This window comes from Microbacterium neimengense, from assembly GCF_054782995.1.
In genome coordinates this window covers 1-57,671 of sequence record NZ_BAAGRK010000021.1, presented here as the reverse complement: position 1 = coordinate 57,671, position 57,671 = coordinate 1, and the positions used below count along the sequence as shown (strand labels likewise).

Annotated in this window: 48 protein-coding genes and 2 pseudogenes (1 of these 50 running past the window's edge); 31 read left to right on the top strand and 19 right to left on the bottom strand. The window is 69.9% G+C overall.

Annotation, left to right across the window (positions count from 1 at the left end; genetic code table 11):
• From ACYVJS_RS16245 to ACYVJS_RS16215, 7 genes are all read left to right on the top strand, one after another.
• Positions 1–962: the 3' portion of an ABC transporter substrate-binding protein gene (locus ACYVJS_RS16245; protein WP_460740894.1), read on the top strand. The gene continues 334 nt to the left of window position 1, outside the view; the window shows 962 of its 1,296 coding nt (coding positions 335–1,296); its start codon lies beyond the left edge, outside the window; its stop codon occupies positions 960–962.
• Between the two features lie 67 nt (positions 963–1,029).
• A complete protein-coding gene (locus ACYVJS_RS16240) occupies positions 1,030–1,959 on the top strand; it encodes a carbohydrate ABC transporter permease (protein ID WP_460740893.1) in 930 nt (309 codons plus the stop codon).
• Position 1,960: 1 nt separating this feature from the next.
• The gene (locus ACYVJS_RS16235) at positions 1,961–2,806 is read left to right on the top strand and encodes a carbohydrate ABC transporter permease (RefSeq protein WP_460740892.1); all 846 of its coding nucleotides are present in this window, start codon (positions 1,961–1,963) and stop codon (positions 2,804–2,806) included.
• A 60-nt stretch (positions 2,807–2,866) separates the two neighbouring features.
• Entirely contained in the window at positions 2,867–3,730 is an 864-nt protein-coding gene (locus ACYVJS_RS16230; protein WP_460740890.1) for a ketose-bisphosphate aldolase, read from the top strand.
• 29 nt (positions 3,731–3,759) lie between these two features.
• Complete coding sequence (locus tag ACYVJS_RS16225; RefSeq protein ID WP_460740889.1) at positions 3,760–4,926, top strand: ADP-dependent glucokinase/phosphofructokinase; 1,167 nt, start codon at positions 3,760–3,762, stop codon at positions 4,924–4,926.
• A 19-nt stretch (positions 4,927–4,945) separates the two neighbouring features.
• On the top strand, positions 4,946–5,935 hold the full coding sequence (locus ACYVJS_RS16220) for a class I mannose-6-phosphate isomerase (RefSeq protein ID WP_460740888.1): 990 nt from the start codon (positions 4,946–4,948) through the stop codon (positions 5,933–5,935).
• 234 nt (positions 5,936–6,169) lie between these two features.
• On the top strand, positions 6,170–6,580 hold the full coding sequence (locus ACYVJS_RS16215) for a DUF2255 family protein (protein ID WP_460740887.1): 411 nt from the start codon (positions 6,170–6,172) through the stop codon (positions 6,578–6,580).
• Between the two features lie 126 nt (positions 6,581–6,706).
• Here the strand turns inward: ACYVJS_RS16215 and ACYVJS_RS16210 are convergent, their stop codons facing one another.
• The 3 genes from ACYVJS_RS16210 to ACYVJS_RS16200 all read right to left on the bottom strand — a co-directional run bounded on the left by ACYVJS_RS16210 (position 6,707) and on the right by ACYVJS_RS16200 (position 9,757).
• On the bottom strand, positions 6,707–8,077 hold the full coding sequence (locus ACYVJS_RS16210; RefSeq protein WP_460740886.1) for an NtaA/DmoA family FMN-dependent monooxygenase: 1,371 nt from the start codon (positions 8,075–8,077) through the stop codon (positions 6,707–6,709).
• 72 nt (positions 8,078–8,149) lie between these two features.
• On the bottom strand, positions 8,150–8,794 hold the full coding sequence (locus ACYVJS_RS16205; protein ID WP_460740885.1) for a helix-turn-helix domain-containing protein: 645 nt from the start codon (positions 8,792–8,794) through the stop codon (positions 8,150–8,152).
• Between the two features lie 156 nt (positions 8,795–8,950).
• Positions 8,951–9,757: a DUF2690 domain-containing protein gene (locus ACYVJS_RS16200; protein WP_460740884.1), complete on the bottom strand. Its 807-nt coding sequence runs from the start codon at positions 9,755–9,757 to the stop codon at positions 8,951–8,953.
• Between the two features lie 310 nt (positions 9,758–10,067).
• On the opposite strand from ACYVJS_RS16200, the gene ACYVJS_RS16195 reads away from it, so the two are divergent.
• The 15 genes from ACYVJS_RS16195 to ACYVJS_RS16125 all read left to right on the top strand — a co-directional run bounded on the left by ACYVJS_RS16195 (position 10,068) and on the right by ACYVJS_RS16125 (position 34,730).
• A complete protein-coding gene (locus ACYVJS_RS16195; RefSeq protein WP_460740883.1) occupies positions 10,068–16,082 on the top strand; it encodes an Ig-like domain-containing protein in 6,015 nt (2,004 codons plus the stop codon).
• Between the two features lie 14 nt (positions 16,083–16,096).
• Complete coding sequence (locus ACYVJS_RS16190; RefSeq protein ID WP_460740882.1) at positions 16,097–17,071, top strand: AAA family ATPase; 975 nt, start codon at positions 16,097–16,099, stop codon at positions 17,069–17,071.
• Positions 17,072–17,109: 38 nt separating this feature from the next.
• Complete coding sequence (locus ACYVJS_RS16185; protein WP_460740881.1) at positions 17,110–18,279, top strand: DUF58 domain-containing protein; 1,170 nt, start codon at positions 17,110–17,112, stop codon at positions 18,277–18,279.
• Positions 18,276–20,531 carry a transglutaminase-like domain-containing protein gene (locus tag ACYVJS_RS16180; RefSeq protein WP_460740880.1) on the top strand — a complete coding sequence of 752 codons (2,256 nt, stop codon included), beginning with the start codon at positions 18,276–18,278 and terminating at the stop codon, positions 20,529–20,531. Before ACYVJS_RS16185 ends, ACYVJS_RS16180 begins: the two co-directional genes overlap by 4 nt.
• Complete coding sequence (locus ACYVJS_RS16175; protein ID WP_460740879.1) at positions 20,528–21,385, top strand: PP2C family protein-serine/threonine phosphatase; 858 nt, start codon at positions 20,528–20,530, stop codon at positions 21,383–21,385. The genes ACYVJS_RS16180 and ACYVJS_RS16175 overlap by 4 nt, the downstream gene beginning before the upstream one ends.
• Positions 21,363–22,691 (top strand): FHA domain-containing protein, encoded by a 1,329-nt coding sequence (locus tag ACYVJS_RS16170; protein WP_460740878.1) that lies wholly within the window; start codon positions 21,363–21,365, stop codon positions 22,689–22,691. Before ACYVJS_RS16175 ends, ACYVJS_RS16170 begins: the two co-directional genes overlap by 23 nt.
• Entirely contained in the window at positions 22,691–24,256 is a 1,566-nt protein-coding gene (locus ACYVJS_RS16165) for a serine/threonine-protein kinase (protein ID WP_460740877.1), read from the top strand. The genes ACYVJS_RS16170 and ACYVJS_RS16165 overlap by 1 nt, the downstream gene beginning before the upstream one ends.
• Positions 24,253–24,972, top strand: a complete 720-nt coding sequence (locus ACYVJS_RS16160) for a hypothetical protein (RefSeq protein WP_460740876.1) — start codon at positions 24,253–24,255, stop codon at positions 24,970–24,972. Before ACYVJS_RS16165 ends, ACYVJS_RS16160 begins: the two co-directional genes overlap by 4 nt.
• Positions 24,969–29,387, top strand: a complete 4,419-nt coding sequence (locus ACYVJS_RS16155) for an FtsK/SpoIIIE domain-containing protein (RefSeq protein ID WP_460740875.1) — start codon at positions 24,969–24,971, stop codon at positions 29,385–29,387. The genes ACYVJS_RS16160 and ACYVJS_RS16155 overlap by 4 nt, the downstream gene beginning before the upstream one ends.
• 140 nt (positions 29,388–29,527) lie before the next feature.
• On the top strand, positions 29,528–29,794 hold the full coding sequence (locus ACYVJS_RS16150; protein ID WP_460740874.1) for a WXG100 family type VII secretion target: 267 nt from the start codon (positions 29,528–29,530) through the stop codon (positions 29,792–29,794).
• Positions 29,795–29,867: 73 nt separating this feature from the next.
• A complete protein-coding gene (locus ACYVJS_RS16145) occupies positions 29,868–30,743 on the top strand; it encodes a WXG100 family type VII secretion target (RefSeq protein ID WP_460740873.1) in 876 nt (291 codons plus the stop codon).
• A gap of 11 nt (positions 30,744–30,754) precedes the next feature.
• Entirely contained in the window at positions 30,755–31,336 is a 582-nt protein-coding gene (locus ACYVJS_RS16140; protein ID WP_460740872.1) for a hypothetical protein, read from the top strand.
• Positions 31,337–31,390: 54 nt separating this feature from the next.
• The gene (locus tag ACYVJS_RS16135) at positions 31,391–32,503 is read left to right on the top strand and encodes a DUF805 domain-containing protein (protein ID WP_460740871.1); all 1,113 of its coding nucleotides are present in this window, start codon (positions 31,391–31,393) and stop codon (positions 32,501–32,503) included.
• On the top strand, positions 32,500–33,606 hold the full coding sequence (locus ACYVJS_RS16130) for a DUF4190 domain-containing protein (RefSeq protein ID WP_460740870.1): 1,107 nt from the start codon (positions 32,500–32,502) through the stop codon (positions 33,604–33,606). Before ACYVJS_RS16135 ends, ACYVJS_RS16130 begins: the two co-directional genes overlap by 4 nt.
• Positions 33,607–33,620: 14 nt before the next feature.
• On the top strand, positions 33,621–34,730 hold the full coding sequence (locus ACYVJS_RS16125; protein ID WP_460740869.1) for a variant leucine-rich repeat-containing protein: 1,110 nt from the start codon (positions 33,621–33,623) through the stop codon (positions 34,728–34,730).
• Here the strand turns inward: ACYVJS_RS16125 and ACYVJS_RS16120 are convergent, their stop codons facing one another.
• Entirely contained in the window at positions 34,731–36,374 is a 1,644-nt protein-coding gene (locus ACYVJS_RS16120; RefSeq protein ID WP_460740868.1) for a VWA domain-containing protein, read from the bottom strand. It lies immediately after the preceding gene.
• A gap of 236 nt (positions 36,375–36,610) precedes the next feature.
• Between ACYVJS_RS16120 and ACYVJS_RS16115 the strand changes: the two genes are divergently transcribed.
• The gene (locus ACYVJS_RS16115; protein WP_460740867.1) at positions 36,611–37,087 is read left to right on the top strand and encodes a hypothetical protein; all 477 of its coding nucleotides are present in this window, start codon (positions 36,611–36,613) and stop codon (positions 37,085–37,087) included.
• On the top strand, positions 37,084–38,040 hold the full coding sequence (locus ACYVJS_RS16110; RefSeq protein WP_460740866.1) for an alpha/beta fold hydrolase: 957 nt from the start codon (positions 37,084–37,086) through the stop codon (positions 38,038–38,040). The genes ACYVJS_RS16115 and ACYVJS_RS16110 overlap by 4 nt, the downstream gene beginning before the upstream one ends.
• 1 nt (position 38,041) lies before the next feature.
• Here ACYVJS_RS16110 and ACYVJS_RS16105 read toward each other — a convergent pair.
• Positions 38,042–38,473, bottom strand: a pseudogene (locus ACYVJS_RS16105) (VOC family protein); the annotation flags it as partial.
• Here ACYVJS_RS16105 and ACYVJS_RS16100 point away from each other — a divergent pair.
• The 5 genes from ACYVJS_RS16100 (at position 38,472) to ACYVJS_RS16080 (ending at position 40,481) form a co-directional block, all read left to right on the top strand.
• On the top strand, positions 38,472–38,744 hold the full coding sequence (locus ACYVJS_RS16100) for a hypothetical protein (RefSeq protein WP_460740865.1): 273 nt from the start codon (positions 38,472–38,474) through the stop codon (positions 38,742–38,744). The pseudogene ACYVJS_RS16105 and the gene ACYVJS_RS16100 sit on opposite strands and share 2 nt — an antisense overlap.
• Positions 38,693–38,944, top strand: coding sequence for an A1S_2505 family phage non-structural protein (locus tag ACYVJS_RS16095; protein ID WP_460740864.1), 252 nt, complete (start codon positions 38,693–38,695; stop codon positions 38,942–38,944). Before ACYVJS_RS16100 ends, ACYVJS_RS16095 begins: the two co-directional genes overlap by 52 nt.
• A gap of 52 nt (positions 38,945–38,996) precedes the next feature.
• Positions 38,997–39,263 carry a hypothetical protein gene (locus ACYVJS_RS16090; protein ID WP_460740863.1) on the top strand — a complete coding sequence of 89 codons (267 nt, stop codon included), beginning with the start codon at positions 38,997–38,999 and terminating at the stop codon, positions 39,261–39,263.
• A gap of 74 nt (positions 39,264–39,337) precedes the next feature.
• Positions 39,338–39,814 carry a hypothetical protein gene (locus ACYVJS_RS16085; RefSeq protein ID WP_460740862.1) on the top strand — a complete coding sequence of 159 codons (477 nt, stop codon included), beginning with the start codon at positions 39,338–39,340 and terminating at the stop codon, positions 39,812–39,814.
• Between the two features lie 289 nt (positions 39,815–40,103).
• The gene (locus tag ACYVJS_RS16080) at positions 40,104–40,481 is read left to right on the top strand and encodes a PLD nuclease N-terminal domain-containing protein (RefSeq protein WP_460740861.1); all 378 of its coding nucleotides are present in this window, start codon (positions 40,104–40,106) and stop codon (positions 40,479–40,481) included.
• Positions 40,482–40,709: 228 nt separating this feature from the next.
• Here the strand turns inward: ACYVJS_RS16080 and ACYVJS_RS16075 are convergent, their stop codons facing one another.
• The 7 genes from ACYVJS_RS16075 to ACYVJS_RS16045 form a co-directional block, all read right to left on the bottom strand.
• Positions 40,710–42,359, bottom strand: a complete 1,650-nt coding sequence (locus tag ACYVJS_RS16075) for a sensor histidine kinase (protein WP_460740860.1) — start codon at positions 42,357–42,359, stop codon at positions 40,710–40,712.
• Between the two features lie 87 nt (positions 42,360–42,446).
• Positions 42,447–42,923, bottom strand: a complete 477-nt coding sequence (locus tag ACYVJS_RS16070; protein WP_460740859.1) for a hypothetical protein — start codon at positions 42,921–42,923, stop codon at positions 42,447–42,449.
• Between the two features lie 228 nt (positions 42,924–43,151).
• Positions 43,152–44,588, bottom strand: a complete 1,437-nt coding sequence (locus tag ACYVJS_RS16065; RefSeq protein ID WP_460740857.1) for an HNH endonuclease signature motif containing protein — start codon at positions 44,586–44,588, stop codon at positions 43,152–43,154.
• Positions 44,589–44,653: 65 nt separating this feature from the next.
• A complete protein-coding gene (locus tag ACYVJS_RS16060; protein ID WP_460740856.1) occupies positions 44,654–45,109 on the bottom strand; it encodes a hypothetical protein in 456 nt (151 codons plus the stop codon).
• The gene (locus tag ACYVJS_RS16055; protein ID WP_460740855.1) at positions 45,064–45,693 is read right to left on the bottom strand and encodes a hypothetical protein; all 630 of its coding nucleotides are present in this window, start codon (positions 45,691–45,693) and stop codon (positions 45,064–45,066) included. Before ACYVJS_RS16055 ends, ACYVJS_RS16060 begins: the two co-directional genes overlap by 46 nt.
• A 57-nt stretch (positions 45,694–45,750) precedes the next feature.
• Entirely contained in the window at positions 45,751–46,020 is a 270-nt protein-coding gene (locus ACYVJS_RS16050) for a helix-turn-helix domain-containing protein (protein WP_307319948.1), read from the bottom strand.
• Positions 46,021–46,302: 282 nt separating this feature from the next.
• Positions 46,303–46,659, bottom strand: a complete 357-nt coding sequence (locus ACYVJS_RS16045; RefSeq protein WP_460740854.1) for a DUF6907 domain-containing protein — start codon at positions 46,657–46,659, stop codon at positions 46,303–46,305.
• Between the two features lie 222 nt (positions 46,660–46,881).
• Between ACYVJS_RS16045 and ACYVJS_RS16040 the strand changes: the two genes are divergently transcribed.
• Entirely contained in the window at positions 46,882–47,058 is a 177-nt protein-coding gene (locus tag ACYVJS_RS16040; RefSeq protein WP_460740853.1) for a hypothetical protein, read from the top strand.
• 56 nt (positions 47,059–47,114) lie between these two features.
• Here ACYVJS_RS16040 and ACYVJS_RS16035 read toward each other — a convergent pair whose 3' ends face one another.
• The 3 genes from ACYVJS_RS16035 to ACYVJS_RS16025 all read right to left on the bottom strand — a co-directional run bounded on the left by ACYVJS_RS16035 (position 47,115) and on the right by ACYVJS_RS16025 (position 53,647).
• Complete coding sequence (locus tag ACYVJS_RS16035; protein ID WP_460740852.1) at positions 47,115–49,925, bottom strand: LamG-like jellyroll fold domain-containing protein; 2,811 nt, start codon at positions 49,923–49,925, stop codon at positions 47,115–47,117.
• A complete protein-coding gene (locus tag ACYVJS_RS16030; RefSeq protein ID WP_460740851.1) occupies positions 49,922–52,018 on the bottom strand; it encodes an RICIN domain-containing protein in 2,097 nt (698 codons plus the stop codon). Before ACYVJS_RS16030 ends, ACYVJS_RS16035 begins: the two co-directional genes overlap by 4 nt.
• 177 nt (positions 52,019–52,195) lie before the next feature.
• Complete coding sequence (locus ACYVJS_RS16025; RefSeq protein ID WP_460740849.1) at positions 52,196–53,647, bottom strand: HNH endonuclease signature motif containing protein; 1,452 nt, start codon at positions 53,645–53,647, stop codon at positions 52,196–52,198.
• Positions 53,648–53,906: 259 nt separating this feature from the next.
• Here ACYVJS_RS16025 and ACYVJS_RS16020 point away from each other — a divergent pair, with 259 nt between their 5' ends.
• The gene (locus ACYVJS_RS16020; RefSeq protein WP_460740848.1) at positions 53,907–54,899 is read left to right on the top strand and encodes a hypothetical protein; all 993 of its coding nucleotides are present in this window, start codon (positions 53,907–53,909) and stop codon (positions 54,897–54,899) included.
• Positions 54,900–54,905: 6 nt separating this feature from the next.
• Here ACYVJS_RS16020 and ACYVJS_RS16015 read toward each other — a convergent pair whose 3' ends face one another.
• The 4 genes and pseudogenes from ACYVJS_RS16015 to ACYVJS_RS16000 form a co-directional block, all read right to left on the bottom strand.
• On the bottom strand, positions 54,906–55,427 hold the full coding sequence (locus ACYVJS_RS16015; protein WP_460740847.1) for a YdcF family protein: 522 nt from the start codon (positions 55,425–55,427) through the stop codon (positions 54,906–54,908).
• Between the two features lie 173 nt (positions 55,428–55,600).
• Positions 55,601–56,683: an acyltransferase family protein gene (locus ACYVJS_RS16010; RefSeq protein WP_460740846.1), complete on the bottom strand. Its 1,083-nt coding sequence runs from the start codon at positions 56,681–56,683 to the stop codon at positions 55,601–55,603.
• A gap of 95 nt (positions 56,684–56,778) precedes the next feature.
• On the bottom strand, positions 56,779–57,225 hold the full coding sequence (locus ACYVJS_RS16005) for an acyltransferase (RefSeq protein WP_460740845.1): 447 nt from the start codon (positions 57,223–57,225) through the stop codon (positions 56,779–56,781).
• A 224-nt stretch (positions 57,226–57,449) separates the two neighbouring features.
• Positions 57,450–57,671, bottom strand: a pseudogene (locus ACYVJS_RS16000) (dTDP-4-dehydrorhamnose reductase); the annotation flags it as partial.

The following is a 57,671-nucleotide window of genomic DNA, read 5'->3' as shown; positions in this document are numbered from 1 at the left end:
ACGACTTCGCGTCGAAGGGCGTCATCACCGACCTCGGTCCGCTGCTGAAGGACGCCGGCTTCGACGAGAGCGAGCTGGCCGCGCAGATCAAGGTCGACGACAAGACCTACATGATCCCGGTGGTCAACTTCGTCTACCCGATGTTCACGAACGACGCCCTGCTCTCGCAGGCGGGCGTCAGCGCCCCGCCCTCCACCCGCACGGAGTTCGAGGATGCGGCCAAGAAGATCACCGCGCTCGGCGGCGACGTGCACGGCTGGGTGCTGCCGCTCTCGCTCGAGGCGCCGAACGGCGTGCAGAACGACGTCATGTCGTGGGTCTGGGCCTCGGGCGGCACGATGCTCGACAACGGCAAGCCCGACCTCACCAACGACGACGTCACGAGCGCCGTCGAGTACATCGGCGACCTGTGGAACGAGGGCGTGATCGCCCCCGGCAGCTTCACCATGAAGGAGCAGGACAAGGTCGAGGAGTTCACCAACGGCCGGGTCGGCATGATGATCGACTCGCTCGCGCACATCAACCTGATCCGCGAGAACAACCCCGACCTGACCTTCTCGATCTCGGCGATCCCCGCTGAGGACTCCTTCACGGGTGAGCGCGGCATCCCCTACGCCTCGTGGGGCATCGGTGTGGCCGAGAACTCGCAGCACAAGGATGCGGCGGCGAAGCTCGTGGCGTTCCTGATGAGCAAGGACACCAACTCGAAGCTGTCGACGATGGCCAAGGCCTTCCCCGGTAACACCGGCTCGGAGCCCGACTTCGTGAACGACGACGAGCTGTTCAAGACCGCGTTCGAGATCTACAAGGCCGGCTACCCGGCGAACGAGTTCACCGGCCTTCCCGTGGCCGAGGACCTCATGCGTCAGCTCGGCGAGCAGCTGCAGTCCGCCCTCGACGGACAGCAGTCCATCCCGGACGCGCTCAAGAAGGCGCAGGAGAGCTGGACGGCGGAGTTCTGATCCCCTTCCGCCACCGGGTGCCGCACCGCGCGGTGCGGCACCCGGACACGTCAGGAGTTGACCGAGCATGACACTCAGAACGCTGACCGCGCCCGACACGGAGACACTCGTCACCGGCCGGCCGCCCGGCAAGAAGCGCCGCCAGTTGCGGCGCACGACGGAGTCGTACGGCTTCCTCGCCCCCACCCTCATCCTGCTGTTCATCCTGATGGTCGTCCCGATCGTGATGGTGGTCGGCTACTCGCTGCAGGACAGCGCGATCCTCGGACCCCCGCCGGAGTTCGTCGGCATCCAGAACTACCTGACGGTCCTCGGTGACCCGGGCTTCTGGAAGGCGACGGGCAACACGATCTTTTTCAGCGTCGTCAGCGTCGCCGCCCACCTCGTGCTGGGCCTGGGCTTCGCGATGATGCTCAACAGCCGCCTGCTCGGCGCCGTCACCCGCACGGTCTTCCGCGCCCTCTACGTGCTGCCGTGGCTGTTCACCGCTGCCGTCATCGCGGTGCTGTGGCGGATGCTGCTGGCCCCCAACGGCGTGATCAACTTCCTGCTCAACACGAACATCGAGTGGCTCGCATCGCCGCAGCTGGCGCTGGGCACCGTCACTTTCATCAACATCTGGGCGGGCTACCCGTTCTTCATGGTCAGCCTCCTGGCGGGGCTGCAGGGCATCCCCCAGGACCTCTACGAGGCGGCGACCGTCGACGGCGCGACCGCTCGTCAGCGCTTCTGGAACGTCACGGTCCCGCAGCTGCGTCCGATCATCGTCAGCCTCGTGCTGCTGGATCTCATCTGGACCTCGCAGCAGTTCGCGCTCATCTGGATGACCACCGGCGGCGGCCCGATCGATGTGACCGAGATGCTCAGCACGTTCACCTACAAGCTCGCCTTCGCCAAGTACGACTTCTCGCTGGCGGCCACATCCGCCGTCCTGGTGCTGCTCATGTCGATGGTGCTGGCCGTGTTCTACGTGCGCCACCAGAAGGCGAGGGACTGACATGTCGATGACCACCGCTTCGCGCACGCGTCTCGCACGCGCCCTGCTGCTCGTGGGCCTCGTCGCGGGCGCCGTCTTCGCCGCCGGTCCCGTGCTGTGGATGCTGTCGAGCTCGTTCAAGCCGAACACGCAGATCTTCGAGAGCCCGCCGCGGCTGGTGACGGACGCGTTCTCGTTCGACGCGTACGTCAAGATCTTCACGAACGCCGAGACGATGCGGTTCTTCCTGAACAGCTACATCGTCGCCGGCGCCGTGACGATCCTGACCCTGCTGGTCGCGATCCAGGCGGCGTACGCCTTCAGTCGCTTCGACTTCCGCGGCAAGCGGGTGCTGAACGTCGTCATCGTCAGCGTGCAGGCGGTTCCGCCGATCACGCTGCTGATCCCGTACTTCGGTCTGATGGTCGCACTCGGGCTCTACAACACCTACCCGGGCCTCATCTTCACGTACATGGTGTTCACGCTGCCCTACGCGATCATCATGATGACCGGGTACTTCAACACCCTGCCGCGAGAGCTCGACGAGGCCGTGCGCGTCGACGGAGCCGGCTCGTTCACCGCGCTCTGGCGTGTGCTGGTGCCGATCTCGGTGCCGGGCATCGTCTCGGTCGGCATCTACACGTTCATGATCGCGTGGAACGAGTACCTGTTCGCCCTGACCCTCACCCGCACCACCGACATGCGCACGGTGCCGATCGGCATCCAGCTGCTGATGGGCCAGCACTCGTACGAGTGGAACCAGATCATGGCGATGAGCATTCTCGGCTCGATCCCCGTGCTGATCCTGTTCCTCGTGCTGCAGCGCTTCTTCATCAGCGGCCTGACGGCCGGCTCGGTCAAGAGCTGACGCGCATCCCCCGTTTGTTCCCGACGTCCTGTCACCCATCCCACTCAAGGAGAATCCATCGTGCTGTACACCGGTAAGTCCATCCTCGACGTCGCCAACGAGCACAACTTCGCCATCCCCGCGTTCAACATCAGCGACTGGGCGATGTTCAACGGCGTCATGGACATCAGCGAGGAGAAGCAGGCCCCGGTGATCATCGCGATCCACCCGGATGAGGTCTCGCACATCACCACCGACCTGATCGCCGCCATGCACTCCCGCGCCCACCGCTCCTCGGTGCCCGTCGCGATCCACTGGGATCACGGCGGCAGCTACGAGCAGATGATCGTGGCCATCAACTCCGGCTTCACCTCGGTCATGATCGACGCCTCGCTCCTGCCGTTCGAGGAGAACGTGGCGCTGACGCGCAAGGTCGTCGAGGCCGCGCACGCCGTCGGCATCCAGGTGGAGGGCGAGCTCGGCACGATCGGCGCGAACGACAGCTACGGCGAGTCGGGGGCCGCGGAGATCATCTACACGAACGTCGCGGACGCGGTGCGCTTCGTCGAGGAGACCGGCGTCGACAGCCTCGCAATCGCGATCGGTACCTCGCACGGCCTGTACCCCGCCGATAAGAACCCTGAGCTGCGCCACGACCTGCTCGAGGAGATCAAGGCGGCCGTCGGCATCCCGCTCGTGCTGCACGGCGGATCGGCGAACCCGGACTCGGAGCTGCGTCGCGCGGTGGAGCTGGGCGTCAACAAGATCAACATCTCCAGCGACATCAAGGTCTCGTACCACAACAAGATGCGCGAGATCCTCGGTACGGACGAGCGTCTGCGCGAGCCGAACGCCATCCAGCCGGGTGCGATCGCGGCGCTGAAGGTCACGGCGGCCGAGAAGATCGATCTGTTCGGCGCGACCGGCAAGGCCGCGCTGTACTGAGACACGGGATTCGCGAGAGAGGCGCCGTGGTGGGAAAGCTCGTTCTGGGACTCGGTGGCACCGTCGACTACGAAGTGCGATGGGATGCGGCCGTGCTCGAGCAGCTGGCGCGCGCGTACGGCGTGCGCCGGGGCGAGCTGACCACTACGGCGCCGATCCATGACGAGCGTGCGCTCGTCGTCACGGTGCTCGGCTTCCTGGCCGCCGGCGGCGGCGGGGAGCGGTTCGTGGCTGCATCTGAGATCGTGACGCGCTTCGCCGCGCGGTTCGAGACGCGCGTGACCCTGGGCGGCACGGGCGTGCGCGCGGGGCTCGCGCTGGCGCGGCTCGGCATCCCGAGCGTGCAGCACCTCGTGAGCATCGACGACAACGTGCGGCGGCTGCTGCCGCCCGAGCTCGCCTACGTCTGCTCGGCGACCCGCGACACCCTCGACCCGCACCTCATCGTGCAGTACCCGGCGGGCGCGCGCGTCGTGCTCGTCGACGGCGAGGTGATCTCGCCCGCGCCGAACCGGATCATCTTCGCGAACGACGCCCCCAACCGCGAGATGGCGCTGGCGCCCGAGCTGGCCGATGCGCTCACCGACGCCGACGCCTTCCTCATCTCCGGCTTCAACACGATGCAGGACGAGGCGCTGCTGTCGTCGCGCCTCGACGATCTGCGGCGGGCGATGCAGCAGCTGCCGGATGATGCGCTCGTCTACTACGAGGATGCGGGCTTCTACCGCAGGGAGTTCTCCGACATCGTCCGCGCGCGCATCGGCGACGTCATCGACGTACACGGCATGAACGAGGACGAGCTGCAGGAGTACGTCGGGCGGCCCGTGTCGCTGACCGACGCCGCGGATGTGGCGGATGCGCTTGCCGCGGCCCAGCGGCTGATCGCCGCGCCGGCGCTGGTCGTGCACACGCGCTACTGGGCGATCGCGACGGGGCCCGAGGCCGGTCGCCATCGCCGGGCCCTCGAGAACGCCGTGCGGCTCGCCGCCACCCGCTACCGTCTCGGCGACGCGGCCACCGCCGAGGACATGGCGGCCACGGCCGGGTTCGACCGGCATCCGGACGGAGAACGGGTCGTGTCCGAGGTGGCGCGCCTCCTGCCCGGCGCGGTCGGCGTCGCCGCGTACCGCGCCGAGGTCGCCCACCCGACCACCATCGGCCTCGGTGACACGTTCGTCGGCGGGTTCCTGGTATGAATCTCCGCGGGTTCGTGGCATGAGCATGATCGTGCGGCTGCCGTCGAACCGGCCCGCCCGGCGCTTCTACCGCGGTGGGCGCGCGATCACCGATTTCCGCCGCGAGGCGCCCGCGGCGAGCCACGAGCCAGAGGACTGGATCGCCTCGTGCACGACCGTGTTCGGTGAACGCGAGGTCGGGCTGAGCCGATTGCCCGGCGGTGCCCTGCTGCGCGAGGAGATCGCAGCCGACCCCGTGCACTGGCTCGGCGACGCGCACGTCGCCCGGTGGGGCGCCGACCCCCGGCTCCTCGTGAAGCTGCTGGATGCGGGGCAGCGTCTGCCCGTGCACGCCCACCCCGACGATGCGTTCGCCGCCGAGCGGCTGGGGCACGCGCACGGCAAGGCGGAAGGCTGGTACATCCTCCGCGGCGGCTGGGTGCACGTGGGGCTGCGTCGTCCCGTGGCGGCCAGTGAGCTGCACGATCTCGTCGAGAACCAGGACACGGCGGCGCTGCTCGATCTGCTGCACACGGTGCCGGTGCGACCGGGCGATGTCGTGTGGATCCCGCCCGGGGAACTCCACGCGATCGGTGAGGGCGTGCTCCTGCTGGAGCTGCAGCAGCCCGAGGACCTCTCGATCCTGCTGGAGTGGCGCGGCTTCGAGCTCGACGGCGCCCGCGACGGGCATCTCGGCCTCGGCTTCGCCCGAGCGCTCGAAGCCGTCAACCTCGACCGTCGCGAGCCCACCGATCTCACGCGGCTCGTGCAGCACGCGCCCTTCGCGGCGCGCCCCGCATCCGTGTTCCCGTCCGAGGCCGACCCGTTCGTGCGGCTCGAGCGGCATCGAGTTCCGGATGCGGTGCGTCTCGCGACAGGCTTCGCTGTGCTCGTGGTGACCCGCGGCGTGCTCGAGATCGCCGGGGAGCCCGCACCGGAGGGGAGCGTGTTCCTCGTCCCGGCCGCCGAAGGTGAGGTGGCGGTGAGCGGGGAGGGTGAGCTGCTCGTCGCCCGCCCGCCCGCACCCTGACCCGGCCCGCTGCCCCCGGTCCGCGCCGCATCCGCCGCATCCGCCGCACCCGCCGCACCCGCATCCGCATCCGCATCCGCCGCGCGCCGCCGCACCCGCATCCGCCGGTCGGAGAATCGCGTGAATGTCGGAGGATCGGGGCTGAAACCTCCGACCTTGTGCGTCTTCTCCGACGTTCGTGAACGATCGGTGCCGCATCTGTCCCCGGATGCGGGCGCGCCCTAGGCTCGGGGCATGACGGATGCGCTGCTCTCCCACCTCGATGCCACCTCCACCGTGACCGTCGTCACGACCCGCCGCGACGGCACTGCGGTCGCCACTCCGATCTGGGCCGTCGTCGTCGGTGATGCCGCCTACGTGCGGGCAGCGTACGGCGATAAGACGGCGTGGTTCCGCCGTGCCGAGTCGGGGCGTCCGGCGGCGTTCACGCTCGCCGACGGTGCGCGCGCGGAGCAGGACCCGGTGGCAGCCCTCGACGACCCGCGGGTCGCGGTGACGTTCGAGCGTGTTGCCGCCAACCACCCGGTGCAGGATGCGATCTCCGCCGCCTACGAGGCGAAGTACGCTGCCGACTTCCCCGAGCACGTGCCGCCCGTGGTCAGCGCCGAGTCGCTTCAGCACACCCTCGTCGTCCGCCCCGCCTGACGCCCCGGCCCGGCGTCCGTCGCGTCGGAGATTCACGCGGATGGCGGAGGATGCGCGCAGAATCCTCCGCCATCCGGCGCCTTCTCCGACGAAGCGAGCGGATGCGGGGGCCCGCCGGCGCGCCAGTCAGCGCCGGTAGCGGGCGGCGGGGTGCCAGTCGGGAAGACGCGGACCGTCGGCGTCGGTCAGCATCTCGCGGAGCGTTCCGGTGCGGGGCGTCTCGGGCAGCAGGCCCCGGCGGCGCAGTTCCGGCATGAGCTGGTCGGTGAACTCCGTGTAGCCCTCGATGCCGCCGTACCAGTTCTCGACGAGGAAGCCGTCGACGTCGGTCTCGGCGACGAACGCCTCGACCTGGTCGGCGACGGAGGTGACGGTGCCGGTGAACTTCATGCCGCCGAAGGTCGACGGCAGCGAGTCGAGGATCTCGCCGATCGTCGGGCTCGTGCCGTCGGGGTTGCGCCACATCGCGAGCATCGTGTGGCCGACCTCCGTCGAGACGTCGTCGAGGGTCGCGTCGGGGTCGAGCTGAGCGAGGTCCACACCCGACCACCCCAGGAACAGCGCGGCCGTCGCCTCGCGGGTGGCCGTCGTGTTGAGCTCGGCGCGCAGGCGCTCGGCCTCCTCCTCGGTGTCGGCGATGATGAACGACGCGCCGTTGACGACCTTGATGGATGACGCGGGGCGCCCCGCATCCACTGCCTTCTGACGCAGGCGGGCGATGCCCGCCGCGAGGCGTGCGGCGTTGCGGTCCTGAGTGAACACGCACTCGGCGTACTGCGCGGCGAAGGTCGTACCCGCCTCGGAGGTGCCCGCCTGGAACAGGGTGGGCGTGCGCTGCGGCGACGGCGTCGCGGGGAAGTAGCCGTCGAAGGTGAAGTACGTGCCGTCGCGGCGGATGCGGTGCACCTTGCTCGGATCGGCGAAGACCTTGTTCTTCTTGTCGGCGCGGACGGCATCGTCCTCCCAGGCGCCCTCCCAGAGCTCCAGGTCGAGGTCGACGAATTCCGTCGCTGCGGCGTAGCGCTCGTCGTGCGGGGTGACCTGCGTGCGGCCGAGCAGACGTACGAGCGCCTGCTGGTTGTCGCTCGTGACGATGTTCCAGCCGATGCGACCTCCCGTCAGGTGGTCGAGCGTCGTGAAGGTGCGCGCATTCAGCAGAGGCTGCTGCGCGGTGGTGGATGCGGTGGCGACGAAGCCGATGCGAGGAGTCGCCGCCGCCAGCGCCGACATGATCGCGAGCGGGTCGTGCACGGGGAACTGCACGGCCTCGCGGATGACGGCCTCGGGCACCTCGCCGGCGTCGTTCATGGGATAGCCGATGGCCTCGGCCATGAAGAAGAAGTCGAAGCCCGCCGCATCCAGCTTGGTGACCATGTCGGTCCAGAACTCGAGCGTGGCGAAGGCGGCCGTGTCGCCGCGTTCGTGGTGCCAGCTGTTGCCGATGAAGTTGGGGGTGAACTCCTCGAACGCGCCGAGGACGAGCTGTTTGGTGGGCATGCGGCCACGCTAGGAACCGCGTGTTTCGCGGGTGTGACCGCCGTCTGCCGTCGATGTAACGATTCGTGTGAGTTATCGCCGCGTGCTTGTCGTGGAATCAATGCCGGTGCCGGTTTCCGAGCCGGTGCCGTGGCGATGCGTCGCGCCCGCGGCGGTGATGAGCAGAAGCTCGGTCGTGCCGGTCTGCGCGGCGGGCACCGTCCAGGAGTGCGCGCTGCGCGCGTCGACCCAGAGCGTGTCGCCGGGGTGCAGCTCGACGTCGTCGTGATCGGCGTAGCGGTAGAGGAGGGAGCCGGAGAGCACGTGCACGATGTCCTCGCCGTCGTGCGCGTAGGTCTCGTCTTCGTAACCCGCCGCGAGTTCGAAGCGGTATGCCCCGAGCTGGCGCCCGCGCGCGCCGGCGATCAACTGTGTGTACGTCTCGCCGTCCCCGTCGCTGTCGCGCATCGGGATGCGGGAGCCGCCGCCGGCGCGGACGACCTCGAGTCGGATGGGCTGCTCGGGCAGCAGCGCCGCGGCGGAGACGCCGAGTGCTCCGGCGAGGCTGTAGAGCGAGGCGATGCTGGGCATGACCCTGCCGTTCTCGACGTTCGTCAGGAACGGCTGCGAGACCCCGGCGGCCGCGGCCAGCGCACGCGTCGAGAGCTGACGGCGCGTGCGCTCCTCACGCACGGCGCGGCCGATCGCGGCGGCGGTGGGGGAGGGCTGCTCGCTCATGCGCCCCAGCCTAGGTGAGGCGGAGCATGCGATTCGTCGCCGCTATCGGATCTCCCCTCATCTCGACGGGGGCGCCGTGTTCGACGGCGCGCGCATCGACCGCCGCAGCGAGGCGTTCCTCGCAGCCCTCGGAACTCCGCGGGCGATGCCGAAGGATCAGGTGCAGACCGGGTCGCCGAGATCGATGCGCTTGCCGTCGATCGTGAAGCTCCCCTCGGCGCACAGCAGCGTGTCGGGGCTGGGGCGCACGACGAGCGTCGTGTACGCGCTCTGCACGTCGTGCTCCGTGGCCTCCTGGCGGTCGGGGCCGTCGGCGGCGGTCTGAGGATAGATCGCGATCGTGACGGTGTTGCCGTGGGCGAGCCCGTCGTAGCGAGTGATGCGCCCCCATCCCGCCTGGCATTTGTCCGACCACACGATCTCGAGCAGCGAGTTGTCGGCGCGGGTGTCGCCCGTGGCGACGCGCGCGTCGTCGACGCAGGCGGTCAGTGCCGGGTCCTCTCCGGTGGATACGGCGATCTGTGCGCCCTGGGCCTCAGCGCTCGGAACGGGAACCAGCACCGGGAGGAGCATCACCGTGATGGCGACGCTCGCCGCGACCCCCGCCACGAAGCCGGCGGCGCCGATGAGGGCGGCGCGGCGCCGTGAGATCCCCGTGCGCCCCGGCGGGATCGCCTCCGGGGCGGGGTCATCCGCTGCCGCCGGGCGCTGCAGCGCGACGAGTTCGTCACGCCGGTGCAGCCACACCGTCGGGTCGGCGCCGCAAGCGCGCACGAGCGAGGCCACCGTGCGAGAGGAGGCCAGCGTCTTGCCGGCGAAGGCGTCGGACAGCACGGTGCGAGAGATTCCGGTGTCGTGCTGCAGTTTGGCGAGCGTAGGACTGCCCGCGTCGAGGCGGAGGCGCCGAAGATCGGCGGCGAACTGGGCGATCGAATCGGTGGATGAGGCGGTCGGGTCGGTCATCGTCTTCCCCCAAGAGGACGTCGGATCGGGTGCGTCGTATTCGGGTGGATCTATTCGGGTGGCTCATTTATATAGCAACGCGCCCGCTCGATGTCGCGCGTCTGAGCGGTTCTGACGTGGGTCGCGCCGCCCGTCCGGAATTTCCGGATGCTCCGCTCCGGACGTTTCCGCCATCCGCGGCGGCGCGGCTGCTGCTTCACTGAGCCCTGCCCGTCGGCATGGGGAATTTTCCCCATACGCAGCCCGACGGCGACTGGGGTCTACTGAGACCCACGTTCGGCTGGGGATGCCGACTCTGGGGAGAGAAATCGTGCGTGCATTCGAGGTGCTTGCGCGGCACCGTGCCGCCGTCGCGTCCAGCGCGACGCTGACGGTGGCGGCGGTCGCGATCTCCACGCTCGCCGTGCTCTATCAGGGGGTGCCGACGGCGGATCTCGAGCTCGACGACGGCGGCGTGTGGGTCACGAAGAGCGACGACCTCCTGGTCGGCCACCTCAACCATCCCTCGCGGCTTCTGGACGGCGCCGTGCGCACGCGGGCGGGCGAGTTCGACGTGCTGCAGGACGGTGCGACGGTCCTCGTGGCCGACACCACCAACGCCACGCTGACGGCGATCGATCCCGCCACCGTCGCACTGGCGAGTCCGGTCACCGTGCCCTCGAACGCCTCCCTCGCGCTCGGCGGGACCACCGTCGCCGTCGGCTCCGGCTCCTCCCTGTTCGTCTCACCCGTCTCGTCGCTGGCTGGCACCGTCTTCTCCGAGGAGACGGCCGCCGCGGACATCGGCGACGGCGCCGTCGTCGCGGTGTCCTCCGACGGCGCGCACGTGTTCGCCGCATCCGCGACCTCCGCCGTCGCGTCGTCGGCCGAGGTCGCGGGAGGCGTCGTCGGCGCACTGAAGGCCGTCCGCCTGACGGGCGTGAGCGCTGGGGACGATCTCGAGATCGCCGCGGTCGGCGATCGCGGCGTGGTCCTGGACCGCACGTCGGGCACGCTCTTCCTGCCCGACGGGTCGGCGATCGCGATCCCCGACGGGGAACAGGCGCGGCTGCAGCAGTCCGGCACGCAGACGGATGCGGTCTTCGTCGCGACCGCGACCGCCCTCATCCGGCAGCCGCTGGGCGGCGGCGAACCCGAGATCGTGGCCACTGTCGACGAGGGTACTCCCGGCGCCCCCGTGTGGCTGAACGGCTGCGTCTACGGCATCTGGAGCGGGTCGGGCGCCTACGTACGCGCGTGCGTCGGCGACGACGAGGTCGATCAGCGTCGCATCGACGCCGCATCCAGTGCGCACCTGGTGCTGCGCACCAACCGCCGCGTGGTCGTGCTCAACGACACCACTGCGGGCACGGTCTGGGTCGTCGAGCAGCAGGTGGAGAAGGTCGAGAACTGGCAGGACGTGACCCCGCCCGCGGAGGACGACGCCGACGAACAGGAGAGCGAGCAGGAGCAGCCGCAGTACGAGCTGCCCGAGCGGTCCGCGCAGAACAACCCGCCGACCGCCGTCGACGACGAATACGGAGTGCGCGCAGGCCGCACCGTTCTGCTCCCGGTGACGGACAACGACACCGACCCCGACGGCGACCTGCTGTCGGCGACGCCGCTGGGAGGGTTGCCGAACGGCTACACCGCCGCCCCCGTGCTCGGAGGTTCCGCCATCCAGGTCGCCGTCCCGGCGAACGCGCAGGGGGCCACATCCTTCACCTACCGCGTCGACGACGGCCGTGACGGGACGGATGAGGCCACGGTCTCGCTCACCGTCCGTCCCCCCGACGTGAACGCGCCGCCCGAGCAGCGCCGCATCGCGACGGTGCAGGTCGAGGCCGGCGCATCCGTGTCGTACGGGGCGCTGGACGGCTGGATCGACCCCGACGGGGACGACGTGTACCTCAAGCGCGCGAGCGTGGACACCGGCGACAGCGTGACCTACCGCAGCAACGGCGTCGTGGAGTTCACCGCCGCGACCGGGACGCCGGGCCTCAAAGAGGTCCAGCTCGTCGTCTCGGACGGGCGCGAGGACACCGAAGGTGTGCTGCGGGTGAACGTCCGGCCCGCCGGGTCGTTGGATCCGGTCGCCAACTCCGATCGTGTCAGCACGGTCGTCGGCGTGCCGGTGACCGTGTCGCCGCTCGCCAACGACCTGAGCCCCAGCGGACAGCCCCTGCGTCTGGCGAAGCTGGACTCCCTGCCGGGTGTGACGATCGTCGCGAACTACGCCGACGGCACCTTCACCTTCACCTCCGACACCCCCGACACGTACTACGTGCAGTACCTGCTCTCGGACGGGCCCCGCTCGGCCGTGGGGCTGGTGCGCATCGACGTCCTCGCCGACGACGGCTTCGATCAGGACCCGATCGCGGTGCGGGACCTCGCACTGCTGCCGACCGGGCGGGATGTGCTCGTCGACGTCCTGGCCAACGACTCCGATCCCGGCGGGGGAGTTCTCGTCGTCCAGTCGGCGCGCGCCGCCTCTGGCACGGGCATCGGTGTGGAGGTGCTCACCCACAGCGTGCTGCGTGTGACCGACGTCGGCGGGCTGAGCACGCCGACCACCATCTCGTACACGATCTCGAACGGAACGCGGACGGCGACCGGCGAGGTGCTGGTGCTCCCCGTGGCTCTGCCCGAGGTGCTGCGGCCGCCGGTGGCGGTGGAGGACACGGCCGTGGTGCGTGCCGGCGACGTGGTGTCGGTTCCGGTGCTCGCCAACGACTACCACCCGGACGGCGACACCATCACGTTGCTGCCGGGGCTCGTGGAGACGGACGCCGCGGATCCCGCATCGATCTTCGTCGCCGGCGACGCGGTCCGCTTCCAGGCGCCGTCCGCCGCAGGCACCGTCCACGCCACCTACGAGATCGAGGACTCGCAGCGCAATCGGAGCGCCGGTTACCTCACGATCCAGATCGTGCCCGCCGACGCCGGTGCGAACTCGCCGCCCCGGCCCAAGAGCGTCTCGGCGCGCGCGATCGCCGGCACCGAGGAGCGCATCGCCATCCCGCTCGACGGCATCGACGCCGACGGCGACTCCGTGGAACTGCTGGGCGTCTCGTCCGCCCCCGCGAAGGGACGGGTGACGGCGGGTGCATCCTGGTTGACCTACCAGGCGTACCCCGATGCCTCAGGACGCGACACGTTCACCTACCTCGTGCGCGATCAGCTCGGTGCGATCGCGGAAGGCACCGTCACCGTGGGCATCGCGCCGCCCGCGACCGAGAACCAGGCCCCGTACGCCGCCAAGGACGTCGTCGTGGTGCGCCCGGACCGCACCGTCACCGTCGCTGTCACCGCGAACGACTCCGACCCCGACGGCGACCTGATCACCCTCTCCGAGACGCTCACGGTTGCCGAGGGGCTGACGGCAACCGTCTCGCACGGTCGTGTGCAGGTGACCACGGGGTCCGCGGCAGGCGATTTCACCGTCGGCTACACGATCGCCGACGACTTCGGTGCGACCGCGCAGGGAGTTCTGCTGGTCACGGTCGATCCGCAGGCGCCGCTGCTTCCGCCGGTCGCCCGCGACGACCGCGCCTCGGTGCTCGACATCACCGACGAGCTCACGGTCGCGGTGCCCGTGCTCGAGAACGACGAGGATCCCGACGGCACGACCGCGGGGCTCGAGGTGACGCTCGAGAACCCGGATGCACGGGTGTCGCGCGACGGTGTCGTGACCCTCCCGGTGACCGCGACGGCCCAGATCGTCCGGTACACGATCACCGATCCGGACGGCGGCCAGGCGCAGGCGTTCATCTTCGTCCCCGGATCGGCCGGGCTGTTGCCGACGCTCACCACGACGGCGCCGCTGGTCGTCGACAGCGGCGAGGCGCTCAAGATCTCCCTCGCCGACCACGTGAGGGTGCGCGCGGGGCGCACGCCCCGCGTGGCGACGGCGGACTCGATCCGCACCGCCCACGCCGACGGCTCCTCTGCCCTGGTCGATGAGAAGACCCTCCAGTACACGTCGGCCGCGGGCTATTTCGGCCCCGACACCCTCGCTCTGCTCGTCACCGACGGAACGGGTCCGGACGATCCCGACGGACTGACGGCCTTCTTGACGATCCCCATCCAAGTGCGACCCTCCGAGAACCAGCCGCCGACGCTGCGCAACGCCTCGGTCACCGTCGCACCCGGCGAGGACGCGGCCACGCTCGAACTGGCCCGCCTGGCCTACGACCCGGACGAGGGGGATGCGGCGGGGCTCCGCTTCTCCGTCGCGGGACAGGTGCCCGCCGGCTTCCGCGCCGACGTGAGCGGGTCGAAGCTCTCCGTGTCGGCGGATGCCGATGTGCCCGCGGGGCGGTCGGACACGCTGACGATCGAGGTCACCGACGGCGTCACGACCCCCACGCAAGCGCGCGTGTCGATCAGGACGGTGACGAGCCAGCGTCCGTTCGCCGTCGCCAATGACGACGTGATCGCACGCGCCGACCAGGGGGCGACACAGAACGTCGACGTGCTCGCCAACGACGTGAATCCGTTCGTCGACCGCGGACCCCTCGTCCTGCTCTCCGCTCGTGTCGACAGCGGACGCGGTGAGGCCGACGTCGACGGGGACCGGGTGCGGATCACCCCCGCGGCCGACTTCGTGGGCACGATGATCGTGGGTTATCGGATCGCCGACGCGACCCGGTCCGCCGATCGCGAGGTGGAGGGGCGGGTCCTGCTGACCGTCCAGGGTCGACCGGCCGCACCCGGCACCCCCATCGTCACTTCGGTGCAGGACCGCACCGTCGTGCTGTCCTGGACGGCGCCCGCGAACAACGGTTCGCCGATCACCGAGTACCGCGTCAGCTCGCCGCAGGGCGGATCCCGCTCGTGCGCCTCCACGACCTGCACGATCGACGGCCTGACCAACGACGTCGACTACACCTTCACCGTCACCGCGGTGAACGAGGTCGGGGAGTCCGACCCCTCGGGCCCCTCCGCCTCGGCACGACCGGATGCCCGCCCCGACACCCCCTCTGCGCCCTCGACCGTCTTCGGCGATCGCCGCATCACCGTGAACTGGGCGGCGCCGCGCTCGGCGGGCTCGCCCGTGCTCAGCTACAACCTCGAGATCTCTCCCGCTCCCGCGACCGGCTCCATCCAGAAGACCGGAGTCACGGGAACCTCGATCGAGTGGGCGGGGCTCGAGAACGGCATCGCCTACCAGGTGCGCGTGCAGGCGGTGAACCGGGCCCCCGAGCCCTCGGAGTGGAGCGCGTACTCGGCGACGGTGGTCCCGGCGGGCGTGCCCGATGCGCCAGGTCAGCCGACGACGGCCGCGGCGACGCCTGTCTCCGGCCAGGCCCAGATCGCCGTCAGCTGGGCGGCCCCGGCCAACGTGAACGGCGATCCGATCGCGGACTACGCCCTCGCGGTCAAGCGCGGCGGCAGCGTCCTGCGCACGATCGTGTCGACGGGCACGACCCAGAACGTGGTGGTCGACACCAATGAGACCGACTACACCTTCTCGGTCACGGCCAGGAACAAGGCGGGCAGCTCTGCGTCCAGCGCGGATTCCGCCCCCCGGCGTGCGGCCATCGCGCCCGGTGCGCCCACGGCGGTCACGGCGACCCCGGGGGACGGGGCGATCACGGTCACCTTCACGCCCGGCCCCGGCAACGGAAACAGGGCCTCCGACATCACCTACCGCTACCGCGTCAACCAGACCGGCGCCCAGGGCGTCGCCGACCCGGGCGCGACCGTCATCCGCGGGCTCGCCAACGGGGGGACCTACTCGGTCGTGGTGTGGGCGGAGTCCTCGATCGAGGGCGTCGCGACCAGCCCCGAAGCGGGTTCGAACGACGCGGTGCCGTTCGGCAAGCCGATCATCAGCTTCCAGCAGGTGAACCGGCAGGACAACGCCGTGCAGTTCGTGTGGAGCGTGAACCCGAACGGCCGCCCGATCACCTCCTCGAACGCGCCGGCCGCCGGCGAGAGCAACGTGTCGTGGACCGCGACGGGGCTGCAGCCGAGCCAGGAGTACACGCTCAGCCTCACCTACACGAACGAGGCCGGTTCGAGCACCGATTCGCGCACGGGCAAGGCGAACGATCCGCCGGCTCCCGCCAAGAACATGACAATCAGCCAGCCGAACGGCGGGACCGGGGTGACTCTCGTCATGGTCGGCTTCGAGCCCAACCGCGAGGTCTCGGTGGCCTGCTGGGTGACGCCGAACTCGGACGGTCAAGGCGGTAAGACGATCGGATCTTTCAAAGTCACCACTAATGGATCGGGTGGCGGGTCCTGGAGCTGGCCGAGCACATGCCAGATGACAGGCGGCGGTTACGGCAATCTCCGGATCGGCAACGAGATCTGGTCCAACACCATCAAGTTGAACTGACAAGGACAGAGAAGATGACAGTGACGCAGGAGCAGGCGGCGTGGTTCGCCGAGACCTTCCAACGACTCAGCGACAACGTCGGTCAGGCCGTTCTCGGCAAGCAGGGGGTGATCCGACTCGTCCTCACGGCGCTGCTCGCCGAGGGGCACGTCCTGCTCGAGGACGCCCCCGGCACCGGCAAGACGCAACTCGCCAAGGCGCTCGCCGCCTCCGTGCAGGGAACGAACAGCCGCATCCAGTTCACGCCCGATCTGCTGCCCTCCGACGTCACGGGCGTGACCATCTACGACCAGAAGACGCAGTCGTTCGCCTTCCACCGCGGCCCGATCTTCGCCTCGATCGTGCTGGCCGACGAGATCAACCGTGCGAGCCCCAAGACCCAGTCGGCGCTTCTGGAGGTCATGGAGGAAGGACGCGTCACCATCGACGGGCAGACCCACGAAGCGGGGCGGCCCTTCATGGTCATCGCCACCCAGAACCCGATCGAGCAGGCCGGCACATACAAGCTGCCCGAGGCGCAGCTCGACCGCTTCCTCCTCAAGACGAGCATCGGCTACCCCGATCTCGCGGCGGCGGAGCAGATCCTCTCCGGCGCCGCGACACGGGACCGCTCCGCGGCGCTGACGCCCATCATCACGACCGCCGCGGTGGGTGAGATCGCCGACCTGCTGACGGGGATCCATGTCGACCCCGCCGTTCTCCGATTCACGGCGCAGCTCTCCGAGCAGACCCGCGCCGATGCGCACACGCGCCTGGGAGTCTCGGTGCGCGGTTCGCTCGCGATGATCCGCGCGGCGAAGGTGTGGGCGGCCGAGGAGGGACGCACCTACGTCATCCCCGACGACATCAAGGCGCTCGCCGCGCCCGTCTGGGAGCACCGCCTGGTGATGGACCCCGAGGCCGAGTTCGCAGGTGTCACCGCCGCATCCGTCATCGGCCGCGCCCTGGCCGACGTCGCAGCGCCGCAGTCGCGGACCACCGCGGCATGATCGCGGCGGCGAGGCGCTGGGCGGCGCGAGGGGTTCCGATGGCGCGACGGCTGGTGCGGCCGTTGCGCATCGGATCCGCGCTCGGCTGGAGCCTCGCCGCGGTGACCGTCGCGGCCGCCGTCCTGGGGCTCGCGTTCGGCTGGGCGGAGATGCTCGCCGTGGCGCTTCTCGGGGCGCTGCTCATCCTCGCCGCCGTGCCGTTCGTGCTGCGCACGGCTACCTACCGGGTCACCGTGGAACTCGCGGCGAGCCGGGTCACGGTCGGAGACCCCGCGACGGGGCGGGTGCTCGTCGCCAACGCCGCGACCCGCCCCGCCCCGCCCACCCGGGTGATGCTCCCGGTGGGCGGCGCGCGCCCCGAATTCGACGTGCCGCGTCTGCCGGTGGGAGAGGAGCATGACGAACTGTTCCTCATCCCGACCCAGCGTCGGGCCGTGCTGACCCTCGGTCCCGTCACTTCGGTGCGCAGCGATCCGCTGGAGCTTCTGCACCGACGGGTGCGCTGGACCCAGCCGACCGAGCTCTACGTGCACCCGAGGGTGCTGCCCCTGGACGGCGACACGGCCGGACTCCTGCGGGACCTGGAGGGATTGCCGACGCGGGATCTCGCCGACGACGACGTGTCGTTCCACGCGCTGCGCGAGTACGTGCCGGGCGACGACCTCCGCCACGTGCACTGGCGATCCACCGCACGCGTCGGCTCGCTCATGATCCGCCAGTTCGAGCAGACCCGACGTTCGCACCTCGTGGTCGCCCTGTCGACGCATGCGCAGGAGTATGCGGACGAGGAAGAGTTCGAACTCGCCGTGTCCATCGCGGGATCCGTGGGGCTGGCGGCGGTGCGCGACGGCAAGGATGTGTCACTGGTCGCGGGCGAGGCGGTGCATGCGCTCCGATCGGGCACGCACCTGCTGGACACGCTCTCGGCCGTGGAGCAGACGCCGGCGGATCGGGGCGTGGCCGAGATGGGGCGGACGGTCGCCGCCGCGGTGCCGGGCGCCTCCGTGGTCCTGCTGGTCACCGGCGCGCTCGCGGCGCCGGCGGAGGTGCGTTCGGCATCCGTGCGTGTCCCGGTAACCGCTCGCGCCCTGTGCCTGCGGGCCGCCCGCGGTGAGGATCTGTCACGCCGGATGCTGGGGGAGCTGCCGATGGTCAGCCTGCCCGAGCTGCCGGCCGTCCGCCTGGCGATGCGGGCGGTGACCGCATGAACGTGCGGCGATCGCTCGTCGAGACGGCGACGATGCTCGTCCTCGTGCTCGTCGCCGCGGTCCCGCTGCTGTCCGCGTACGACGCGTGGGACTTCTGGATCGCCGCAGGCGGCGGCGCACTGCTCGGTGCCGGTCTCGGATGGGCCGGATGGCGGTGGCGCTGGCATCCGCTGAGCGTCGCGGCGTTGACCGTCGTGGCCTATTTCGTCTTCGGTGGCGCCCTCGTGCTGCGTTCGGCATCCATCGCGGGGGTGATCCCCTCGCTCGACGTCCTCGCGGCGCTCGCACTCGGCGTCGTGCAGGTGTGGAAGCAGGCGCTGACGCTGCAGACGCCGTTTCTCGGGTTCGACAACCTGCAGATCGTGCCCTACCTGGCGACGATGGTGGCGGCGGTGGCGGCGGTCAGCGTCGCCCTGCGCGCCCGCAGACTGTACGCGCTCGCCCTGCTCGCTCCGGCGGGGCTGCTCGTTCTCGCGATCGCCTTCAGCACGTTCGCGGCGGTGCTGCCCGGCGCGGTCGGTGCGGCGGCTCTCCTGATCGCGCTGGCCTGGCTCACCGGACGCCGGCGCAGCCGGCGGCGGAACCCGGCGGGGCAGGGGGAGGCGTCGCGATCGGGCCGCATCGTTCCGATCGGCGCCATCGCCCTGCTGCTCGCCTGCTCACTCGCGGCCGCATCGGCCGCCGGCGCGATGACGATCGGGGACCGCCAGGTGCTCCGCGACCACATCGTTCCTCCGCTGACGTTGCACGATTATGCCTCACCGCTCGCGTCATATCGGAAGTACGAACGCGACGGCGCCGAGGCGAGGCTGTTCACCGTCACGGGCCTGCCTGCCGGGACCCGTGTACGGCTCGCGACCCTCGACGCCTACGACGGCGTCGTCTACAAGGTCTCGGGTGCCGGCGGCGCGGGCTCCGGCGTGTTCTCCCGTGTGGGGCGCGAGATCGAGACCGTCCCTTCCGGTGACGAGTTCGAGGCGCAGATCGAGGTCTCCTCGTTGCGCGGCGTGTGGGTGCCGACGGTGGGCTACGCGTCGGCGATCACCTTCGAATCGACCGGCGCCGCAGACCGGGAGGCGGCGCTGCACTACAACGCGGCCACCGGCACCGCGGTGGTGACCACCGGGCTCGCCGAAGGCGACGAGTACCGCCTGCGCGGGTGGCTCAGCCTCGCCCCCACCGACGAACAGCTCGCCGCAGCCACCGTCGAGGGCATCCGCACGCCCGCGCCGGCGGCGGTTCCGGACGAGATCGCGGTGCTCTTGGACAAGGTGACGCAGGGCGCCGAGACCCCCGGCGATCAGGTGCGGGCGATCGAGGCGTACTTCCAGACGACGGGCTTCTACAGCAGCGGATTCGAGGGGCAGGTGCCGTCGCGGTCGGGGCACACCCTGGAGAGGGAGTCGGCGCTGCTGGCCGGGACGCAGATGATCGGCGACGACGAGCAGTACGCCGTCGCGATGGCGCTCATGGTCTCGCAGCTGGGCCTTCCGGTGCGGGTCGTCATGGGGTTCGAGACCGCCGGGGAGCAGGCGACGACCGTCACCGGCGATGACCTCCATGCGTGGGTCGAGGTGCCCTTCCAGGATCTCGGCTGGGTCGCGTTCGACCCCACGCCCGCCAAAGACCGAGTGCCGCAGGAAGAGACGCCGCAGCAGGCGCAGAAGCCGCAGGCCCAGGTGGCGCAACCGCCTCAGACTCCTCAGGAGCCTGCCGAGCTCCCGCCGCCGGCGCCCGTGGAGGACGAGTCCGCCGCCGACTCCCCCGCCGACCTCGCGTGGCTGTGGGCGACGCTGCAGATCGCCGGCGTCTCGCTGCTGGTGCTGGTCGTGCTGCTCGGTCCCTCGCTCGCACTGGCCGTCGTCAAGGCGCGTCGTCGTGCGCGTCGTCGTGCGGCCGCGTCCGCGTGGGAGCGCGTCGACGGAGGATGGGCCGAACTCGTGGACGTCGCGAGCGACGTGGGTGCGCCGGTGGGCGCGGGGGCGACGCGGCGTGAGCAGGCGCGCACCCTCCAGGAGCGGTATCCGGCCGTTGCTGCGGGGGAGCTGGCGGTGCGCGCGGATGCGGCGGTGTTCGGCGGCGAGGAGGTCGCGGCCGACGAGGCGAGCACGTACTGGGACGATCTCGACGAGGCAGCACGCGCCCTCCGCGCCGCCGTCCCGTGGCATCGGCGCCTCGTCGCCCGGTTCTTCCCGGCATCCGCTCTCGCGCGCCGTGGAGCGCGTCGGGCACCACGATCGGCCCGCTCGTGAGCGCCGTCGAGCTGTCTTGGGGAGCGGCGAGCGACAGGGGGCTGCGGCGCGTGGCGAACGAGGACGCTTACCTCGCCGCTCCGCCGCTGTTCCTCGTCGCCGACGGGATGGGCGGCCACGAAGCGGGCGCCGATGCGAGCCGGGCTGCGATCGAGGGGTTCCTGCCGCTCGTGGGCGGCGAGAGCGTGACCGTCGAGCAGATGCAGGACGCGTTCGCCCGCGCACTCGAGCGGGTCGCGGCGATCGAGACCGATCGCTCGGCCGCGGGGACGACGCTCACCGGTGCGGCACTGTGCGAGCAGGCGGGATCGAGTTACTGGCTCGTCGTCAACATCGGCGATTCCCGGACGTACCGACTGGCGAGGGGACGGCTGGAGCAGATCAGCGTCGATCATTCCGCCGTCCAGGCGATGATCGATCGCGGTGAGCTGGACGAGGAGGCGTCGTCGTCGCACCCGGAGAGCAATGTCGTGACGCGGGCGATGGGGGCGGGATCCTCCGCCGCCCCCGACTACTGGCTCCTGCCGGCCGAAGCCGGCGACCGGCTGCTGATGTGCTCGGACGGGCTGACCAAGGAACTGGACTTCACCCAGATCCAGGCCGGGCTGTCGGCCGAGTCCTCGGCGCAGGCGGCGGCGACGCGCCTCGTGCACGAGGCTCTGCTGCGGGGCGGGCGCGACAACGTCACCGTCGTCGTCGTCGATGCCCACCGTGTGTTGGACGACGCCGAAGCGTCGACCCTGCCGGTGGTGGACGGCGAGCTGATCGACGAGGACACGGTGCCCCGCGCGCGCACGAGCGCGGGGCGTACGAGTGAGGAAGAGGACGCGGATGCTGACGTACAGCTCGGGTGACTGGCACGTGGTGGCCGCCGGCGGCAGCGTGGCGATGCTGCCGCCCGACATCGGCGCCGACACGGTGGCGCGGGTCTGGGGCGCGATGCAGGGTGCCGACGCCTTCGCGGTCGTGCTCGGAGAGCTCGTCGCGCGGGTCGGTGCGGACATGTCGGCGCTGCCGCCGTTCGTGGTGCTGGGCGTCGCCGACGGCGCCGCCCGGGTGATCGTGCGCGGCGCGACGCCGGCCAGGGTGGAGACCTCGGGCGGGCAGGTCGAGAACGTGAGCGCGCTCGGTGCGCCGACCTGGACCGACCGAACCATCGCGGGTGCGCTCGCCGTGGTCGTCGGACCGCTGGACGAGCCCTGCGTGCTTCCTCTCGCCGACGGGGTGGCCGCGGCCTCGGCCGTCCGGTGGCTGGTGCGCGAGTCCGAAGTGCGATCGGCACCCGCGCCCGCACCCGAAGCGCAACCGGTACCCGCGCCCGCACCCGAAGCGCAACCCGCGCCCGCCCCTGAACCGTCACCCGCACCAGCGACTGAACCGCTGCCCGCGCCCGCGCCCGAACCGGAGCCCGCGCCCGCGCCGGCGCCGGCGCCCACGGTGGCGGTGGAGACGCGGCTCCCGCTCGGTGAGGAGACGACGCCGCCGGAAGAGGTGCCGACCGACGGTCTCGGAGCGCCGGCGACGCAGCCGGAAGAGGCGCCGGCCGACCGGCTCGGAGAGGAGACCTCGGGGTACGACGACCTCATCTTCGGCGAGACGCGGATCTCGTCGGTGGAGGACGCGGCGGTGCGGGAGCCGGATCCGGTCGCCGAGCCGCTCCCGCCGGGCGCACTCATCAGCGGGGTGCCGGCAGCGCCCTCGCTTCCGGCCCCGGTGCGCGGCGACCACGACGGCGAGACGATGACATCCGAGCAGTTCGCCGCTCTGCGCGCGCAGCTCGGCGATGCGCGGCCGGCGGCGGCTGCGCCGCCTGCGCCGCCGCGCCGACGGGCGGTGCTCGTGCTCTCGACGGGCGAGCGGATCGACCTCGACCGCAGCGCCGTCGTCGGCCGCCGGCCCCGCGCCGTGCGCGCCACCGGCACCGTTCCCCACCTCGTGAGCGTCACGAGCGCCGATCGGAGCATCTCGAGCAGCCACGTCGAGCTGCGGGTGGAGGGGGAGGACGTGCTCGCCGTGGATCTCGACTCGATGAACGGGACGCGGTTGCTGCGTCCGGGCGTGGATCCGGTGCGCCTGCATCCGGGACAGCCCTCTCTGCTGGTCGCCGGCGACCGCCTGGATCTCGGAGACGGCGTCGTGTTGTCGTTCGAGGGGATCTGATGGCGGCCCGGCCTCCGTCCACCCCGCCCGCCTTGCCCGGGTTCGACCACGTCAAGCTGCTCGGACGAGGCGGCTTCGCCGACGTGTTCCTGTACCAGCAGCTGCATCCGCGGCGGCAGGTGGCGGTCAAGGTGCTGCTGAAAGACCGCCTGGGAACCACGACGGCCGAGGGCTTCGCCGAGGAGGCGAACCTGATGGCCCAGTTGGCGACGCACCCCTCGATCGTCTCGGTCTATCAGGCGGGCGTCGCCGACGACGGCCGGCCCTACCTCGTGATGGAGTACTGCTCGCGGCCGAACCTGCAGGTGCGTCACCGTCGCGAACGGTTCTCGGAGGCCGAGGCGCTGCGGGTGGGCGTGCAGATCGCCGGCGCCGTGGAGACGGCGCATCGTGCCGGCATCCTGCATCGCGACATCAAGCCCGCGAATATCCTCGTGACCGACTACGGGCGTCCCGCCCTCACGGACTTCGGGATCTCGGCGACGACGAGCGACGCGCTCACCGGCATGAGCATTCCGTGGTCGCCCCCGGAATCTCTGACGGTGCCGCCGCAGGGCTTCCCCTCCTCGGACGTCTACTCGCTCGCCGCGACCCTGTTCACGCTGCTGACCAATCGCACGCCGTTCGAGATCCCCGGGGCATCGAACACCGAGCTGGACGTCATGGCGCGCATCCAGTCCATGCCGCTGCCCTCGACGGGTCGCCCGGACGTGTCGAACGCGCTCCAGGCCGTTCTCGCCAGGGCGATGGACAAGGACCCGGCGCGCCGCTACGCCTCGGCCGCGGAGTTCGCCCGTGCGCTGCAGCGCGTGCAGATCGAGCTCGGGATGCAGGCGACGCAGCTCGATGTCCTCGAGGAGGAGCTCCTCGAGGACGAGACGGACGAGGGCGAGGAGCGCACGCGGTTCCGGGGCGTCACGAGCATCGACGCGCAGAGCGTCACGTCCGCGTCGCCGCAGACGCTGCCCTCGCCGGCTGCGGTCATCCCGCCGGCGTCACCCGCTCTCGCCCCGGTCTGGACGAATGCGTCGACTCTCCCGCCGGCACCCGCGCGTATCGCCCCGGCTCCCGTCGCGCCCGAACTCGACGCGACGCTCGTACGGGAGCTTCCCGACGTCCCGGTGTCGCCCGCCGACAGCTCTCCGCCGCGGCGACGGCGCGGAGTCTGGATCGCGAGCGCCGTGGCGCTGCTTCTCGTCGTCGGGGGTGTGGGGGTCGCGATGGCCCTGGCGTCCCCGGGCGCGGCGACGCCTGCGGAGTCGGAGGCGGCACCGGCGGCGCCCGTCGACGCCGTCGGCGAGGACGCTCCTCCCGCGGTGGCGGATCTCGCGGGGACGGCGACGGCGGACGGGGTCTCGTTCACCTGGCGCAACCCTGAGCCGGTCGCGGGAGATGTGTACCTCTGGCGTCCCGTCGTGCCAGGACAGAGCTTCACCTTCGAGGAGACGGACCAGCCGGGTGTGACGCTCGCCGCCGACCCGTCCGGCCGGACGTGCGTGGAAGTCGTGCTGCGTCGCGCGGACGGCACGTCCGCAGCCCGGTCCGCCGAGGGGTGCGCACCGTGACGGTCGGATTCGGGGACACCGACGATCGGGCGGTAACGGTCGAGTACTGCGGAGAGTGGTTCGCGGTGCGCTCGGGGGAGGTCTTCACCATCGGGCGCGAGGCCGATCTCTCGATCGATGAGAACCCGTTCCTGCATCGGCGTCTGCTGGAGATCCGCGAGTTCGAGGGGATCTGGCTGCTTCAGAACGTCGGTGCCCGCCTGGCCGTGACCGTGACCGACGGCGGCGGCCGGCTCCAGTCGTGGCTCGCACCGGGCGGTCGGCTGCCCCTCGTGTTCGGCCGCACGACGGTCGTCTTCACCGCCGGCCCCACGACCTACGAGGTGTCGCTGCACGTCGCCGAGCCCGTCTTCAGCGAGACCCAGCCCAGCAGCGGCGACGGGACGACGACGATCGGCGACGTCACCTTCACGCTCTCGCAACGCCAGCTCATCCTCGCCCTCGCCGAGCCGATGCTCCTTCGTGAGGGCAGCGGTATGGGGGAGATCCCTACGAGCGCCAAGGCCGCCGCTCGGCTCGGCTGGGCGATCACCCGCTTCAACCGCAAGCTCGACAACGTCTGCGACAAGCTCGACCGGATGGGGGTGCAGGGCCTGCGCGGCGGCGTGCGCTCGTATGCCACCAATCGCCGCATCCGTCTCGTCGAATACGCGATCGCGTCGCGCCTGGTGACCCGCGCCGATCTGCCCCTGCTGGATGTGGAGGCCGCCTCATGAAGCTCAAACTCACGCTGCGACGACCGAGCAGCCCCGTGGACGTCACGGTCACCGCCGACGCGACGGCGACGGTCGCGGATGTGGCGCGGATGCTGCTGGTGGCCGATCCGCAGAACGGGGGCGCGATGCCGGGGCCGGTGACGCTGTCGGTGGTGACGGCGGGAGCCGCATCCCGCACGGTCGACGCGGCGGCGTCGCTCGCCGAATCGGGGCTGCTCTCGGGCGCCGCGGTGGATATCGTGCGCGAGAGCGCGCGCTTCACCACGAGCGACGGACGCGGCGCGACGGTGGCGACCGTGCGCGTTCTCAGCGGTCCGGATGCGGGCACGGAGTTCCCCGTGCCGTCCGGGGCGAGTCTCATCGGTCGCGACCACGGAACGCCGGTGCGCCTGAGCGATCCCATGGTCTCGAAGCGGCACGCGCGTCTCAACGTCGGCGACACGATCGAGATCCTCGACCTCAACTCGGCGAACGGCGTCATGGTGGGCGGCGGCCTCGTCTCGCGCGCGACACTGCAGCCGAGCGACGTCGTCGTGCTGGGAGACACGTCGTTGTGCGTGGTGCGCACCCAGCTGCCCGCCACCACGGCGTCGGCCGCGCAGGTCGACCATGTGCGCTCGCCGCGGGTCGTGCCCCGCTACGAGGGGGCAGACCATCCCGCCCCGAAGCCGCCGACCGTGCCGCAGCGGCAGCGGTTCCCGTTCATCGCGCTCGCCGCGCCCCTCATCATGGGTGCCGTGCTGTGGGCGCTCACCCAGCAGCTGCTCGGCGTCGTGATGATGGCGATGAGCCCCATCCTGCTTGTCGGGGCGTTCGTCGATCAGTCGATGACGAGTCGGCGTCAGCTCAAGGCGCAGCGTCGGGCGTTCGACGAGGGGATGCGGGCCACCAGGGAGCGGCTGGAGACCGCCCGCGACCAGGAGCGCGCTGCCCGCTGGCAGGAGCTCCCCTCGAGCGCCGACGTACAGGAGGACGCGCGCCGGCTCGGGCCGCTGCTGTGGACCGAGCGGACCGAGTCGCCCCGCTTCCTGCTCGTGAACGTCGGGGTCGGCTCCGACGAGGCGCGCAATCGTGTCGTGCTGCCTCCTGAGCAAGATGGCCTCGCCGACTGCTGGGAGCGACTGATCGCGTTGCGCGAGGAGTTCTCGCGCATCGACGATGTGCCGGTCGCCGTCGACCTGGTGCGTTCCGGTTCTCTCGGCTACGCCGGCGCGCGGGGCTTGGTGCACGCCGTCGCGCGGGCGGCGCTCCTGCAGCTCGCGGCTCGACACTCGCCGGCCGAGGTCGCGATCGCCGCGATCGTGCCGCCGGCCGCGCGCGAGGAGTGGGACTGGATGAAGTGGCTTCCGCACACCAGCTCCTCGCACAGTCCTCTGCTCGGGCCGCATCTCGCGGACACGCCCGCCGCAGCCTCCGCGCTGCTGGCGCGGATCGAGGGACTCATCGACGCGCGCCTGGAGACGACCGTGCCGATGCCGCGCGGTCCCCTCGACGCGACCCGCGCCGACGAACGGCCCGCGCCGGTCGTTCCGAGTGTGATCCTCCTGCTCGAGGACGGGGCTCCGCTCGACCGGGCGCGCGCGACGCGTGTCGTCGAGCGCGGGCCGGATGCGGGCGTGCATGTGGTGTGGTGCGCGCCGCGCGTGGCGCAGCTGCCTGCCGCCTGCCGGAGCTTCATCGAGGTGGATGGCGAGACGGGGGCCGCGGGGCAGGTGCGGCTGGGGGAGCGCACCGCGCCGGTGCGTCTCGAGAGCGTCGACGTGCCCCGCGCCGAGCAGCTCGCGCGACAGCTCGCCCCCGTCGTGGACGTGGGTGTGCCGGAGGCCGACGATTCCGACCTGCCGCGCGCGGTCGCCTATCCGGTGCTGGCGGGGATGGACATCCTCGGCGAGGTCGACGCGGTCATCGAGCGCTGGCGGCAGAACGGCTCGCTCATCGCTCGCGACGGGCGCCCGCCGCAGCGCCGTCGCACCGAGGGCAACCTGCGAGCCGTGGTGGGGCACGCCGGCTCCGAGCCGTTCGTGCTGGATCTGCGCACCGACGGGCCGCACGCGCTCGTCGGCGGCACGACCGGCGCCGGTAAGTCGGAGTTCCTGCAGTCTTGGGTCCTCGGCATGGCCGCCGCTCACAGCCCCGACCGCCTCACCTTCCTGTTCGTGGACTACAAGGGAGGTTCGGCGTTCGCCGACTGCGTCTCGCTGCCGCACACGGTGGGTCTCGTGACCGACCTCTCGCCCCACCTCGTGCGGCGCGCGCTCACTTCGCTGCGCGCGGAACTGCGGTACCGGGAGCATCTGCTGAACGCGAAGAAGGCGAAGGACCTCGTCTCGCTCGAGAAGACGGGCGATCCGGACTGCCCGCCGAGCCTGGTGATCGTGGTCGACGAGTTCGCCGCTCTCGTGAACGAAGTGCCGGAGTTCGTCGACGGCGTGGTGGACGTCGCGCAGCGCGGGCGTTCGCTCGGGCTGCACCTCGTGCTCGCCACGCAACGACCCGCCGGCGTCATCAAGGACAACCTCCGCGCGAACACGAACCTGCGCATCGCGTTGCGGATGGCGGACGCCGATGACTCGGTCGACATCCTGGGCGATGCCATGGCGGCCTTCTTCGACCCCTCCATCCCCGGCCGCGGCGCGGCCAAGCGCGGCCCCGGGCGCATCACCGCGTTCCAGACGGGTTACGCCGGAGGCCGGACCACGGGTGAGCCGCCGGTTCCTCGGATCGACGTCGCGGAGCTCGACTTCGGCGCACACGCGGCGTGGGAGGCGCCCCAGGTCGAGGTGGTCGACGAGCCCGACCCCGGTCCGACCGACATCGCGCGCATCGTCGCGACGGTGCGCGCGGCAGCGGCTCGGGCGGAGGTGCCTGTGCCCCGCAAGCCGTGGCTCGACGAACTGGCCGCCGTGTACAGCTTCCGTCGCCTGCCGAACCCCCGCACCGATGAGCGCCTGCCGCTGGGCGTCATCGACGACCCGCAGGCGCAGGCGCAGCCCGCGGTGTTCTACGAGCCGGACCGTGACGGCAACCTCGCCGTGTACGGCACGGGAGGTGCGGGAAAGAGCGCGACACTGCGCACGATCGCGGTGGCCGCGGCCGCGACGACCCGCAACGGCGGGCCGACCCACGTGTACGGGCTGGACTTCGGCTCGCGCGGTCTCAGCATGCTCGAGGCGCTGCCGCACGTGGGCGCGATCGTCGCCGGCGACGACGAGGAGCGGGTGGTGCGCACACTGCGGATGCTGCGCGACACGGTCGACGAGCGCGCGGTGCGTTACGCGGCGGTCAACGCCGGGTCGATCGGCGAATACCGCACGATCGCGGCGGCGCCCGACGAAGCCCGCATCCTGCTGCTGGTCGACGGGATCGGAACCTTCAAAGAGCAGTACGAGTTCGGGCCGGCGCACCTGTCGAGCTGGTACACCGCGTTCGCGCAGATCGCCGCCGACGGACGCAGCGTCGGCGTGCATGTGATCGTGGCCGGCGACCGGCCGAACTCGGTTCCGAACTCCATCGCGTCGACCGTTCAGCGGCGCATCGTGCTGCGGATGGCGGGCGAGGACGAGTACCTCATGCTCGGAGTCCCCAAGGACGTGCTCGGCGCGTCGTCGCCTCCGGGGCGCGGCATCCTCGACGGCAACGAGGTGCAGATCGCCATCCTCGGCGAGAGCAGCAACGTCGCCGTGCAGGCCCGCGAGATGACCCGGCTCGCCGCCTCCCTCGGGCGCGCCGGTGGCGTGCGTCCCGCGCCGGTGCGACGCCTGCCCGACAGCGTGCGCCTCGACGAGCTGCCGCGGGCCGCGAGCGGGCGGGTGGTCATCGGTGTGGACGACGTCGGTCTCGACACCTTCGCGATCGAGCCCGTCGGCTCCCTGCTCGTGGCCGGTCCGCCCGCGAGCGGACGCACGACAGCGCTGCGGGCGCTGCATGCGGGACTCGGCGCGGCAGGCGGCACTCGCCGCATCCTCGTCACGCCGCGCCGCTCCGCGCTCGCGGCCCTCACGTGGGACGAGGTTGCCGTGGGCGCCGATCAGGCGCTCGCGCTCGCGCAGCGACTCAACGCCGAGCTGGAGAGCGGCTCCGCGCAGAGGCTTGCCGTGGTCGTCGAAACGCTCCCGGAGTTCGCGGGCTCGGTTGCGGAGTACGAACTCGACCGGCTCATCCGGCTCCTCATCCGTGAAGACCAGTTCGTGGTCGGCGAAGGGGAGACCTCGACCTGGCAGCAGGCCTACACGCTCGCGGCGCCGCTGAAGGCCGGAAGGCGCGGCATCCTTCTCGTTCCCGGCGAGATGGACGGCGACACTCTCATGTCGACACCGCTCGGCCGCATCCGTCGCGTCGATTTCCCTCCCGGGAGAGGGTTCTTCATCCGCAACGGGCGCGCCACGAAGCTGCAGATCGCGCAGGCGCCGTCATGAGCGGGAGGCGTCGCGGATGGGGATTCGTGCCCATCGCCCCCGCGGGCGGTGCGCCCATAGTTTTGCCTCGAGCCGCCCGGCACGAGGCGAGCAGCCGGTCCCGAAGGTGGGCCGGAACACCGAAAGAAATGGGGTAGATCATGGCCGTTTGGGGACTCGACGTCGAACAGGTCCGGCAGCTGAGCGCGCAGCTCAACCAGAAGGCGAACGACATCGACGCCATCCTGTCCGCGCTCACCAACGCGCTCAGCTCGACGCAGTGGGAAGGGCCCGACGCGACCCAGTTCCGCAACGACTGGAGCGGGCAGTACACCTCCTCGCTGCGGCAGGTCTCTCAGGCGCTGCGCGACGCCGGGCAGAAGGCGACCCAGAACGCCAACGCCCAGGAGCAGACGTCCAACTCGTGACGCGCGCGGGGAGGGCGTCGCGACGCGAGGCCCTCCCCGACGGCGGACGCACCGACGGTAAAGGAGACCGGCGATGGTGATGTACGGAGCGGATGTCCAAGGACTCCGGCAACTTGCGCAGCAGTTCGAGCACAAGGCGGCACAGCTCGACCAGGATCGGATGACCGTCGGCAACGCGATCCAGGTGAGCGCGTGGGTCGGACCCGTCGCGGTGCGCTTCCGCCACGAGTGGGACTCGTCGCACAGCCGCGCGGTCCACAACGCCGCCGGCCGACTGCGCGACGCCGCAGCCGCGCTGCGCCGCAACGCCGACGAACAGGAGAAGACCAGCTCGGTCGGCTCGAGCTCCGGCGGGGGCGGCGGAGCGGCCGGCGGGGGATCGGCGTCCGGCGGGAAACTGCCTGATCTGCTTCGTTGGCTCGTCGACGATGTTCTGATCGACGGAAGCGGGTGGGTCAGCGAGCGAGTCGACTTCGCTGGGCTCGCGATCGACTACTTCGCAGGGACGAAGCAGCCGTTCGACCCTTGGAAGGTCTTCCCGAACGGTTCCTACGTGAGCAGTGCGCTCAAGGGCATCGGGCTGGGCGACGCGGGGGCGCGCTTCGCAGAGGCATGGAACAGTCGTGACTATTCGGGGGCGATGCTCGCTGCCGCCGATGCGGGCAGCAGCGTTCTCCCTCCCGGCCTCTCCCAGGTGTGGAGCGGTCTGAGAGACATGACGGGCTTCTTCATCCCGCTGGACGACGCCGCCAGGGACGAGCACATGACGTGGATGCAGGAACACCATCCCGGGGAGAACCTCGGCGACCGCTACTCCGGTCTGCAGGGCTTCGTGAACCTGGGCAACGACAACGTTGAGCGCAAAGCTCCCTGGCTGAACCGAGCGGCCGAAACCGTGCTGGAGAAGCCCGCGAAGTGGCTCTATGACATGGGCATCAAGCTCTACTGAGGAAGGTGACGATGAATCAGACACAGGCCGAGCAAGCTCTACTGCTTCCGGTGGAGTCTCTCCCGCTGCTGGGTGCTGGGGCGCAGGGGGTCGCCGCGCTTCGCGCGTACAGCATCGCCACGCCCCCGGACTTCGCGGCGTCCCTGGCCGAGATGACGCGATCGCTGGAGGAGGCGGACGACCCTGAAGCACCGTTCAAGCTGGCCGCCTCGACGCTGCTCACCGGTCTGGCGGCCGAGGCGCGGGCGTGGCTGAGCCTGACATCGCCTCAGAACGATCTCGCTCCGGCGATCGTGCTGGTCGCTCGTGATGCAGCACTCGTCGCGATACTGCACGGGGCTGTCGTCGAGTATCTGATCGGCGACACCACCATCGTGCGCTCGCTCGTGGAGGCAGCGCGTCGTGCAGCCGAAGGCGGCGAGATCGAGCTCACCGCCTTCATCGGTGACGAGTCGGTCGCGGGCATCCGGTTCCGCGAGGATCGTGCGGATCTCGCGGCGAGTTCGTCGAGCGTGCTCGAGGCGCTCGGCGAGGCCGCGCGGGAAGACACCGCCCGTCTCCTCGCGGCGCTCATCGCCGAGGTGACGCACTGAACCACGGCATCAGCACACGAGCCTGAACCCGCACCGAACCCAGGAGGAACCCGAATGACCCTGTCACACCCCGGCGGCGAGCCGCCGCTCGAGCAGCCGTATCCCGGCGCGCCGTTCTCTGCCGCCCTCGCGCGCTTCTGGAAGAAGGGATTGACCTTCACCGGGCGCGCCAGCCGATCCGAGTACTGGTTCGGATATCTCGCGAGCGTGGTGCCGTTCGTGGTGCTCTACATCTTCTCGGGCATCACGGCGTTCTCGTACAGCACCATGGGGTTCTCGACGTTCCTGCTGTTCGTCGCCGTGCTCTACGGCCTGGCCACCCTCGTGCCGATCCTCGCGGCGACCGTGCGGCGCCTGCACGACGCCGGGTACTCGGGGGCCTACTACTTCGTGGGCTTCATCCCCATCGTCGGCGGCATCCTGCTGCTGGTGCTGCTGGCTCAGGAGTCGAAGTTCGAAGGAGCCCGCTTCGACGTGCCCGGGACGGTCTCGCACGTTCCTCCGGTGTCGATCGCGCCGCCGCCGGCGCCGGCGTACGGGCCTCCGCCCGCTGCGGCGGCTCCGCCCGTGCCGCCTCCGCCCGCCGCGTCTGCGCTTCCGGTTCCGCCCCCGCCGCCGACTTCTCCGGTGTTCGCCGCTCCGCCGCCTCCTGCGTCCGTGCCTGCCGAGTCCGCGTGGGCCGTGCCGCCGGCTCCTCCGGCCCCGGTGTCGGCACCTCCGGCCTGGGCTGCGCCGCCGCCCCCTGCCGCTCCGGCGGCTCCTGCGCCGGCCGCCGCGTTCGCACCTCCGCCCGCGCCGGTGACGTCGCTGGATGAGACGCGCGTCGCGACGTCCGCGTCGGGCTGGATGCTGCTGCTCCCGGACGGGCGCCAGCTTCCCGTCGCCGGCTCCGTGTATGTGGGGCGCTCGCCGGTGGCGCCGGATGACCGTCCCGGCGCGCTCCTGGTTCCCGTGGACGAGGCGACGAAGTCGATGTCGAAGACCCACGCGAGCATCGTCGCCACCGCAACCGGCATCGAAGTCACTGACCTCCACTCGACGAACGGCACCACGATCACCCGGCCGGACGGCGAGACGTCGCTGGTTCCCGGGGTCGCCACGCTCGTCGACGGCGACACGACGATCACCTTCGGCGACTGGACCGTTCAGCTGAGGCGGCGCCCGTGACCGGAGTGCCGACCGCTGCCCCGACGCGCGAGGCCGCGTGGCGGGCACTGCACGATCCGGCCACGGATGCCGCGACGCTCGCGCGCATCGCCGCTGCACACCCGGAGTTCGCCGCGCAGATCGGCCGGCATCCGAACGCCTATCCCGAGCTGCGGGCGTGGGCAGCGCAGGCCGAGTTGTCCGCTGCGGCTTCCGGCGCTGCATCCGTGCAGCCGGATCAGGATGTCGCCCTGGTTGCCGTGGGCCATCGCCCGGGGTGGATCGTGGCACTCCTCATCCTCATGACGGTGCAACTCATCAGCTCAGTCGTCGGACTCCTGTCACCCGATGGCGGATACGGCCCCGGGCTGTGGTGGCTCCGTCCGCTGGGGCCGCTGGCACTCACCGTGGTCGCTCTCATCGCGGCGCCGACGGTCGGTCGCAAGATCGGAGCGGCGGTCTTCGGACTCCTCGCCGCCGTCGCCGCCGTCGGCCTCGCCATGAGCCCGTGGGTGCTGGGAATCTTCTACGTGGGGGTGGAGGGGCTTGTCGCTCTGCTGACCTTCCTCTGCTGGGCCATCGCCCGCCCGCTGCGTGGTGCCGGGTATGCCGTCATCCCGTTCGTCATTGTCCTGCCGGTCGTGCTCAGCTACGTGATCGGGTCGTTGCAGTTCTCGCTGTGGATTCAACTCCAGAGCGGTTCGGGGCCGTTCTCCTCCTCGGAGTCGGCCTCGGGCTCGGCTCTGAACCTCTTGATGTTCGTCGTAATCTTGCTGGTCAGGTCAGTCGGTCTCCCGCTCGCTGTCGTGGGGACGGCGCGCGCGTGGAGCCGCGGCTCGGAGCGCCGGATGCAGGCGCGTGAGCGCGTAGGCGCATCGTCTTCGGCGGCCGGCGCACCTACCTATCCGCGGACGAACACGATGGCGGTCCTCGCGATCGTGTTCGCGTTCGTGTTCTCGATCCTCGGCATCGTCTTCGGGCACACCGCGCTCGGACAGATCCGTCGCACGGGTGAAGACGGCCGTGGTCTCGCGATCGCCGGGCTGGTCATCGGATACAGTTCGATCGGGCTCGGACTCCTCCTCATCGTCGGCTACGCGGTGGCGCTGGGTCTGATCCGCTAGGTGCGGGGGTGTCGATGAGCAGCGAACGTGAGCAGGCCTGGGCCGCCGTCCACGATCCCGCGACGGATGCGGCAGCGCTCGCCGACATCGCGCGACGTCACCCCGAGTTCGCGGCAGCGATCGGTGCGCACCCGAACTGCTACCCGGAACTCGCCGCGTGGGCGCGCGAAGCGGCAGCCGTCCAGGTGCAGTCGCTGTCGGAGGCGCATGCGCAGCCGCACATCGTCCCCGTCGCTTCCCCCGTCCAGGCGCCCCGATCCTCCGCCTCGCGGATGCCGGGCGCCGATGCCGCTCCGACGGCGGCTCCCGCGTCGAGGCCGGAGCTGCCGGGGGCGCATCCCGCCGCCCCGCGACGCGGCCTGTCGAAGACTGCCTGGTGGATCGCCGCGGCCGGATCCGGCGTCGTGCTGGTCGCCTGTGGGGCATGGGCGGTCGTGGCGTTCGCGGGCTCGCCCGGGGCGCAGACGGACTCCGCGGTTGACGTGCCTGCATCCGCCCCGACGCCTGCCGGGGAGCGCACTCTTGCCGGGCCGCCCGTCTATGTGGGCGATGAACTCGCGTGGCTGACGCTCGACGACGACAGCATCCGCACCCTGTTCACAGGCGTCGATCAGATCGAGCGCGACGCCGTGTTCGGGGGGATCGGGGAGCGCGAGGGCGCGATGACCGACCCGGCCATCTGCGATCCTTGGGCATTCGATGCGCAGTGGGCGATCGTCGGTCTGCGCAGCGCTGCTTGGGGAAGCGGGCGTGCCTCGACGCTGCAGTTTCCGACGGGGGTCGAGGCCGAGGAGTACTTCGCGTCGTACGCCGACTCCGCTGCACCCTGCGCGCAGTACACGAGCGGGATGTTCGGCAGCGACCCATCGGCGACCCCGTACAGCAGCACGACTGTCGAGGTCATGAGTCAGGACGATGCGTCGCTCGCGGCGCGCGTCGTCGAATCCGGAGACTACGGCGGCGACCGTCTCGTGGCTCTCCGACTCGAGGGCAATGTCGTCCTCTCCGTGGCAGTGGACATCGCCTCGCTCTCTGACGCCTCCGGCAGCGGGGTGAATAATGCGCTTGCGGATGCGGCGGAGGCGGCGCGGGCGCGGCTCACCGACGAGATCGGCTACCGCTGATCAGCCGCCCCAGAGCTGCTGGCGCATGGTCGACGAGAGGGTGACACCTGCGTCCTCGACCGTCACCGACGACAACGGGGACGCGGCGAACAGCTCCGGGATCGACGTCTGGGCCGACGAGCTGCGATCGGCGATGAAGGTGATCAACCGTCCAGCTCGGTTGGCGATGAGGTAGTCGGTCGTCCCGGCGATGCGGTAGCTGCGGTACGTGCCTCCGGGAAAGACGTTCTCGACCGTCGCGGCGGCCTCGCCCATGCGGATGCCGCGGGCGTGCGGCATCCGCATCCCGGCCGTCGTCATGAACGTGCCGTACTCGTCGCTGTCCCGCGCCACGGTGATCGAGACCAGTGCTCCCTCGTAGAACGAGGCGCGCAATCCGGCCGAGGCGATCGTCCAGTAGTCGATGCCGTTGTACGACGCATCCGCGCTCAACGACGGGGCCGCCGCTCGTGCCTCGTCCAGACTCATCCCCAGTTGGAGGGGGCCGACGCCGTCGAAGTCGATCTCCCAGTTCGGCACATCGGAGGCGAACACAGAGGATGCGACGCAGCGGCACACCACGACGTAGCGCACCCTCTGGCTCCCCGCCTCGGTCGTGACGCGATATCCGACGCGAGTGCCGGGGGCAGACGAGTAGAGCACGGTGTCGTCGGGGCCGGGCCCGTCTGCGGCGACGGGCGGGCCGTAGACGGCTTCGAAATCGGCGAGTGTGGCTCCGGGGCCGAGCCCCTCGGCCGTCGTGGTGGACGTGTCTTTCGGGGTGATCGCGTACACACGGTCGCCGCGCAGCTCGACCGTGCCCCATCCGCAGTCGACCACGATGACCACGACGCCGTCGATCGTCTTCGGTTCGCCGACGGCGGCGCCGTCGACGACGGAGCGCACCTCGTCGAGGCTCATCCCCAACTGCACGCCGCGATAGCCGCGGGCGCCGAGACCATTGTCCGCGGACGCGGCACTGGCCGCACGCAGTCGGGCGACGAGCTGGGTGGGGTCGGACGCCGACACGGCAGTGCCGCCGCCCACCCCGCCGATGCAGCTCATCTGCTGCTGCGCCGCCTCGTCGTCATCGACCGCGAAGCCGACGACGTTGATGGAGACGAGGGGGTTGTCTCGATGCAGTTCGGAGGCGATCTGACAGGACGAGGGAGGCGAGCAGGTGTCGACACCGTCGGAGATCAGGACGATCGTGCCCTTCTCGCCGGCCGGCAGCATCCCGACCGCCTGACGCAGGGCGGGGCCGATCGGTGTGAACCCGGATGCGGCGATGCCCCCGATCGCGCTCGCGAAGGCGGCGTCGCCGGCCGGCCCCAGCGGCACGAGGGTCTTCACGTCGCTGCATCCGGCCGCCCGCTCGGCGTCGGAGTTGCCCGTGCCGGTACCGAACACCAGCAGCGCGGCATCGGTGCCCTGCGGCAGGGCGCGGATCGTGTCGGCGGTGGCCTGCTTGGCCACATCCATGCGGCTGACGCCGGTCGCCGTGTCGCGCACCATCGATCCGGACGCGTCGAGGATGAACACGACCGGCGGTGGGTCATCGGCTGCGACGGCGGTCGTCGTCGTGAGCGGCACGAGTCCGATCGTGACCGTCAGCGCGGCAGCGGCAGCTGCCCATCCGCGCAGACGGGTGCGAAGCAGCGGCATGGAGACCTCCCCGCCCTCACACTAGGGCCAGCGCGGAGCGCCCGGTATGGGGAAAGGTCCCCATACCGGCTGGCTGGGCCGATAGCGCGGCAGGTCGGAGATTCGCGCGAATGTCGGAGGATCCGGCGGAATTGCTCCGACATTCCACGCATCCTCCGACGTGCGTTCCTGATGACGATCGTGCTGGTCGTGCAAGGCCTCCGTACCCGCCGCTCGGCCCGATAGTCTCGGTCGGTATGAGCGCCGTCACCTACTCCTGCGTCGAGCCGGACTGCGAGTGGCGTCAGTCGGTGCCCTCCCGCCGCGCGCGGTCGGCGGATGCGGTGCGCGAGCGCGCCGAGCACGGCGGGTCACATCCGAGTGGCGCAGGCTTCGCGGCGCGGGAGCGCTGGGCGTGGCTGTGGCCCCTGTTCGCCGTCAACCTCGTGTGGTTGGGGGTGAGCGTGTACGCGGCGGTGACGAACGATTTCGCGGTCGGGGTGTTCGCTCCACAGGTGGCGATGCTGCAGGCGTGGTGGATCGGAGCGATCGAGGTCGTGATCATCGCGGTCGGCACGTTCGCCTACGCGTCGACGGCGCCCGCCGGGGCGTCCTTCTGGCGCCGCGCGTTCGCGGGACTCACGATGTCCGCCTTCCTCGTGATGGTCGGCAACGCGGCCGCGGCCTTCGCGCTCCTGTTCTTCATCGGCGCGCTCTTCGCGTCCTCCCCGTGACAGCCGCGTCAGAACCGGTCGTCGACGTGCGCCGCGTGGCCTGCGGTCCGGCGTACACGCGCGTCTCTTCCATTCGCGCGGAGGGGGAGCGCTCCTTCGTGCTCGTTGCGGGGATCGGCGTCGCGGCGACCTACTTCGAGCGCCTCGCTCCGCAGCTGAACGAGTTCGGTGCCGTGCACGCTCTCGACCTGCCGGGATTCGGTGGCGTGCCGCATCCGGAATCCGCCATGTCGATCGCGCAGTATGCGGATGCGGTGGAGGCGGTGCTCGACGAGCTCGCTCTCCAGGACCCCGTTCTCGTCGGGCACTCGATGGGCACGCAGGTCGTGAGCGAGGTCGCGCGGCGACGGCCGGAGATTTCGACGCTCGTGCTGATCGGCCCGGTCGTCGACCCCGCTGCGCGCCGGCTTCCGAGCCTCGCGCTGCGGTTCCTCCGATCGACGTGGCACGAACCGTTCAAGGTCAAGGTGCTGGCGGTGGGCGCCTACCTGTTGTGCGGGCCGCGGTGGTTCGTGCGAGTGCTGCCGGAGATGATGAGGTTTCCGATCGAGGAGCTCTTCGCCGACATCCGCGCTCACACGCTCGTCATCCGCGGCGAGCACGACGCCGTGGTGCCGCGCGCCTGGGTGGAACGCGCGGCACGCGAGATCCCGTTCGCGTCGACCTGGGAGATCGGAGGTGCGGCGCACTCGGTCATGCACGGGCACGCCGAGGGGGTCGCGCGCCTGTGCGTGGCGTTCGCCCGGACGCCCCGTGACACCGACGGCGAACTCCACCTCATGTCGGATGCGGAGGCTGAGACGCCCGAGCCTCGCGCGACGAGTGTGTCCACGGCGTTCCGCGCGTTCTCGGCCCGGTTCGTCGAACTCGTCGGCGTGCTGCGCCGCGACGATCGGAAGGTCGCGCGCGGGAAAACCGCGCACGCGCGCGCCATGAAGCAGGAGCAGGACTGAGGTCGGCGACGATCTCCGCTTTGAAGCCCGCGGAGTTCTCCACCCAGCCCGCGTAGTGATCGGGACCGCCGGCGTGCGGATAACGGTCGTGGTACAGCGGACGCCAGCCGTGTGCCTCCGCATCCGCCATGATGGCGTCGACCTCGTCGGTGGTGTCGACGGCGAAGGCGAGATGGTTCACCCCTGCGCGTCGCCGGTCGTGAGCGGGGTCGGAGAGCGCGGGCGAGGTGGTCAGCGTCACGTATGCCTCGCCGAGCGACCAGGACTGACCGTTCGCCCACTCGCTCTGCCGCGTGGAACCGAGTCGTGTGAGTAGCCAGGCCCACTCCGCGACCGTCTGCTGCAGATCGGCGACCCAGATCTCGATGTGATGGATGCGTGCCACCCGACGATCCTGCCGGACGTCGCAGACACTGCTGAATACTGGGTGCATGTCCGCGTTCAACGACCTGCTCAGCCTTCTGCTCGGCCCGTCTCGTGAGCCACGACGCGGGAAGAAGGAAGAGGAGCGCCTCGCATCGCTTCGAGCCCGGCGGACGCCGAAGGTCGTGACGCAACTCGCCGATGACGAGGTGTTCGTGTTCGGCAGCAACGCGAGCGGCCACCACGGTGCGGGGGCCGCGCGCGCCGCCTTCGAGAACTTCGGTGCCGAATGGGGCGTGGGTACGGCCCGACCGGTCGCTCCTACGCGATCGACACGATGAGCGGCTTCGACACGATGCTCGAGCAGATCGCCGACTTCCTCGACTACGCGCACGCGCATCCCGACACGACCTTCCTCGTGACGCCGATCGGCACGGGCATCGCCGGGCACAAGGTCGAGAACGTCGCGCCGTTCTTCCAGGCCGCTCCCGTGAACGTCGTGCTCCCGCAGGTGTTCGTCGACGCGTTCGAGGTGAAGTGAGCATGCGTTTCTTCCTCCAGCCCGGTGTCATGCGCACCGTCACCCTCCGAACGTGAGTGCCGAGCCCCCGCGCCGCCGGTTCCGGCCGCCGCCCCTCGTGCTGTGGCGGCTGTTCGCGATGCAGGTGTGCGGCGTCATCCTGATCGTGGTGGGCACGGTCATGCGCGTGCACCTCGCGGTCGTGTTCATGGCCGCCTTCCTGCTCGTCGTGAGTCTGCTGCGTGTGTGGTGGGAGCCGTTGCCGACGACCCGCTGGATGGCGTGGATCTCGCCGCTGCTGCTGGTCGCGGCCGTCATCGTCTGGCTCGTCGCGGGCTGAGCGCGGGTTGCCCGCATCCGTCGGTCGCGGATCGCACGGATGCCGGAGACACGGACCCGCTAACGTCGGGATGCATGGCCGTCATCACGTACACATGCACCGCAGAGGGATGCGGATGGGTGCAGGAGAGTCCGGCGAAAGAGGCCGGAATCGAGGCCGTCGTCGATGAGCGCGTCGCGCACAATGCGGAGACGCATGCGGGCGAGGCCGGGTTCACCGTGCGGGAGACCTGGCCCTGGCTGGTGCCGCTGTTCATCCTGAACCTGATCTGGCTGACGGTCAGTGTGATCGCGCGGCTCGGTCCCTGGAGCGTCGTGGCGGTGTTCGCTCCGCAGGTCGCGATGTTCCCGACGGCACCGTGGCTCGGGCTCATCGAGGTCCTGGTCATCGGGCTGATCACCCTCTCGTACGCGAAGAAGGGTCCCGAGGGCGCATCCATGGCCCGGCGTGCTTTCGCCGGGCTCACGATGTCGGCGTTTCTCGTGATGCTCGGCAATGTGGTGCTCGTCTTCTTGTTCTTCGCGCTCGCCGCCCTCTCCTTCCCTCGCTGACGCCGCGCGTATCGAGCGCGGTGCCCGCATCCGGTGGACGGCCGGTCCGGGAGCGCGTCGGGCGCGTAGGGCGTCGGGCGTCGGGCGCGTAGGGCGTCGGGCGTCGGGCGCGTCGGGCGTCGGGCGTCGGGCGCGTAGACGGTCGGAGATTCGCTCGAATGTCGGAGGATCGGCGCTGAATCCTCCGACCGGGCGCGCTTTCTCCGACGGACGTGGGATGCGGGCCGGATGACCGGATTCGGGGAACGCGACCGTTGCGCTCGGCGGCCCGCTGCGGCACGTTGGATGCATGCCGTTCCTCGCGCTGCTGATCTTCGCCGTCATGGTGGTGGCGCTCATCGACGCCATCACGCGCCGCGACGATCAGATTCGGTTCCTGCCCAAGGTCGCGTGGATCTTCTTCATCGTGCTGCTGCCGCTCGTCGGCTCCATCCTCTGGTTCACGCTCGGTCGCGAGTGGAGCGGCGGGCGCGAGGCCATGAGCTTCGGCGATCTGCGTCGCTGGTCGAAGGACGAAGCAGCTCCCGCTCCGGTGTCGCGCCCGCGCGACACGCGCACGACGGAGCAGCAGCTCGCCGACCTCGAGCGTGAGGAGCGTGCGGCGGCCCTGGAGGCGGAGATCCGGCGCCGTCGGGCGGCGAAGGACAGCGGCGCCGCGGGCGCGTGAGCGGTACAGGGGTCTTCTTCCGCACCCGCTGAGGTGTGCCGAGGGTCTGGTGCACAATTCAGCCAGCGCGCCCCGTGCGGATGCGGGCGCGGTGGGTGGGGGCCACATGTGGCTGAGTTGTGCCCGAACTCCTGCAGAACGCGATGTGCGGCCCATGTCGGGGCCGGATGCGGCGGATCTGCAGGAGTTCGGGTGCGCCGAGGGACGACACCGCCGGCGAGGTCTGGGTCAGTCCTGGCTGACCGTGTAGGGGTGCTGGGGAACGTCGAGCGTGAAGGTCGTGTGTTCGCCGTGAACGCTGTCGATGTGGATGTGGCCGCCGTGCGCCGCGACGATCGCTCGGACGTTGGTGAGGCCGAGCCCGAATCCCTGAATCGCCTCGGCGCGCGCAAACGGTGCGCGGTAGAAGCGGTCGAATGCGCGGCGCTGTTCAGACGGCGTGATGCCGTGCCCGGTGTTGGTGACGGCGATCGTGACGCGGCGCCCGACGAGCCCGTAGCGGATGGCGACGACGGCGCTCTCGTCGCCGAACTTGATCGCGTTCGTGAGCAGCTCGGTGATCGCGATCGTCAGCTGCTCGCCGTCCGCGAAGACCGGCAGACTGTCGGGCCCCGTGACCTGCACGATGACGTCTTTGCTGTCGGCAAGACTGCGCGCCCGCTCGACGGCTTCGCCGACGAGAGACGCGGTGTCGTTGTTGGTCCAGTTCGGCGACTTGGCTCCGTCGTTGGCGGCGAGCAGGTCCCGTACGCGGTCGAGCAGGTCGTTGGTCTTGCGGGTGACGATGTCGATGTAGCCGTGGACCTTCGTGTCGGCGGGTTCGACGGCTTCGTAGATGAGGTCGAGGAAGCCGGTGATGCTCGTGATGGGGTTGCGCAACTCGTGGGAGACCGTGCGCAGAAACTGCTCCCGCACCTCGATCGCATCCGCCAGCTCTGTCACGTCGTAGGCCACGATGACGGTTCCGAGCAGTACGCCGTCCTCACGGTGCACGCGTCCCGAGGAGGCAATGATCGCGACCTGCGAATCGGGTGGCCCGATCCATTCCAGGTGATCGTCGATCGTCTCTCCACGCAACGCTCGCGGGATGATCTGCTCGTCATCCGGGATGCGGGTGATGCGGTCCGCGGTAAACGCGTTCTCGCCGCTGTAGGGCGGGGTGTCGAGTCGGAAGCCCGCGATCTCGGTCATCCGACGGGCTGTGGTGTTCGCCACGTCCAGTCGGCCGTCGGCGTCGTAGAAGGCCACCCCCGCGGTGACGGTGTCCAGGATGCCAAGGGCGATCGCTTCGGCATCCTTCGCGTCGCGGAGCGCTTCGGCCTGCGCGCGTGCAGCATCGGCCAGTCTTCTGCTGTTGCGGCGCAGCTGGTTCGCGGCGACGTAGACGATGACAGCGACCCCGAGGATGAGCACGGGAAAGGTCACGACGTTCGCCCACTCGGCAGGGTTCGAGGGCCAGCGCGAGATGTACACGAAGCGGAACGACGTGATGAAGGCGGCGCCGATGACGGCGACGACCATCCCGTACCAGCGGAAACCGTAGGCCAACCACAGCAGGGGGAAGAGCGACAGGATCGTGACCGCGGGTACCAACGGTGCGAGTTCTGCGCGCAGGAACGCGACGGTGACGATATCGAGCACGGCGATCGAGATCATCGCCGACGGATGCAGCCGCTCCCAGGGGACGGCGACGGCGGCGCCCGTGGCGACGGCGGTGAGTGCGAAGCCCGTGAGCATGGGCCAGCGCCCCAGCAGGGAGGGGTCGACGAGTGCTGCGACGACGGCGATGAGAACCGCGCCGAGGGCGAAGGGCAGCTGAGTGCGCCCGAAGACCCGCATGCGGCCCTTCGGGCTCGCCTCCATCTCGAACAACGGCATTGCTGCTCCTCGGGTCACACGCTATGAGATGACCATGCCATTGCCAGGGCCCGAGCGCCACAATCGAGCATCCTGCCCGTCCCTGCGCTAGGGGCGCTGCGGCTTCGGGTAGGCGGCGCGGAGGTAGTCGGACTGCAGGTAGTCGGAGACGCCGATCAGAAGGATGGCGAACACGATCTGCTCGCTGATGACCCACCAGGGGTAGAGTCCCGGGATCGCCGCGAGGACGAGCGCGACGATCGGGAAGATGCGGCTGAACAATTGCAGCCGACGGATCGCCCAGTACCAGCCGGCGCGCGCTCGCCAGAGGAAGTAGAAGAGTGTCGTGGTGATGCCGAGAACGACGAGGCACCGCATCCAGACGGCGAAGCCGACGTCCTCGCCGGATGCGGTGAGCCACGCCGACGTGACGACGGTCGCGATGCCGAGCAGGAAGCAGGCGACGAGCAGGATCGTGATCGCCCGGAACGCCCGGCTCACGCGGGGGTCGTCGGAGCGGTCGACGCGGTAGCCGGCCATGCGGCCGCCCGCGAGGCGGTCGAGGCGAAGCAAGAAGGTCTCCATGGCTGCAACCTTACGCCTTACTGAAGGTTGAGTGAGGAGGGTTGGCGGGCTTGCCGGGGCAGGTTGGTGGGGACGTGGGGTGGCCTTGCCGGAGCACGCTCGCGGGGAGGATCGCCGGGAGAGGTTGCCGGGGGCAGGGTGGGTTGCAGGTCGCCGGTGAATGGCGCGGGAATTGAGCAGTTCCACGCGATCCAGAAGTGTGTTGATCCACCGGCCGCCCGCCGGCATTCAGACGCAGTTCTCCCAGGGAGGCGGGTCATCGTCATCGTCATAGCGCGAGGGCACGCCGAGCGGGATCTCATCGGGCACGAAGTGCACCGTCGGCGCGGGCGGATGGTCGAGGTAGGGGCGCCCGAGCGGTGAGGTCCAGGCGAGGATGCCGTCGCCGATCTGCGTGACCTTCCACGCGGTGAACTGCTTCATCGAATGGTGCCGCTGGCACAGCCCCGCGAGGTTGTCGAGCCGGGTCTTGCCGCCGAGGGCGAAGTCCACGGTGTGGTCGTGCTCGCACCGGATGGCCGGCACGCGGCATCCGGGAAAACGGCAGTGCGCGTCGCGAGCCCGCAGTCGGCGGCGGAGGTCGGGAGTGGGCTGGTAGCGGTCGGTCGCGAGGATCTCGCCGCTGACGGGGTGAGTCAGGATGCGGTCCCAGCCGGACTCGGCGCCGACCAGCTGCCGGGCGGTCTCGGCGTCGATGGGGCTGCGACCGGCGAGTTCGACGGGGTACTCGTGCGTGCCCGCGATCGCGAGCACCGGCACGACCACCTGGACGTGTGCGCGGATGGCGCCGAGTGCGCCGGGCCGGTCGTCGGTACGCGTGGGGTCGGCGCTCGGCTGGGCGGTGAGGAGCATGTCGCAGAAGATGTCGGCGCGCAGCTGGTCGATCGTGCGGTGGTCGGAGGCGAGGATCTCGTCGGCCTCGGACGCGGGCAGACTCGCCGCGCGGGCCTCGCGCAGGCGGTCGGTCGCCCGCATCCGTTCGTCTTGCAGGGACACGCCCTGCTGCGTGAGTCGGTTATGGATGCCCTCGCCGAGGATGAGGGGGAGAATCGCCGTGAGTTCGCACATGCCGTCGTCGAGCGGGTTCAGGGTGACGCTTCGCGTTTCGCGCGCGTCGATATGACGTTCGGTGAGTGTGCGCGGGTGGAGGCGCTCGGCGAGCATGCGCAGGGCGGGGCGCACGCGACCGACGGTGTCGTTCTCGCTCTTGCGGAGCGCGGCCGCCTCGAACTCGGCGCGCGCCTCGTGAGGGAGGTGCGCGCCCGCGTCGGCGATGGCGTAGACGTGGCCCATCGTGATGCGACCGGCGGCGAGGGAGTCGAGCGTGGCCGGATACTCGTGTGCGATCTCGGCGGCCTGCGTCATGCGCCGCTGCATGGTGCGGTCGGCGATGCGAAGCGGGGTGGCGAGTTCGGAGGCGATGGCGCGGTGCGCCATGTCGCTGGCGGTGGTGCTGCGCGTCGTGCCGGACGACTGACGGCAGGCCAGCTCTTCTGCCCGCGCGAGCTCGCGGGTCATGCGCGCCTGGAGAGCGGCCAGATCGGCCTGAGTCTTCTCGACCGCAGCGGCGATCTCGGCGAGCGTCGCCGCATCCGCGTCGGAGAACCCGACGGGGCGATACTCATTCGAAGACCTGTTCGTATTATATCGCACTGAGAGCGCCATGCATAGTACAAAGATACGAAAGAGAACGGGGGTTGTTCTCCTGAGGGATGGGCTCCCCGCATCTCTCAGAACGCGTCGAGCACCATCGATACGAGCCCGAGCGCGATGAACGCGGCGGGCACGATCGTGGAGGCGACGGCTCCCCAAGAGGGGCGGGCGCGCAGGCGGCGACCGGGGATCGCGATGGTGGTCCCCGCATCCGCGTGGCCGTCGCGATACAGCTCAGTGCGGTCGCGCATCTTGCGTCCGACGAGGTCGACGAGCGAGATGAGCCGGGCGAAGCCGCGCGGCGTCGAGAGGCGCCAGGGGCGCCCGCTGTACAGCACGAGCCAGCCGTCGACCAGCTCTGCTTCGCAGTCGGATGCGAGATCGATCATGAGGGCCATGAGGTCGGGAGTGAAGATGTAGAGCGCGTCGGTCTCGTAGCCGCGGGGGCAGTAAAGGGTGAAGGTGCGGTCGAAGTCGCCCTCAAGGCTCAGTTTCTGCTCGCCTCGGAAGCGTCGGCCGGTGGTGCGCAGCACGCGGGCACGACCGTTCTCGAGCACGATGTGGGGCGTCTGTCGTCGAGGGCGATCGCGGCAATGCCGTGGCGTCGGCGGGTGCCCGCGACCTGCGGGGCGAGGGTCGCGGCGGTGAAGCGCGGCAGGTCGTTCTCGGGAGGCCCGCCGGTGAGGATGTCGGTCGTGACGACGAACGCGTTGGTGGTCGCCATGACGGAGCCGGGCAGGCTGGGGCCGGCCGGTCCGCGGTCACTGTAGGCGAGGCGGTTCGCGCGGGCGGCGCGGGAGATGCGCGTCGGGCGTGCGGCGTTGCGCCAGATGATGGCGCCGAGCAGCAGTGCGTAGAGGCCGGTGAAGACGAGGAAGCCGCCGTACACCGCGTCGGACAGCGCCGCGTCGAGTCTGAACGCCGGCATCATGACCTTCAGGAAGATGGCCTCGGCGGTGAGGAGTACCGCGATCGTGATGGCGACGGCCCACCATCGGCGCCCGACGGGTACCTTCGTGCGACGGTAGAACTCGTTCACCTCGCGCAGCGAGACCGGCCCTGTCAGCCCCGTGAGATCGAGCATCGCCGCGGTCGGCGGGATGCGGGGTGCGGGCATGGTGTCAGTGTATGGATGCGGCCGGGCGCCTCATCCGTGCGAGCGCGAAGGAAGCGGTCACGCCTTCGCGAGTTGGGCGGACGGGAGCATCGTCGCGAGATCCAGGTTCAGTACCAGGGCGAGCGAGACGAGCGTGTGCAGTCGCGGGTTCGCCGGGCTACCCGGGTTGGACTCGCCCTTCTCGAGTTTCTGGTAGGTGAACGTCGCCAGGCCCGCCGCTCGAGCGACCTGTTCCTGACTCAGGCCGAGCGCCGCGCGCGCCGTCGAGAGGTTCTCTCCCAGCATCCGGCAGTACGTGGTCCACTGCTCGCTGACGGTCATGGTCATGGATCAACTCTGAACCATTTGCACGCATGAGGAAACTGCGGGAAGCGGCTGGGATTGACCGGATGCGTCCCCGCGGCCCGGCCGCGAAGGATGTGCTGGCTCCCCTCCGTGATGCGAGGGGGTGAAAGCGTCCAGAGGGGAGCCAGGCGTTGCGCCCCACGGAGACCGCAACGCGCCCCTGGATTCCCACGTCCAGAGACCCTCGCTGTGCCGCCGCTTAGCGGGCGACACCATGTTTACATGGTACATGGCTGCGATCGCGGTGATCGGGCGGGCCCGCGACTAGCCGTCGACGGGTTGCGTCCCGCCCCGCTCGCGGCCGGAGCGAGCGAGGCGCAGGATGTCGCTCAGCGCGTTCTGCAAGCGATGGGCGCTCTCAGCGCTCAGGGTGAGGCCGCGTTTCGCGTCGTCCTCGGGTCCGATCCACACCCAGAGTTCTGCGGACGATTTCTCGAGCCCGACGATCAGGTTCGCTGTTGCCGCGCGGGGGTTGCCGCGCGCGGGGTCGTCGATGCGCTCGACGGCGGGTACGGAGATCGCTTCGCTGCGGTGTGCCAGCCGGAGATCGTCCGAAAGCTCGTGATCCCCGGTGCACCATGTCGGGCAGAGTGCGTCGTCGCCGGCGAAGTAATCGCGCATGTGGCGGTCATCCTCTTCCGAATCGGGACCGGGCGACGGGCTCACTCGGTGGGGCGGGGGATTGCGGTGTTGCCACGGCGGCGGGGGTGCGTTTGCCGTCGCGGTTCACACCATGTATACATGGTGTCGTACTGCAGTTTTCGTGCGAGCTCGGATGGAGTCGCCATGGCCGGTGTGTTTCACAGGGTCGACGGGGCGAGGGTGCTTGACGAATATGTTGGCATGACCTGGCGCCCGGTCGATGATCGGGTGCGCTTAACTCACGACCTCGCGCTGGCGATGCGTGCGCGCGGCGTGACGATGGTGCGTGTGCGGCTCGGATGGAACCGCGTACGGGAGGTGTCGCTGCGTCAGTACCTCGACACCGCGATCGTGCGGGCGCGCCGCGAAGGTCGCTGACGCGCGCTCGGGGGCCCCTCCCGCGTTGTGCGGAAGAGGCCCCGATCGGCGTCGGCTCAGCGGCGCCGAGCTCGACGCGCCGCGCCCACGCCGATGGCGAGCGCGCCCAGCCCGGCCGTGAAGAGCAGCACGAGGGATGCAGTCTCGATCCCGGTGGTGGGCAGTGCCCCCGACGCGCCCGCATCCGCCGCGACCGGAGTCGTCGGGTCGGTGCCGGTGACGGGTGCGCTGATCAGCACGTTGCTCCAGCCGAGGATCGTGCCGTCCGCGGTGTAGACCGCGAGGCGGTGCACGCCCAGCGGGAGGGATGCGGGTGTCACGAGGCGCATGGATCGGTCGGCGACCGTCGCCACTCCGAGGCCGGTCGGCTGAGAGAAGAGGAAGGCCGACAGCTGGTCGCCCTCGTGTCCCTCCGGCACGCGCACGCTGATCGCCTGACCCGGCACGAAGTTCTCGGGCGTCACCGTGATGAGGCCCTCGAGAGTGTCGGACAGGTCGCCCTCGGCGGGGCTCCAGGCGGTGTTCTCACCGATCGTCACGGTCGCTTCGAAGGGCGTGCCGGAGCGGGTGCCGATCGCCTGCGTGAAGGCGAAGGCATGCGCGCCGGAGCCGGCGACGGGCGCGTCGAGAGTCGCCTTCCAGCTGCCGTTCGGCGCGACGACGGCCTCGCCGAGGCGCGCCTGCCCCGCCGTGACGGTGATCTTCGCGCCCGGGAAGCCGGTTCCGGTGAACTCGGTGATCTTCGCGTCGTGGGCGAGCACCGTGCCGGTGTCGGTTGTGAGCGAGAAGTTCGCGCCGGTGCCGTCGATGTCGACGCGCTGGGTGAGGAACTGGCTCTGCGAGAGGGCGTGATCGACGATGCGGGTCTCGCCGACGCATCCGTTCCAGCCGTGGTCGGGCTCGGTGTCCCACGTCGACGTGCCGATGATCCAGGGCATGAAGTCGGCGGCCATCATCCCGCCGACGTTCGAGGCGTTGCGCAGCACGGGCACGCCGTCGACGTACATGATCACGGTGCGGGCGTCGGGGTCGTTGACGATCGCCACGTGGTGCCAGGAGCCGGGCATGATCTCGCCCGACCAGTTGGTGTACGAGTTGCCCGTCGCGGTGTCGCCGGCGGAGTACTGGTACTCGCGCAGGCTCGAGATGCCGAGCCATGCGGCGCCGGCACCGGGGTCCGCGGAGTCGTGGATGCCGGTCCACTCGCGCGAACCGCCGCGGGTGATCGCCGCACCCCACCGGTTGGCCGTCTCCGTCCAGCCCTCGTCGAGCTGCAGGAAGCTCTCGAGCGTGTAACCGGTCGAGGAGGTCAGGTCGGCGAACGTCGCCGGTGCGCCGTATTCGGTCGACAGGAACGACAGGTTGTCGGGGCCGGAGGCGTTGCGGTAGACGTTGCTGAAGCACACCGCGCCGAAGTCGGACGAGTAGTAGGCGTGGTTCTCGTGCGAGATCTTCACGTCGTCGAGGGCCTCGTTCGCGTCGGTCTCATCGATCGCGTTTCGGTACATCGGGCTGTCGCCGGCGACGTCGGGGATCACCGAGTTCTCGTCGACGACTCCCTCGGGCACGCCGCCGAACCGCCAGTGCGCGACGGTGCCGTCGACCTGGATGTAGTCGTTGGAGGCTCCCGCCACGGCGCGCTCGGCGCCGCTGTTCGAGCCGCTCCAGCCCTTCGACACGATCGCCTTCGCGCGCGCCGAGAGGTCGACGTCGTCTTCTTCGGACGCGTCGATCGTCCACCCGAAGCGGGAGCGGAAATCGAGCGGCATGGTCAGGCTCTGCCCGGAGCCGTTCAGCACCGGTGTGTCGGTGGAGGTGACGGAGTTCGCGTGCTTCTTGGGCACCCACGGCGAGATGGTCGACAGCGTGATGTCGCCGGCCGAGAGGTTGAACTCGAACAGGCTCATGATGCCGTTTCCGCCGTCGGCGGCCATCTGGTAGTCGGTCAGGACCTGGTACACCGGGTGACCGGCGTCGTTCGTGCGCGTCTGCGACGTGGAGCCGTGGAAGTGCCCGTTGACGGTGAGGATGATCTCGTCGTTGCTCTTGATGAGGCGGTTCCAGAGCTCTTCGCCCCACCACCAGGATGCCGGCGATACCTGGTCTTCGGCGATACCGATGATCGCGTGCGAGGAGAGGATGACGGGGATGCCGCGGTGCGCGTCGAGCACGCCCTGCGCCCACGCGAAGGTGTCGTCGGACGCGTTCCACGCGATCGCGAGCGACATCCACGTGTGGCCTTCGGCCTGGAACAGGTAGGCCGAGGAGAGCCCGTTCTGGAAGGTGCCGATCAGACCGTCGCCCGCTTGCGCGCGCAGCTGGGATTCGCCGAAGCGGGCGAGGTAGTTGCCCGAGATGCCGACGGAGGAGCGGGCGTTCATGTCGCTCACGTCGTGGTTGCCGGGGAGCACCGAGTACTCCATGCCGCCGTCGGTGAGGATCTTCATGGCTTTGGCTGCCGCATCCCACTCGCCGCTCTGTCCTTGCTGGTCGACGACGTCGCCCACGTGCACGGCGAAGGGCATGTTCAGCTCGCGCTGGTTGTCGACGATCCACTGCGTCTGCACTTCGAACGGGTTCGTGCCGTACTGGGGCACGAACTGCGATGCGCTGTAGCGGGAGTAGAACTGCGTGTCGGGCAGCACGGGCAGCACGAAGCTGGAGCGGTCGCCGCCGGCGTCGGAGTCGGTCGCGCTCGGCGCGGTGGTGGTGCTCTGGGTGGCGGCGGATGCAGCGGTGCCGCCCAGCAGCACGGAGCCGGCGATGGCGGTGATGGTCGCGACCGTGATGGCGCGGCGGGTCGTTCGTGACATGAACGAGGTCTCCTCGGTGGATGCGGCGGTGAGGGGCGCAGCGGAACGGATCATCGTGCGTCTCCCGCCGTGAGACCCGAGATCTCGATCTCGGAGAGGGTCATCCACGTGTTCGCGGACTTGTTGGTGATGATGACGCGGACGCCGGTGGCGATCACCGGTTCGTTCGTGACCTCGAGGCTGAGGTCGGCGGTGGGGTTGGTGACCGGCCAGTCGGTGCCGGGGAGGTTCGCCCAGCCGCCGGTGAGGGTGCGGTACTGCACGGTGACGGTGCCGATGTTCTGCTTTCCGGCGATATCGAACACCGCAGCCCCGGTGACCTGCTGGGGCTCGTCGAGGAAGAAGGTGATGGTGTTCGGGTTGACGCGGTTGGCTGCGCCGCCCGATCGCCAGTCGGAGAAGCCCGAGACGTTACGCACCCCGTTGGTGAGCTGGAAGTTCGAGCCGTCCATGTGGGTGACGGTGTGGTGCACGCCGGTGCCGCGCAGGATGTTGGTGGTGGCGGCGGGGGTCACGGTGATGATGAGGTTCGCCGCGAACCCGCTTTTCGCAGAGGCGGGGACGGTCACCGTGCCGGGGGCCGCGAAGTCGGCGTCGGTGACGCGCGACCAGTCCCAGGTGACGGGTGCGTCGACGGTGGCCTCGGAGCCGGAGACGCCGCGGACGACGGTGCGGGGTGCGCGCATCTGGAGCTCCTTGACGAGCACGCCGGCGAAGGTCGTGTACTGGGCGTCGGCGCCGTCCGAGAGCGAGCCGATGAGGTAGCGGGCCTCGACAGGCACCTGCTCGCCGAAGTAGCCGATGCCGGTGCCGGTCACGGTGACGGTGCCGTCCGTGTTCCACACGGTGTCATCGGGCAGGTTCCAGGTGAGTGTCGTCATCTCGAACGGGGTGCCCCAGCCGTAGACGGCGCGCAGCATGGTCGGAAGCTGCGGTGCGGCGCCGGGCTGAATGATGACCGTGTCGGATGCGACGGTGGCGGTGAGGGGGTGGAGCTTCCACTTCTGCACGGCGGCGCCGCTGAAGGTGTAGGTCTGCACCTCGGAGGCGTCGGCGGTCTTCCAGTTGTAGAGGTCGAGGGCCGCGACGGCGCCGCCCGCATCCCGCTGCACGTTCTGCAGCGAGACCTCGCCGTTTCCGGCGTCGACGGCGGTCCACTGCGCGTAGGGGTCGGTGGCGGCGTCGTCGATGGTGCGCTCGGTGAGCTGCAGGTAGCGGAAGTCGCTCGCGGCGTTGTCACGGCGCGAGAGCACGCGGCCGTCCTGCGTGGAGATGACGTAGGTGTCGGGACGCGCGGTGACGGGGGAGAACACGACGGCCTGCTTCTGCGCGAGGGCGGCGACGCCCGAGATCGTGAACACGGCGGCGGGGGCGGGGTAGGTCGCACTCGACGGGCCGGTGGGCTGGGCGCCGGGGTTGCCGAGCTCAATGACCTTGCCGGGCGCGTAGGACGACTCGATGAGGCGCAGCTGGCCCTCGCCGACGAGGGCGGATGCGGGTGAGACGCGCGCAGTTGTCGTCGCCGGGGCATGGGCGACGACGAGGCCGGTGGTGACGGCGGTGATGATCGAGCGCGCGGGGGCGGCGACCGTGATCAGGCCGGTGTTCGGAACGGGCGTCGCCGGTGCGGCGACGAGCTCGCCCGCTGCGCTGGTGGTGTGCACGGTGGTGGCCGCGGCGGTGTGATCGGCGAAGGAGCGCACGTCGATCTCGAGGGTCGCCTGGGCGGTGGAGGTGTTGGCGAAGACGACGGTGGCGGTGTCGCCGGCGAGGGCGATGAGCGTGGTCTCGTCGGAGGACGCGAGCAGCGGCGTTCCGGAGGGGATGAAGTCGGAGAAGTGCGCACGGACGGTGTTCGCGGCGGCGGGGAGCGTGTTGCCCGCGAGGGCCTGCGCGCCGGTGCGGGCGGTCGCGATGACGGATGCGGCGAGCTCGCTGGCGCGGCCGGAGTCGGTGGCCGTCGGGTCGATCGCTGCGGGGTCGATCGCCGGCCACGCGGGCGCTGTGCCGGATGCGGCGGCGGGGTCGATGACCACCGTGCGCGAGGGTGTCTCGGCGACGGACGGCGCGGCCGCGGCGGCGGAGATCAGCGCGAGTGCAGCGGCCACGGCGGCCACGCTCCACACGCGTCGGGTCGGGTGCTTCATGAGCTGTGAAGATCCTTTCGGCGGCCTCGGGACGGGCCGAGAAAAGGTCTATCCGGGCGAGGGTCGTCGACGGTGTGCACTCGGTGAACCGCCTATGAACGCGGGTGCGCCGGGGCGGGAACGCGCACGCGGACCGTGCTGGGGAAGGTGCCCGGCACGCATCCGCGTGAGCGCCTGTCAGGCGGAGTTCTCCCAGGGAGGCGATTCGTCCGCTTCTCGCGGTGGGTGGTCGTTCTCGCAGACGCGGGACGGTGGGGGATCGGGCGGCGACTCTTCGCTGAAGAACACGACCGGCGGCGAGGCGTGGTCGGTGTAGGTGTGTCCGAGCGGGGAGGTCCACGAGATCACGCCGTCATCGAGCAGCGAGACTCGCCAGGCCGTGAACTGTTTCATCGAGTGGTGGCGCTGGCAGAGCGCCTGCAGGTTGTGGGCGGCGGTCGGGCCGCCCTTCGCCCAGTCGACGACGTGGTCGATCTCGCAGCGGATCGCCGGGGTGGTGCAGCCGGGGAAACGGCAGTGCTGGTCTCGCGCCTGCACCCATCGGCGGAGATCCGGCGGGGCGAGGCGCCGATCGCTGGCAAGCACCCGACCGTCGATCGGGTCGGTGAGGATGCGGCGCCACTCGGTGTTGCCGCCGGCCAGGCGCCTGGCGGTGTCGGCGTCGATCGGGGAACGCCCGGCGAGGCCGGAGGCGTTGTCGTCGGCGCCGATGAGCGACAGCGCGGGTACGACGACCTGGATCTGGGCGCGGATCGCGCCCAGTGTTCCCGCGCCGTCGCCGGGGAGGGCGGCATCCGCTCCGGGGTTGCCGGTGAGAAGGAGGTCGGTCATGAGATCGGCGCGCAGCTGATCGGTGGTGCGTGTGTCGGAGGCGAGGGTGAGGTCGGCGGGGTCTGGTTCGCGCCCTGAAGCGCGCGCGTCGCGCACCCGCGCTGCTGCTTGCGCGCGGAGATCGAGCAGGGCGCGGGCCATGCGGGTGGCGCGATCGTAGGCGCCGTCGACGAGCACGGTGGGGGCATCGATGCCGAGGTGGCTCATGCCCTCGCCGAGAGGGGTGATCGACACCCCGCGCCTCTCGCGTGCCTCGAGGTGTCGTTCGGTGAAGGAGCGGGGATGCAGGCGCTGGGCGAGCATCTCGATGGCGCGCTTCGCCCGCCCCGGAGTCTGTGCCTCGCAGTGGGCGAGCGCGTGGGTCTCGAAGGCCGCGCGCGTCTCGGCAGGGAGGATGGTGCCCGCATCCGTGATGGTGCGGACGTGGCCCATGTGGATGCGGCCCGCCTCGAGTGCGGCGAGGGTGCGGGGATAGTCGGTGGTGAGTTCGGCGGCCGCATCCATGCGCCGTTGGACGGCGCGGTCTGAGAGGCGAAGTGCGGCGCCGATCTCGGACGAGACGGCGCGCTCGGCCATGTCGCGGGCGCGCACCTGTGCGGGTGAGGATGCCGCGACTTCGCGTGCCAGTTCTCGCGCGTCGGCGAGTGCCCGCGTCATGCGGGCTTGGGCTGCGGCGAGGGCCGCATCCGCTGCTTCGACGGCGTGCACGACCTCGGCGAACCGCGCATTCTGCGCGTCGCTGAAACCGATCACCTCGTCGCTCGCCATGAGTGCCACCCCTGGTTCGGACGCGCTCACGCGCGGCCTGTGATGCCGGGGCACTCGGCGGGAACAACAGTCGCAGACCAGGTGATCTTCGACCTGTAGAGAGTCTGTCACCGACCTCAGACATCGAGCCGGGTGGCATCTTCTCTGGCCGGAGGCTGCTGCTTCCGACCTGAGATGAGCATCGCATGCACCTCGGACATCGGCCGAGACAGCTGAGGGCCCTCGAAAGAGTGGCCGATGGTGGGGCATAAAGTGGGTCGGTGTGAGGCGACGGCGCAGTACGGCATCGATGAGTGAGCGGGTGTTCGCTGTCGCGGCAGCTCTCGCGCTCACCTCGATGCTGGTGTCGGGTTGCACGGGGGACGGCGAGGCGGGAGCGTTCGCGGCGGAGTTCGGCGACGATCCGGCGGTGGCCTCGGCGGAGCTCGCGAGTCACGACAATCAGCCGTTCACCGGTGGTGTGAGCGGGCAGGTCGTGGCGCGTGAGGGGCTCGCCGATCATGAGGTGTCGGCGCTCGTCGACCGGTTGAGCTCGTACACGCGGGAGAACGGCGAGCGGATGCGGGGGCTGGTGTCGCTGCTCGCGGACGATGTGGAGCTGATCATCACCGGGCATCTCGAGACCGATGCGGCCGCCGTGGGAACGGCGCTCATTCTCCGCGCCGATGAGCGCGTGGTGTCGGCGGAGATCGCGGAGTCGTTCATCGCCCTCGTCGGTGCCGACGTGGGCGCAGCGATCGAGCTGATCCGTAGCCTTCCCAACCTGGTGGCGACGGCTCCGCCCGAGGCGCGATCGGAACTGTTCGTGCGCACGGATGATCGCGTCGTGGATGTCGGGGATGCGCCACCGCGGGTCGCGGGCGCGCTCGCCGCGTGGGACGCCCTCGTCACTGAGGTTCCGCTGGCGGGGATGAGGCTGCGCGACGATGCGCTCGTCATGACGCTGGCGCAGGAGGAGGACTATGCGCGCGCCACAGACCTCGCCGCCGGTCTCGGGAGCGACGACGAGCCGCGGCTGGCGTTCGCGAGCGACCTCATCCGGCTCGGCGAAGCGGACGGCGCCGTTGCCCGCGACCTCATGGGGCGGCTCGATGCCTCCGAGGCGGAGAGCATCGCCTACGTCTGGGAGTCGGGCTCTCGGCTACAGATCGCGGTGACCTCGAAGCGTCACTTGGATGCGGTCGCCCGTTCCGTCACCGCCGCATTGCCCGAGGGAACGACGGAAGCGTGGGTCGTGGTGGATGGTGACCCCGAATCGCGGATCGACCTCGTCGTGCCGTAGGCGCGGTCACTCGTCGTCGCTCGCGCAGGGAGTGGCCGCCGCCTTGACGAAGGCCGTCGTCTGGTAGGCGAACTGATAAACCCAGTCGCCGATGCTGAGGTGCTCATCGACACCGATGACTTGAACGTCGATGTCTGGCGCGCACCGCGCGAAGATGTACCGCGTCCGCGCCACGTGCGGGGTGAACGTGATGACGGCCACCTTGTGCACTTCGTGCGTCCGCGCGTAGTCAACGAGCATGAGTGCCTCGCCCTTGGTGGTGAAGGGCTCGGGATGCTGGCAGACGACTTTCGCACGCGAGCACACCGCCAACTTCGCTGCTGTTCCTTTGGTGAGGGTCGTGGCCGAGGAGACGGAGACGAGCAGAGTCCGAGAAGGGTCGTCTTCCTGCAGCGACTCTGCGCTGGATATGCGCAGCGCTGTCGGAGGGCCGATGACATAGATGAGGTCCGCGTCCTGAGGATCTCCGGCAGGCGGGAAGGCAAAGACGGCCATCGCCGTGACGAGGAGGCCGGTGAAGAGTGTCACCGCAGTCGCCGCCGACCACGCGGCACGGCGGCGACGTGACGCCTCTTTTGGAGCGGCGGGGCGAGATCGAGCTGACCACGTCATGTGGCTCACACTAGGCGGGCGGTTGAACTCCGGCATTCGTGCGCTCGCTGTCGCGTTCCGGCTGGATGCCGCGTACGTGATCCATTGGCTCAGGACGACACACCCTCTGCGATCGTCACGGTCTGCACATTGCGGTCATTGCGTCGCCATGGTTTCAGCTTGAGGGCGTTGCGTTCGATAAGGAACCAGCTTCCTGCGGCCATCACGAGTGTGACGACCATGCTCAACAGGATGTACACGAGTAGTCCCCATTCGTAGACGCGAAGAGAGGCCAGCAGCTGCTGAACCGGGAACGCGTAGATGTATGTGCCGTACGAGAGGTCTTGTTTGAAGCGCAGACGCGGTGACTTCATCAGCGCACCTAGCCCGAAGATGGCATACCCGAGGGGGAGCGCGCCCAGAAGGCGGTAGTCCGGCAAGAACATCGTGGCCGCCGCGAGTACGCCGGCGACCGCCACGAACGGCCACGTGAGGGGGATTCGGTGGGCGTAGACCTGCAGGAGGGCGCCGGCGAGGAACATCACTCCGAATCGGACGGCGGAGACAGCCAAGAAGTTGTCGACGGGTCCGTACGCCGTCGGGATCAACGCGAGCGTTGCAGCGACGAAGAGTGCGGGGATCAACCAACGTTGTCGTAGTAGACCGAGGACGCCGATTGCAAGCACACCGAGGTAGCAGAGAAACTCCCACCAGAGTGTCCAAAGTGATCCGTTCCACGCATCGGTGAACGGAACGGCCACCGGAGTGCCGTCGATTCGCGGCTGGAAGATTCGGAGGGCGGCGTTCTTGACAACGTACCCGACGTTGTCGGGCGAGAGAGCGCCCGCATAGCTGGTCCCTGTGACTGCCATAGTCGCCAGCGGGGCGATTGCGAACGCGGTGACGATTAGGCAGATCCAGAAGGCGGGGAAGATGCGAAGTGCCCGTGCGGTCAGATATCGACCCCACTGCGGATTACGAATCCAGCTGCCCACGATCAAGAAGCCGCTGATCGCGAAGAATCCGTCGACTGCGGTCTCGCCAAGAAATTGGCGCACAGGTTCCCAAGTGATTTCGTGCCCGCTGAGCGGGAATGCGTGCCACACGATAACCAGAAGTGCCAGGGCGAGACGGACCGCATTGAGAGAATTAGCGCGCGGTTCGAACCTCTGGGAAATGGTAGGTCTCGTCACGACGGAAAGCTATCAATGCGCGGTTTCGTCAGTGTGTCGTCGAGATAGCGATCGACGCAACGGGGGCAGCGGTTCGGGGTGTGAAGACGGAATGACTATGCCGACGGCACATCACTGATCGCGAGGTCGCGCTTCTTCTGCGCCGGCACGCCGGCATAGAGCGAATTCGGTTCGCAGTCGTTCGTTACGACTGCGCCCGCCGCCACTACTGTTCCGTCGCCAATGGTCACACCAGGGAGGACGGTCACGTTTGCGCCGATCCACGCGCCGTCGCCGATGACCACGGGAGATGTGATGAGCTTCCCCGCGCGGCCCTGCGCAGAACCGACCTCGTGTGTCGAAGTACTGACTGTGACACGCATTGCAAGATAGGCGCGTCGCCCGATACGAATGTGAGCGTGGGTGGAAAGCATGCATCCAGTATTGATGAACGCGCCTTCCCCAATGGATATGCGCTTGCTTCCGATCCACACGCCAGGCGAGATCTTGCTGTTCTGAACGTCCGCGCCGTAAACACGCAACAAACGCCAGCGAAGTGGCATAGGTAGAAGTGTTGAACTGAGGATTCCGTTCAAGTAGATACTCCGCCATAGCCCAGGCCACCAAGAGCGAAGTCGAGACATGCGCTGCACTTTAGCGGGTGGATGTTTCAGGCAATGAAACGATCGGCGAACTCGTTCACCTCTATTGGGTGGCAGCGTTCAGGCTCTCCGCGATCCGACCCTCGAGCGCCATCAGTTCCATGTCTGGTGCACGTAAATCGTTCCTACTCGCGAACCATGCTGAGGTAGTTCGTGAGGTAGCGGCGTAGCGCTTCGTCGGCGTCGGGCGCGCGGTGGCCGGTGGCGTCGAGCTTGTCGAGGTCGAGGAGACTGTTGGCGGGGCGAGGGGCCACGGGGCCCGCCGCGTTGGCGAAGTAGTCCGCGGTGGTGACGTCGGTGATGCGGGCGGGGTCGTGGCCGGTGTGTTGGAACACGGTGCGGGCGAT

Bases quoted from the DNA above. Each gene is read 5' to 3' on its own strand.
- ACYVJS_RS16145 (WP_460740873.1), top strand. From the start codon at position 29,868: ATGGTGATGTACGGAGCGGATGTCCAAGGACTCCGGCAACTTGCGCAG.
- ACYVJS_RS16190 (WP_460740882.1), top strand. From the start codon at position 16,097: ATGACAGTGACGCAGGAGCAGGCGGCGTGGTTCGCCGAGACCTTCCAA.
- ACYVJS_RS16005 (WP_460740845.1), bottom strand. From the start codon at position 57,225: ATGCCACTTCGCTGGCGTTTGTTGCGTGTTTACGGCGCGGACGTTCAG.
- ACYVJS_RS16120 (WP_460740868.1), bottom strand. From the start codon at position 36,374: ATGCCGCTGCTTCGCACCCGTCTGCGCGGATGGGCAGCTGCCGCTGCC.
- ACYVJS_RS16240 (WP_460740893.1), top strand. From the start codon at position 1,030: ATGACACTCAGAACGCTGACCGCGCCCGACACGGAGACACTCGTCACC.
- ACYVJS_RS16235 (WP_460740892.1), top strand. From the start codon at position 1,961: ATGTCGATGACCACCGCTTCGCGCACGCGTCTCGCACGCGCCCTGCTG.
- ACYVJS_RS16165 (WP_460740877.1), top strand. From the start codon at position 22,691: ATGGCGGCCCGGCCTCCGTCCACCCCGCCCGCCTTGCCCGGGTTCGAC.
- ACYVJS_RS16085 (WP_460740862.1), top strand. From the start codon at position 39,338: ATGGCCGTCATCACGTACACATGCACCGCAGAGGGATGCGGATGGGTG.
- ACYVJS_RS16180 (WP_460740880.1), top strand. From the start codon at position 18,276: ATGAACGTGCGGCGATCGCTCGTCGAGACGGCGACGATGCTCGTCCTC.
- ACYVJS_RS16065 (WP_460740857.1), bottom strand. From the start codon at position 44,588: ATGGCGCTCTCAGTGCGATATAATACGAACAGGTCTTCGAATGAGTAT.
- ACYVJS_RS16070 (WP_460740859.1), bottom strand. From the start codon at position 42,923: ATGGAGACCTTCTTGCTTCGCCTCGACCGCCTCGCGGGCGGCCGCATG.
- ACYVJS_RS16210 (WP_460740886.1), bottom strand. From the start codon at position 8,077: ATGCCCACCAAACAGCTCGTCCTCGGCGCGTTCGAGGAGTTCACCCCC.
- ACYVJS_RS16140 (WP_460740872.1), top strand. From the start codon at position 30,755: ATGAATCAGACACAGGCCGAGCAAGCTCTACTGCTTCCGGTGGAGTCT.
- ACYVJS_RS16220 (WP_460740888.1), top strand. From the start codon at position 4,946: ATGAGCATGATCGTGCGGCTGCCGTCGAACCGGCCCGCCCGGCGCTTC.
- ACYVJS_RS16150 (WP_460740874.1), top strand. From the start codon at position 29,528: ATGGCCGTTTGGGGACTCGACGTCGAACAGGTCCGGCAGCTGAGCGCG.
- ACYVJS_RS16050 (WP_307319948.1), bottom strand. From the start codon at position 46,020: ATGACCATGACCGTCAGCGAGCAGTGGACCACGTACTGCCGGATGCTG.
- ACYVJS_RS16020 (WP_460740848.1), top strand. From the start codon at position 53,907: ATGAGTGAGCGGGTGTTCGCTGTCGCGGCAGCTCTCGCGCTCACCTCG.
- ACYVJS_RS16155 (WP_460740875.1), top strand. From the start codon at position 24,969: ATGAAGCTCAAACTCACGCTGCGACGACCGAGCAGCCCCGTGGACGTC.
- ACYVJS_RS16170 (WP_460740878.1), top strand. From the start codon at position 21,363: ATGCTGACGTACAGCTCGGGTGACTGGCACGTGGTGGCCGCCGGCGGC.
- ACYVJS_RS16075 (WP_460740860.1), bottom strand. From the start codon at position 42,359: ATGCCGTTGTTCGAGATGGAGGCGAGCCCGAAGGGCCGCATGCGGGTC.
- ACYVJS_RS16200 (WP_460740884.1), bottom strand. From the start codon at position 9,757: ATGACCGACCCGACCGCCTCATCCACCGATTCGATCGCCCAGTTCGCC.
- ACYVJS_RS16215 (WP_460740887.1), top strand. From the start codon at position 6,170: ATGACGGATGCGCTGCTCTCCCACCTCGATGCCACCTCCACCGTGACC.
- ACYVJS_RS16040 (WP_460740853.1), top strand. From the start codon at position 46,882: ATGACCTGGCGCCCGGTCGATGATCGGGTGCGCTTAACTCACGACCTC.
- ACYVJS_RS16115 (WP_460740867.1), top strand. From the start codon at position 36,611: ATGAGCGCCGTCACCTACTCCTGCGTCGAGCCGGACTGCGAGTGGCGT.
- ACYVJS_RS16100 (WP_460740865.1), top strand. From the start codon at position 38,472: ATGTCCGCGTTCAACGACCTGCTCAGCCTTCTGCTCGGCCCGTCTCGT.
- ACYVJS_RS16125 (WP_460740869.1), top strand. From the start codon at position 33,621: ATGAGCAGCGAACGTGAGCAGGCCTGGGCCGCCGTCCACGATCCCGCG.
- ACYVJS_RS16135 (WP_460740871.1), top strand. From the start codon at position 31,391: ATGACCCTGTCACACCCCGGCGGCGAGCCGCCGCTCGAGCAGCCGTAT.
- ACYVJS_RS16205 (WP_460740885.1), bottom strand. From the start codon at position 8,794: ATGAGCGAGCAGCCCTCCCCCACCGCCGCCGCGATCGGCCGCGCCGTG.
- ACYVJS_RS16035 (WP_460740852.1), bottom strand. From the start codon at position 49,925: ATGATCCGTTCCGCTGCGCCCCTCACCGCCGCATCCACCGAGGAGACC.
- ACYVJS_RS16030 (WP_460740851.1), bottom strand. From the start codon at position 52,018: ATGAAGCACCCGACCCGACGCGTGTGGAGCGTGGCCGCCGTGGCCGCT.
- ACYVJS_RS16095 (WP_460740864.1), top strand. From the start codon at position 38,693: ATGGGGCGTGGGTACGGCCCGACCGGTCGCTCCTACGCGATCGACACG.
- ACYVJS_RS16080 (WP_460740861.1), top strand. From the start codon at position 40,104: ATGCCGTTCCTCGCGCTGCTGATCTTCGCCGTCATGGTGGTGGCGCTC.
- ACYVJS_RS16185 (WP_460740881.1), top strand. From the start codon at position 17,110: ATGGCGCGACGGCTGGTGCGGCCGTTGCGCATCGGATCCGCGCTCGGC.
- ACYVJS_RS16045 (WP_460740854.1), bottom strand. From the start codon at position 46,659: ATGCGCGATTACTTCGCCGGCGACGACGCACTCTGCCCGACATGGTGC.
- ACYVJS_RS16055 (WP_460740855.1), bottom strand. From the start codon at position 45,693: ATGCCCGCACCCCGCATCCCGCCGACCGCGGCGATGCTCGATCTCACG.